Annotated in this window: 67 protein-coding genes, 1 tRNA gene and 1 pseudogene (1 of these 69 cut by a window edge); 14 read left to right on the forward strand and 55 right to left on the reverse strand. The window is 67.2% G+C overall.

Annotated elements, in window-relative coordinates:
- Positions 1-55: 55 nt before the first annotated feature.
- Complete coding sequence (locus tag IP78_RS07615; RefSeq protein WP_054111100.1) at positions 56-1,066, reverse strand: RluA family pseudouridine synthase; 1,011 nt, start codon at positions 1,064-1,066, stop codon at positions 56-58.
- Complete coding sequence (crcB, locus tag IP78_RS07620; RefSeq protein ID WP_054111101.1) at positions 1,063-1,455, reverse strand: fluoride efflux transporter CrcB; 393 nt, start codon at positions 1,453-1,455, stop codon at positions 1,063-1,065. The genes IP78_RS07615 and crcB overlap by 4 nt, the downstream gene beginning before the upstream one ends.
- A gap of 48 nt (positions 1,456-1,503) precedes the next feature.
- Between crcB and IP78_RS07625 the strand changes: the two genes are divergently transcribed.
- Together IP78_RS07625 and IP78_RS07630 are read left to right on the forward strand one after the other, a co-directional pair.
- Positions 1,504-1,938, forward strand: a complete 435-nt coding sequence (locus IP78_RS07625) for a DUF2214 family protein (protein ID WP_054111102.1) — start codon at positions 1,504-1,506, stop codon at positions 1,936-1,938.
- A 109-nt stretch (positions 1,939-2,047) separates the two neighbouring features.
- Positions 2,048-3,214 carry a hypothetical protein gene (locus IP78_RS07630; RefSeq protein ID WP_231680953.1) on the forward strand — a complete coding sequence of 389 codons (1,167 nt, stop codon included), beginning with the start codon at positions 2,048-2,050 and terminating at the stop codon, positions 3,212-3,214.
- Here IP78_RS07630 and IP78_RS07635 read toward each other — a convergent pair.
- The 4 genes from IP78_RS07635 to IP78_RS07650 all read right to left on the reverse strand — a co-directional run bounded on the left by IP78_RS07635 (position 3,198) and on the right by IP78_RS07650 (position 6,343).
- Positions 3,198-3,698 (reverse strand): hypothetical protein, encoded by a 501-nt coding sequence (locus IP78_RS07635; protein ID WP_054111103.1) that lies wholly within the window; start codon positions 3,696-3,698, stop codon positions 3,198-3,200. The two genes, IP78_RS07630 and IP78_RS07635, sit on opposite strands and share 17 nt — an antisense overlap.
- A 71-nt stretch (positions 3,699-3,769) precedes the next feature.
- Positions 3,770-4,498 carry an RluA family pseudouridine synthase gene (locus IP78_RS07640; RefSeq protein WP_054111104.1) on the reverse strand — a complete coding sequence of 243 codons (729 nt, stop codon included), beginning with the start codon at positions 4,496-4,498 and terminating at the stop codon, positions 3,770-3,772.
- A gap of 9 nt (positions 4,499-4,507) precedes the next feature.
- Complete coding sequence (locus tag IP78_RS07645; RefSeq protein ID WP_054111105.1) at positions 4,508-4,963, reverse strand: hypothetical protein; 456 nt, start codon at positions 4,961-4,963, stop codon at positions 4,508-4,510.
- A 60-nt stretch (positions 4,964-5,023) separates the two neighbouring features.
- Positions 5,024-6,343: a replication-associated recombination protein A gene (locus IP78_RS07650; RefSeq protein ID WP_054111106.1), complete on the reverse strand. Its 1,320-nt coding sequence runs from the start codon at positions 6,341-6,343 to the stop codon at positions 5,024-5,026.
- Positions 6,344-6,387: 44 nt separating this feature from the next.
- On the opposite strand from IP78_RS07650, the gene IP78_RS07655 reads away from it, so the two are divergent.
- On the forward strand, positions 6,388-6,798 hold the full coding sequence (locus IP78_RS07655) for a VOC family protein (RefSeq protein ID WP_054111107.1): 411 nt from the start codon (positions 6,388-6,390) through the stop codon (positions 6,796-6,798).
- A 3-nt stretch (positions 6,799-6,801) separates the two neighbouring features.
- On the opposite strand, the gene IP78_RS07660 is transcribed toward IP78_RS07655, so the two are convergent.
- Positions 6,802-8,193 carry a Do family serine endopeptidase gene (locus IP78_RS07660; protein WP_054111168.1) on the reverse strand — a complete coding sequence of 464 codons (1,392 nt, stop codon included), beginning with the start codon at positions 8,191-8,193 and terminating at the stop codon, positions 6,802-6,804.
- Positions 8,194-8,359: 166 nt separating this feature from the next.
- On the opposite strand from IP78_RS07660, the gene IP78_RS07665 reads away from it, so the two are divergent.
- From IP78_RS07665 to IP78_RS07680, 4 genes are all read left to right on the forward strand, one after another.
- Positions 8,360-8,737 carry a hypothetical protein gene (locus IP78_RS07665; protein WP_054111108.1) on the forward strand — a complete coding sequence of 126 codons (378 nt, stop codon included), beginning with the start codon at positions 8,360-8,362 and terminating at the stop codon, positions 8,735-8,737.
- A gap of 57 nt (positions 8,738-8,794) precedes the next feature.
- The gene (locus tag IP78_RS07670) at positions 8,795-9,433 is read left to right on the forward strand and encodes a hypothetical protein (RefSeq protein WP_054111109.1); all 639 of its coding nucleotides are present in this window, start codon (positions 8,795-8,797) and stop codon (positions 9,431-9,433) included.
- A gap of 75 nt (positions 9,434-9,508) precedes the next feature.
- Positions 9,509-10,435, forward strand: a complete 927-nt coding sequence (locus tag IP78_RS07675; protein WP_054111110.1) for an ABC transporter ATP-binding protein — start codon at positions 9,509-9,511, stop codon at positions 10,433-10,435.
- Positions 10,425-11,303 (forward strand): ABC transporter permease, encoded by an 879-nt coding sequence (locus tag IP78_RS07680; protein ID WP_054111111.1) that lies wholly within the window; start codon positions 10,425-10,427, stop codon positions 11,301-11,303. The genes IP78_RS07675 and IP78_RS07680 overlap by 11 nt, the downstream gene beginning before the upstream one ends.
- Before the next feature lie 4 nt (positions 11,304-11,307).
- Here IP78_RS07680 and IP78_RS07685 read toward each other — a convergent pair whose 3' ends face one another.
- The 30 genes and pseudogenes from IP78_RS07685 to IP78_RS07830 all read right to left on the reverse strand — a co-directional run bounded on the left by IP78_RS07685 (position 11,308) and on the right by IP78_RS07830 (position 28,471).
- Positions 11,308-11,961 carry a glutathione S-transferase family protein gene (locus IP78_RS07685; protein ID WP_054111112.1) on the reverse strand — a complete coding sequence of 218 codons (654 nt, stop codon included), beginning with the start codon at positions 11,959-11,961 and terminating at the stop codon, positions 11,308-11,310.
- Between the two features lie 97 nt (positions 11,962-12,058).
- The gene (rplQ, locus tag IP78_RS07690; RefSeq protein WP_029417745.1) at positions 12,059-12,478 is read right to left on the reverse strand and encodes a 50S ribosomal protein L17; all 420 of its coding nucleotides are present in this window, start codon (positions 12,476-12,478) and stop codon (positions 12,059-12,061) included.
- Between the two features lie 101 nt (positions 12,479-12,579).
- Positions 12,580-13,599, reverse strand: a complete 1,020-nt coding sequence (locus IP78_RS07695; protein WP_054111113.1) for a DNA-directed RNA polymerase subunit alpha — start codon at positions 13,597-13,599, stop codon at positions 12,580-12,582.
- Positions 13,600-13,694: 95 nt separating this feature from the next.
- Positions 13,695-14,084 carry a 30S ribosomal protein S11 gene (gene rpsK / locus IP78_RS07700; RefSeq protein WP_029417742.1) on the reverse strand — a complete coding sequence of 130 codons (390 nt, stop codon included), beginning with the start codon at positions 14,082-14,084 and terminating at the stop codon, positions 13,695-13,697.
- A 12-nt stretch (positions 14,085-14,096) separates the two neighbouring features.
- Positions 14,097-14,465 carry a 30S ribosomal protein S13 gene (gene rpsM / locus IP78_RS07705; protein ID WP_029417740.1) on the reverse strand — a complete coding sequence of 123 codons (369 nt, stop codon included), beginning with the start codon at positions 14,463-14,465 and terminating at the stop codon, positions 14,097-14,099.
- A 135-nt stretch (positions 14,466-14,600) separates the two neighbouring features.
- Positions 14,601-15,353 carry an energy transducer TonB gene (locus tag IP78_RS07710; RefSeq protein WP_197272409.1) on the reverse strand — a complete coding sequence of 251 codons (753 nt, stop codon included), beginning with the start codon at positions 15,351-15,353 and terminating at the stop codon, positions 14,601-14,603.
- A 65-nt stretch (positions 15,354-15,418) separates the two neighbouring features.
- Positions 15,419-15,991, reverse strand: a complete 573-nt coding sequence (locus IP78_RS07715; RefSeq protein WP_054111115.1) for an adenylate kinase — start codon at positions 15,989-15,991, stop codon at positions 15,419-15,421.
- A 24-nt stretch (positions 15,992-16,015) separates the two neighbouring features.
- On the reverse strand, positions 16,016-17,392 hold the full coding sequence (gene secY / locus IP78_RS07720; protein WP_054111116.1) for a preprotein translocase subunit SecY: 1,377 nt from the start codon (positions 17,390-17,392) through the stop codon (positions 16,016-16,018).
- A 263-nt stretch (positions 17,393-17,655) separates the two neighbouring features.
- A pseudogene (gene rplO / locus IP78_RS07725) lies at positions 17,656-18,096 on the reverse strand (50S ribosomal protein L15); the annotation flags it as partial.
- Positions 18,097-18,241: 145 nt separating this feature from the next.
- Positions 18,242-18,436 carry a 50S ribosomal protein L30 gene (gene rpmD / locus IP78_RS07730; protein ID WP_054111118.1) on the reverse strand — a complete coding sequence of 65 codons (195 nt, stop codon included), beginning with the start codon at positions 18,434-18,436 and terminating at the stop codon, positions 18,242-18,244.
- A gap of 3 nt (positions 18,437-18,439) precedes the next feature.
- Positions 18,440-19,072, reverse strand: coding sequence for a 30S ribosomal protein S5 (gene rpsE / locus IP78_RS07735; protein WP_054111119.1), 633 nt, complete (start codon positions 19,070-19,072; stop codon positions 18,440-18,442).
- A 10-nt stretch (positions 19,073-19,082) separates the two neighbouring features.
- The gene (gene rplR, locus IP78_RS07740) at positions 19,083-19,445 is read right to left on the reverse strand and encodes a 50S ribosomal protein L18 (protein ID WP_054111120.1); all 363 of its coding nucleotides are present in this window, start codon (positions 19,443-19,445) and stop codon (positions 19,083-19,085) included.
- A 3-nt stretch (positions 19,446-19,448) separates the two neighbouring features.
- Positions 19,449-19,982, reverse strand: a complete 534-nt coding sequence (gene rplF, locus IP78_RS07745) for a 50S ribosomal protein L6 (protein WP_054111121.1) — start codon at positions 19,980-19,982, stop codon at positions 19,449-19,451.
- A 1-nt stretch (position 19,983) separates the two neighbouring features.
- Complete coding sequence (rpsH, locus tag IP78_RS07750; protein ID WP_029417723.1) at positions 19,984-20,382, reverse strand: 30S ribosomal protein S8; 399 nt, start codon at positions 20,380-20,382, stop codon at positions 19,984-19,986.
- Positions 20,383-20,396: 14 nt separating this feature from the next.
- Entirely contained in the window at positions 20,397-20,702 is a 306-nt protein-coding gene (gene rpsN, locus IP78_RS07755; protein WP_054111122.1) for a 30S ribosomal protein S14, read from the reverse strand.
- A gap of 19 nt (positions 20,703-20,721) precedes the next feature.
- The gene (gene rplE / locus IP78_RS07760; RefSeq protein ID WP_054111123.1) at positions 20,722-21,282 is read right to left on the reverse strand and encodes a 50S ribosomal protein L5; all 561 of its coding nucleotides are present in this window, start codon (positions 21,280-21,282) and stop codon (positions 20,722-20,724) included.
- Positions 21,282-21,590: a 50S ribosomal protein L24 gene (gene rplX / locus IP78_RS07765; protein ID WP_054111124.1), complete on the reverse strand. Its 309-nt coding sequence runs from the start codon at positions 21,588-21,590 to the stop codon at positions 21,282-21,284. The genes rplE and rplX overlap by 1 nt, the downstream gene beginning before the upstream one ends.
- Positions 21,591-21,592: 2 nt before the next feature.
- Positions 21,593-21,961, reverse strand: coding sequence for a 50S ribosomal protein L14 (rplN, locus tag IP78_RS07770; protein ID WP_029417718.1), 369 nt, complete (start codon positions 21,959-21,961; stop codon positions 21,593-21,595).
- Positions 21,962-21,978: 17 nt separating this feature from the next.
- Positions 21,979-22,221: a 30S ribosomal protein S17 gene (gene rpsQ, locus IP78_RS07775; RefSeq protein WP_054111125.1), complete on the reverse strand. Its 243-nt coding sequence runs from the start codon at positions 22,219-22,221 to the stop codon at positions 21,979-21,981.
- A 9-nt stretch (positions 22,222-22,230) separates the two neighbouring features.
- Positions 22,231-22,425 carry a 50S ribosomal protein L29 gene (gene rpmC, locus IP78_RS07780; protein ID WP_029417715.1) on the reverse strand — a complete coding sequence of 65 codons (195 nt, stop codon included), beginning with the start codon at positions 22,423-22,425 and terminating at the stop codon, positions 22,231-22,233.
- A complete protein-coding gene (gene rplP, locus IP78_RS07785) occupies positions 22,425-22,865 on the reverse strand; it encodes a 50S ribosomal protein L16 (protein WP_054111126.1) in 441 nt (146 codons plus the stop codon). Before rplP ends, rpmC begins: the two co-directional genes overlap by 1 nt.
- Before the next feature lie 5 nt (positions 22,866-22,870).
- Positions 22,871-23,620, reverse strand: a complete 750-nt coding sequence (gene rpsC, locus IP78_RS07790) for a 30S ribosomal protein S3 (protein ID WP_054111127.1) — start codon at positions 23,618-23,620, stop codon at positions 22,871-22,873.
- Positions 23,620-24,000, reverse strand: coding sequence for a 50S ribosomal protein L22 (rplV, locus tag IP78_RS07795; RefSeq protein WP_035294470.1), 381 nt, complete (start codon positions 23,998-24,000; stop codon positions 23,620-23,622). Before rplV ends, rpsC begins: the two co-directional genes overlap by 1 nt.
- A gap of 1 nt (position 24,001) precedes the next feature.
- On the reverse strand, positions 24,002-24,280 hold the full coding sequence (gene rpsS / locus IP78_RS07800; protein WP_029417709.1) for a 30S ribosomal protein S19: 279 nt from the start codon (positions 24,278-24,280) through the stop codon (positions 24,002-24,004).
- A 2-nt stretch (positions 24,281-24,282) separates the two neighbouring features.
- Positions 24,283-25,116 carry a 50S ribosomal protein L2 gene (rplB, locus tag IP78_RS07805; protein ID WP_054111128.1) on the reverse strand — a complete coding sequence of 278 codons (834 nt, stop codon included), beginning with the start codon at positions 25,114-25,116 and terminating at the stop codon, positions 24,283-24,285.
- A gap of 4 nt (positions 25,117-25,120) precedes the next feature.
- Positions 25,121-25,423 carry a 50S ribosomal protein L23 gene (locus IP78_RS07810; RefSeq protein ID WP_054111129.1) on the reverse strand — a complete coding sequence of 101 codons (303 nt, stop codon included), beginning with the start codon at positions 25,421-25,423 and terminating at the stop codon, positions 25,121-25,123.
- Positions 25,423-26,091, reverse strand: a complete 669-nt coding sequence (rplD, locus tag IP78_RS07815; RefSeq protein WP_054111130.1) for a 50S ribosomal protein L4 — start codon at positions 26,089-26,091, stop codon at positions 25,423-25,425. The genes IP78_RS07810 and rplD overlap by 1 nt, the downstream gene beginning before the upstream one ends.
- Complete coding sequence (gene rplC, locus IP78_RS07820) at positions 26,091-26,846, reverse strand: 50S ribosomal protein L3 (protein WP_054111131.1); 756 nt, start codon at positions 26,844-26,846, stop codon at positions 26,091-26,093. The genes rplD and rplC overlap by 1 nt, the downstream gene beginning before the upstream one ends.
- A gap of 20 nt (positions 26,847-26,866) precedes the next feature.
- Positions 26,867-27,172, reverse strand: coding sequence for a 30S ribosomal protein S10 (gene rpsJ, locus IP78_RS07825; protein WP_003164367.1), 306 nt, complete (start codon positions 27,170-27,172; stop codon positions 26,867-26,869).
- A 357-nt stretch (positions 27,173-27,529) separates the two neighbouring features.
- On the reverse strand, positions 27,530-28,471 hold the full coding sequence (locus IP78_RS07830; protein WP_054111132.1) for a GIN domain-containing protein: 942 nt from the start codon (positions 28,469-28,471) through the stop codon (positions 27,530-27,532).
- A 150-nt stretch (positions 28,472-28,621) separates the two neighbouring features.
- Here IP78_RS07830 and IP78_RS07835 point away from each other — a divergent pair, with 150 nt between their 5' ends.
- The 4 genes from IP78_RS07835 to astB are packed head-to-tail and all read left to right on the forward strand — an operon-like array spanning position 28,622 to position 33,684.
- On the forward strand, positions 28,622-29,872 hold the full coding sequence (locus IP78_RS07835) for a hydrolase (protein ID WP_054111133.1): 1,251 nt from the start codon (positions 28,622-28,624) through the stop codon (positions 29,870-29,872).
- A complete protein-coding gene (locus tag IP78_RS07840) occupies positions 29,872-30,879 on the forward strand; it encodes an arginine N-succinyltransferase (protein WP_054111134.1) in 1,008 nt (335 codons plus the stop codon). The genes IP78_RS07835 and IP78_RS07840 overlap by 1 nt, the downstream gene beginning before the upstream one ends.
- 7 nt (positions 30,880-30,886) lie before the next feature.
- Positions 30,887-32,353 (forward strand): succinylglutamate-semialdehyde dehydrogenase, encoded by a 1,467-nt coding sequence (gene astD, locus IP78_RS07845; protein WP_054111135.1) that lies wholly within the window; start codon positions 30,887-30,889, stop codon positions 32,351-32,353.
- Complete coding sequence (astB, locus tag IP78_RS07850; RefSeq protein WP_054111136.1) at positions 32,350-33,684, forward strand: N-succinylarginine dihydrolase; 1,335 nt, start codon at positions 32,350-32,352, stop codon at positions 33,682-33,684. The genes astD and astB overlap by 4 nt, the downstream gene beginning before the upstream one ends.
- Positions 33,685-33,700: 16 nt before the next feature.
- Here the strand turns inward: astB and phhA are convergent, their stop codons facing one another.
- Both phhA and hspQ read right to left on the reverse strand, forming a co-directional pair.
- Positions 33,701-34,576 (reverse strand): phenylalanine 4-monooxygenase, encoded by an 876-nt coding sequence (gene phhA, locus IP78_RS07855; RefSeq protein ID WP_054111137.1) that lies wholly within the window; start codon positions 34,574-34,576, stop codon positions 33,701-33,703.
- Positions 34,577-34,622: 46 nt separating this feature from the next.
- Complete coding sequence (gene hspQ / locus IP78_RS07860) at positions 34,623-34,937, reverse strand: heat shock protein HspQ (protein WP_054111138.1); 315 nt, start codon at positions 34,935-34,937, stop codon at positions 34,623-34,625.
- A gap of 147 nt (positions 34,938-35,084) precedes the next feature.
- Here hspQ and IP78_RS07865 point away from each other — a divergent pair, with 147 nt between their 5' ends.
- Positions 35,085-36,206, forward strand: coding sequence for a Ppx/GppA phosphatase family protein (locus tag IP78_RS07865; protein ID WP_054111139.1), 1,122 nt, complete (start codon positions 35,085-35,087; stop codon positions 36,204-36,206).
- On the opposite strand, the gene IP78_RS07870 is transcribed toward IP78_RS07865, so the two are convergent.
- From IP78_RS07870 to coaD, 3 genes are all read right to left on the reverse strand, one after another.
- Positions 36,173-37,003, reverse strand: coding sequence for a peptidylprolyl isomerase (locus IP78_RS07870; protein WP_231680954.1), 831 nt, complete (start codon positions 37,001-37,003; stop codon positions 36,173-36,175). The two genes, IP78_RS07865 and IP78_RS07870, sit on opposite strands and share 34 nt — an antisense overlap.
- 183 nt (positions 37,004-37,186) lie before the next feature.
- A complete protein-coding gene (locus IP78_RS07875; RefSeq protein ID WP_054111141.1) occupies positions 37,187-38,041 on the reverse strand; it encodes a peptidylprolyl isomerase in 855 nt (284 codons plus the stop codon).
- Between the two features lie 16 nt (positions 38,042-38,057).
- Positions 38,058-38,540: a pantetheine-phosphate adenylyltransferase gene (gene coaD / locus IP78_RS07880; RefSeq protein ID WP_054111142.1), complete on the reverse strand. Its 483-nt coding sequence runs from the start codon at positions 38,538-38,540 to the stop codon at positions 38,058-38,060.
- A gap of 168 nt (positions 38,541-38,708) precedes the next feature.
- Here coaD and IP78_RS07885 point away from each other — a divergent pair, with 168 nt between their 5' ends.
- Positions 38,709-40,667 carry a M61 family metallopeptidase gene (locus IP78_RS07885; RefSeq protein ID WP_054111143.1) on the forward strand — a complete coding sequence of 653 codons (1,959 nt, stop codon included), beginning with the start codon at positions 38,709-38,711 and terminating at the stop codon, positions 40,665-40,667.
- Here the strand turns inward: IP78_RS07885 and IP78_RS07890 are convergent.
- From IP78_RS07890 to IP78_RS07935, 10 genes are all read right to left on the reverse strand, one after another.
- Complete coding sequence (locus tag IP78_RS07890; protein WP_156320330.1) at positions 40,664-40,930, reverse strand: hypothetical protein; 267 nt, start codon at positions 40,928-40,930, stop codon at positions 40,664-40,666. The two genes, IP78_RS07885 and IP78_RS07890, sit on opposite strands and share 4 nt — an antisense overlap.
- Positions 40,931-41,175: 245 nt before the next feature.
- Complete coding sequence (rplL, locus tag IP78_RS07895) at positions 41,176-41,571, reverse strand: 50S ribosomal protein L7/L12 (protein WP_054111145.1); 396 nt, start codon at positions 41,569-41,571, stop codon at positions 41,176-41,178.
- A gap of 57 nt (positions 41,572-41,628) precedes the next feature.
- Positions 41,629-42,144, reverse strand: coding sequence for a 50S ribosomal protein L10 (rplJ, locus tag IP78_RS07900; RefSeq protein WP_054111146.1), 516 nt, complete (start codon positions 42,142-42,144; stop codon positions 41,629-41,631).
- Positions 42,145-42,451: 307 nt separating this feature from the next.
- Positions 42,452-42,949: a DUF2059 domain-containing protein gene (locus IP78_RS07905; RefSeq protein ID WP_054111147.1), complete on the reverse strand. Its 498-nt coding sequence runs from the start codon at positions 42,947-42,949 to the stop codon at positions 42,452-42,454.
- A 101-nt stretch (positions 42,950-43,050) separates the two neighbouring features.
- Positions 43,051-44,277 carry a chromate efflux transporter gene (chrA, locus tag IP78_RS07910; protein ID WP_304438537.1) on the reverse strand — a complete coding sequence of 409 codons (1,227 nt, stop codon included), beginning with the start codon at positions 44,275-44,277 and terminating at the stop codon, positions 43,051-43,053.
- A 171-nt stretch (positions 44,278-44,448) separates the two neighbouring features.
- The gene (gene rplA, locus IP78_RS07915; RefSeq protein WP_054111148.1) at positions 44,449-45,138 is read right to left on the reverse strand and encodes a 50S ribosomal protein L1; all 690 of its coding nucleotides are present in this window, start codon (positions 45,136-45,138) and stop codon (positions 44,449-44,451) included.
- A 3-nt stretch (positions 45,139-45,141) separates the two neighbouring features.
- Positions 45,142-45,573, reverse strand: a complete 432-nt coding sequence (gene rplK, locus IP78_RS07920; RefSeq protein ID WP_029417664.1) for a 50S ribosomal protein L11 — start codon at positions 45,571-45,573, stop codon at positions 45,142-45,144.
- Positions 45,574-45,763: 190 nt separating this feature from the next.
- Complete coding sequence (gene nusG, locus IP78_RS07925; protein ID WP_054111149.1) at positions 45,764-46,336, reverse strand: transcription termination/antitermination protein NusG; 573 nt, start codon at positions 46,334-46,336, stop codon at positions 45,764-45,766.
- Positions 46,337-46,357: 21 nt separating this feature from the next.
- The gene (gene secE, locus IP78_RS07930) at positions 46,358-46,672 is read right to left on the reverse strand and encodes a preprotein translocase subunit SecE (RefSeq protein WP_054111150.1); all 315 of its coding nucleotides are present in this window, start codon (positions 46,670-46,672) and stop codon (positions 46,358-46,360) included.
- A 77-nt stretch (positions 46,673-46,749) separates the two neighbouring features.
- Positions 46,750-46,825 (reverse strand) — tRNA-Trp (locus tag IP78_RS07935).
- A 174-nt stretch (positions 46,826-46,999) separates the two neighbouring features.
- Between IP78_RS07935 and IP78_RS07940 the strand changes: the two genes are divergently transcribed.
- Complete coding sequence (locus IP78_RS07940; protein ID WP_156320331.1) at positions 47,000-48,607, forward strand: hypothetical protein; 1,608 nt, start codon at positions 47,000-47,002, stop codon at positions 48,605-48,607.
- Here the strand turns inward: IP78_RS07940 and IP78_RS07945 are convergent.
- From IP78_RS07945 to IP78_RS07955, 3 genes are all read right to left on the reverse strand, one after another.
- Positions 48,558-49,892 carry a hemolysin family protein gene (locus IP78_RS07945; RefSeq protein ID WP_197272410.1) on the reverse strand — a complete coding sequence of 445 codons (1,335 nt, stop codon included), beginning with the start codon at positions 49,890-49,892 and terminating at the stop codon, positions 48,558-48,560. The two genes, IP78_RS07940 and IP78_RS07945, sit on opposite strands and share 50 nt — an antisense overlap.
- A gap of 325 nt (positions 49,893-50,217) precedes the next feature.
- Positions 50,218-50,505 carry a SemiSWEET family sugar transporter gene (locus IP78_RS07950; RefSeq protein ID WP_054111152.1) on the reverse strand — a complete coding sequence of 96 codons (288 nt, stop codon included), beginning with the start codon at positions 50,503-50,505 and terminating at the stop codon, positions 50,218-50,220.
- Between the two features lie 42 nt (positions 50,506-50,547).
- Positions 50,548-52,432, reverse strand: the 3' portion of a protein-coding gene (locus tag IP78_RS07955; protein ID WP_054111153.1) for a S9 family peptidase. 359 nt of this gene lie beyond the right edge of the window; only the last 1,885 of its 2,244 coding nucleotides appear in the window; its start codon lies off the right edge, out of view; the stop codon is at positions 50,548-50,550.

The raw sequence follows: 52,432 nt of genomic DNA on the forward strand, positions 1-52,432 counted from the left end.
CTCCACCGCTTCGCGGTCCCCCTCCCCCAACGGGGGAGGATTTTCCTGGGCGGCCTCATCGCATGCGCCTCACGCCGGCGAAGGGGTCGGGGTCGGCCTCGGCTTCCTCGAAGCCGAAGTGCTGGAAGCCGGCGCGCATCTCGGGGCTGAGGGGGGCTTCCACGATCAGCTTGCCGCCGGAGGGGTGATCCAGCTCGATCCGGCGGGCGTGGAGCTGGAGCTTCAGGGGGCCGGACAGCTCGGCGCTGCGTTCATCGCCGTATTTGGGGTCGCCGAGGATGGGGTGGCCGATGGCCTTCATGTGGGCGCGCAGCTGGTGCGTGCGGCCGGTGAAGGGGCGGAGCGCCAGCCACGACGCCCGCTGGCCCGCGTGGCTGATGAGGGCATAGGCCGTCTCGGCGGGTTCGGCGCCGTGCTCCTTGGCGTCGGCGGGACGCATGATCTCGAAGTCGTTGATGCCGGTCTTCTTCAGCGGCAGGTCGATCTGGCCAGCGGTGGGCTTGGGCAGGCCGATGACCAGCGCCCAGTAGGTCTTCTTGGCCTGACGCCGGGCAAACGCGCCGGCGAGGCGCTTGGCGGCCTCGGGGCCCTTGCCGAGCAGGAGGACGCCGGAGGTGTCGCGGTCCAGCCGGTGGACCAGGCGCGGGCGCTCCATCCCCTCCCCCCAGGCCGACAGCAGGCGGTCGACGTGGCGGGTGGTCTTGGTGCCGCCCTGGACGGCCAGGCCCCAGGGCTTGTTGAGCGCGATGACGAGATCGTCCTCGTAGATCACCAGCGACTTGGCGAAGGCGACGTCGGCGGGGCTGAGCGCCTGATGCTCGCCCGGCGCGCGGACAACGGCGTCGGGGATGGGCGGGACGCGGACGGCGGCGCCGGCGGTCAGGCGGCCTTCGGGCCTGATACGGGCCCCGTCGACGCGGATCTGGCCGCTGCGGGCCATCTTCTGGACCTGGATGTTGGACAGGTGGGGCCAGCGACGCCGGAACCAGCGGTCCAGGCGGATGCCGTCCTCCGCCTCGGCGACGTAGAGCGTCTTGACCTCGCGCTTGGGGGCCTCGTCGGTCACAGGGCGGCTCCGAAGACGCGGCGGGCGATCATCAGACCGAGGACCAGGGCGGCGCAGGACAAGATGACCGACAGGGCGACGTATGCGGCGGCGAGGCCGAACTGACGTCGCTCGATCATCTGGACGGTCTCCAGCGAGAAGGCCGAGAAGGTGGTGAAGCCGCCGAGCAGGCCGACGGCGGCGAACAACCGAACGCTCTCGCCCCCCTGCCCGCGCTGGGCCAGCCAGCCGACGAGCAGGCCCATGAGAAGGCCGCCGATGACGTTGGCGGACAGCGTCGCCCACGGCCAGGCCGCGCCGGGCGCGAGACGCGCGGCCGCGAGCCCCGCGCCATAGCGGGCCATGCTGCCGAGCGCTCCGCCCAGGCCGACGATGAGGAGACGTTCCATTGTGCGCGGCTTATAACGCCGATTGCGGCGAAGCGAAGGGAGGCGCGCATGCACGATCTGGGACTGGCGGTCGTCCACCATGTGCTGGTGTTCGGTCTGGCCATCATGTTGGCGATGGAGCTGGCCTATCTGAGGGCCGATCCCGTGCCCGTGACGCGACTGGCGAGGCTGGACGCAGGCTATGGCGGGGTCGCGGTGCTGGTACTGATCGTCGGCGTCGCGCGGGTGATCTGGGGCGCCAAGGGCTGGGTCGCCTATGAGGGCAATTCCTGGTTCTGGGCCAAGATCGCGACTTTCACGGTGATCGGGCTGATCTCGATCCTGCCGACCATACGGTTCATCCGCTGGAGCCGGGCGCTCAAGGCGGACGCAGGCTTCCGGCCGCCCGCGGGCGAGGTGGCGAAGACGGCGTTATGGGTGCGCATCGAGGTGCTGCTGCTGTTCCCGCTGGTCGGCTTCGCGGCAGCGATGGCGCGGTCCTGAAACCAAGGTGTCGGAAACTTCACTTGCCGCCGTTCAGGGTTAACGGCGATATCAGTCTTCGCTTTCGGCGCGAAGGGCGTCGGAAGCTTGGCCGGATCGGTCTAGGGTCATGACCATGTCGCAACAGGACCAGCCGCCCCCCTCCGCGCCGCCGCCGATCCTGCCGCCCGTCGAGGTCGAGCCGGCGGGGACGGCCACGCGCGCTGATCGGGGCGAGCCGCCCCCCATTCCGCGCTCACGGCCAGAGCCGACGACAGCCCAGGAAGGCATCCTGCGGCCGATCCAGGAGAGCGACTATTTCACGCTGGATCCCGAGGCGATCTCGGTGATCTCGGCCAACATCGACCGGTATTTCAACCAGGCGCTGGACATCTTTCCGTTCTGGGAGACCGAGAACAAGCCGGATCGCTTCCACGTCCTCTACACCCGCCAGATCGAGGAGCGATTCCCCGCCGACGCCGACATTCGGGGGCGGATCTTCGGCTACGGACGCCGGGTGTTCGACGCGCTGCGCATTCACGTCATCATCAAGCGGCTGACGCAGGGCCTGGCGCTGATCGGTTTCGCCGCCATGGCGATCCTGGGACCGACGCTGTTTGCGGAGTGGACGGGCGGCCAGCCTCAGGGGCTGGGGCTGGCGGTTCTGGGCATGCTGATCACCGCGGGGCTGTTCTACGGCGTATCGGCCATCCTGTTCGTGCAGTACCGGTTCCGGCTGGAGAACGATTCCTACGAGCTGTCGCGCGAGATCGTGCAGCGGACGCGCGAGCTGCAGAATCTGTTCACCAACGCCCGAGCCCTGTCGGACCAGGCCGAGACGACCTACGCCACCGACGGCAAGGGCTGGGGCCAGAGGGCGCTGTTCCTGACGCGGCTGGTCCTTTGGCTGGGCGCGCGAATGGAGCATCTGGAGAAATACGCCCAGCTGGAGCTGTGGCGCGTGCGGCGCGAGCGGTACTGGATGCGCTGGGTCGGGCGGATCACGACGCCGTTCGTCCTGGTCGTCTGGCTGGCGGTCTTCGCCTTCTGGCCAGCGCCGGCAGGCAATGAGGTCGGATTCCGCGTGCTGCAGGGCGTGGCGCTGCTGATGGGTCTGATCGTGTCGTGGCTATCCTATTACCGCTGGCAGACGCCGACGGCGGCGGTGAAGGACAAGCTGGGGCTGGACGGCTGGGTCCGCTATGCCTCGCTGGACCTGGACAACACCATCGGCGACCAGGTGCGGCGCGACAAGGAACGGCTGGTCGAGTACCGGGCCCTTACCCGCGGCCGCTGATCGCGGCGCGGACCTCGCGCGCGTCGTAAGCCTCGCCCCGATCCGGCATGGGGCCGCGCCCCAGCCGGACCTCTAGCACAGTGGAGGTCGGCGAAGGGCCGCTGAAATTCAGGCCTACGCCGACGCCCACACCCGACCCGGAATGGCGGTAGCCGCCATATCGGCCCGAACTGGAGCCGTAGCCGACCGAGACGTTCGGCCGGAACCCGCCCGCGCTGTCCGGACGACCGTCGACATAGCGCTGCGTGACCTCGAACCAGTCATAGCCCTGTTCCAGCGTCAGCTCGGCCGCACGTAGCAGGGCAAGGTCCGCCACGGGCCCCGGCGCGCCGACGCCGTTATAAGTGACGCGATAGCGGTCGCTCTCGATCCGCTGTTCAGCATAGCCCTGCCCGCCGGGTCCCCCTTGCGGGCCATAGGGCGCGAGCGAGGCGCAGGCGGCGAGCGACAGGGCCGAGGCGGCGATGGCGAGGATACGGATCATGGCGACGCTTCCTTTGGGACGTTAAGCGCGGGAAGGACGGGCGCGTTCCTTCTCCCCTTGCGGGAGAAGGATCACAGCATGAGCCCCATCGCCTCCGCCAGAGCTCTGAAGTCTTCCGGCGGCTCGGCGGTGAGCGTCCGCTCGCCGCCGTCGGGATGCGGAAACCTCAGCGCCGCCGCGTGCAGCATCAGACGGGGTGCCGCCCGGCCCGCCGCCGTCAGCGCCCCGCCATAGCGGACGTCTCCAATCAGGGGCCGCCCGATGTGGGCCATGTGAACCCTCAGCTGATGCATCCGCCCGGTGAAGGGCTGGAGTTCGACCAGCGCCCCCTCCTCACTCGCCGACAGGGTGCGGTATCGGCTGCGCGAGCCTTGCGCCCCCTTCGTGTCGAAGGCAGCGATGCGCATATAGCTCTCACGCCCGATCTCCTGCCGGATCAGGGGCACATTGATGTCGCCCTCGCTCGGCTCGGGCGCGGACGAGACCAGCGCCAGATAGGTCTTGGTCAGCCGCCGCGCCTCGATCGCCTTGCCCAGGAACCCCGCCGCCGGCTTGGTTTTCGCCGCCAGGATGACGCCGGAGGTGTCGCGGTCCAGCCGGTGGACCAGTTCGGGCCGCTTGCCGTTCGACCGGGCGAAGGCCCAAAGCAGGTCGTCCAGGGTGTGGGCCTTTATGCGGCCGCCCTGACTGGACAGGCCCGCGGGCTTTGCGAAGGCGATGACCGCCGCGTCCTCATGGATGACCCACGAACGGACCGCGGCAATCTCTTCGGGGCTCAGGGAAACGGGGGCGCGGGTCACCCCGTGCGCTTAGCGGAGCAGGCCGCGCTTCGCCATCATGCGGCTGTACCAGACGAAGAAGACGCACCCGACGAAGATTACCGCCTGCATGATCCAGGTCCCTTCCGGCATCACCTCGGCCTGATCCGACAGGGCATAGGCGTAGACGAGGCTGCCGACGTAGGCGATCAGCGACACCCCGAAGACCGGGACCGCCAGCCTGTTTCTGAGTAGCAGCAGCACGGTCCCCAGCATCGCCCCCCACACCCCGATGGCCCAGACGGCGGTCATCCACGCAGGCATGGCCTCGTAGCTGGCGATCTGCGCGTCGGTCATGCCCATCTGGCGCAGCCAGGTTTCGCCCTGCAGCGCCGTCATGGTGTAGTCGATACAGCCGAAGGCGTTCCACAGCAGGCCCACGACCCCGACCACCCAAAGGTGCCATGGTGTCCGCGCGCCCGACGACGCGCTCATGATGCTGACCATTGTCCCCTCCCAAGGATCGTTCAGATCGGAGACGATACGCCGATCAAGCGTGGCGGCAAGCTAGGAGCCCTCCGCCCTCGCCGCCCGCAACGCCGCCCAGCGTTCCAGCCGCGCCTTGACCTTCTCCTCGTGGCCTTCGCCTTTCGGGGCGTAGAAGACGCGGCGGTCCATGCCGTCGGGGAAGTAGTTCGCCCCGGAGAACCCGTCCTCGGTCGAGGGGTCGTACTGGTAGCCCGCGCCGTAGCCGAGCGACTTCATCAGCTTGGTCGGCGCGTTGCGGATATGGGCGGGCGGCATGAGGGAGCCGGTCTCGCGCGCGGCTTTCGACGCCGCCTTCCAGGCCTCATAGACGGCGACCGACTTCGGCGCGGTGGCCAGGTGGACGACGGCCTGGGCCAGGGCGAGCTCGCCCTCGGGCGAGCCGAGGAAGTCGTAGGTGTCCTTGGCCGCGTTGGCGACCAGCAGGGACAGGGGATCAGCCTGGCCGATGTCCTCCACCGCCATCCGCACGATGCGACGCGCGAGATAGAGCGGGTCCTCGCCGCCATTCAGCATACGGGCGAGCCAGTAGAGGGCGGCGTCGGGATCCGAACCGCGTACCGATTTATGAAGCGCGGATATGAGGTTATAGTGCTCTTCTCGACTCTTGTCGTAAGCCGGAGCGCGCTTCTGCAGGACGCTCGCCAGCCCCTGGACATCCAGCGGCTCGGGCGGCAGGGCGAACAGGGTTTCGGCCATGGTGAGCAGGTATCGACCGTCCCCATCAGCGAGCGCCAGCAACGCCTGACGCGCTTCAGGCCGGAGCGGAAGCGGTCGGCCCTCGTTATCCTCAGCACGCGTCAACAGTTGATCTAGCGCCGCGTCGTCCAGCCGCTTGAGCACGAAGACCTGGCTGCGGGACAGGAGCGCGCCGTTCAGCTCGAACGAGGGATTCTCGGTCGTGGCGCCGACCAGGGTGACGACCCCCTCCTCCACGAAGGGCAGGAAGCCGTCCTGCTGGGCGCGGTTGAAGCGGTGAATCTCGTCGACGAACAGCAAGGTCGACTGCCCGGCCGCGCGGCGAACCCGGGCCTGTTCGAACGCCTTTTTCAGGTCCGCGACGCCCGAGAAGACCGCGCTGATCGACTGGTACTGATAGCCCGCCGCCGTCGCCAGCAGCCGGGCGATGGTGGTCTTGCCCGTGCCCGGCGGTCCCCACAGGATCATCGACCCCAGCCGCCCGGCCTCGACCATGCGACGGATGGGTCCACCCTCGCCCAGCAGATGGTCCTGGCCCACCACCTGGTCCAGCGAGGCGGGCCTCAGGCGGTCGGCCAGCGGCGCGTCCCCCTTGTCGCTTTCTGGCGGATGGACGCCCGAGGCTTCGAAAAGATCGGTCATGCCGCTATGGTGGGGGCTGACGTCGCCGAAAGAAAGCGCTGCCGATGGCCGAACCCGATCCCATTCCGACCGGTGTCATCCCCTATCTGAGCATCCCCGGGCGGGGCGGACAGGCGGCGGTGGAGTTCTATCAGCGCGCCTTCGGGGCCGAGGAACTGTTCCGCAACCTGGCCGAGGACGGCGAGCGGCTGATGCACAGCCGACTGCGGATCAACGGCGGCCTGATCATGCTGTCCGACGAGTTTCCCGAATACGGCAATCCGGTCGACGTCGAACCCGCTGGCGTCGCCCTGCATCTCCAGGTCGACGACGCCGACGAATGGTGGGCCCGGGCCCTGACGGCCGGGGCCGTGCCCGTCATGCCCCTGGCGGACCAGTTCTGGGGCGATCGCTATGGCCGCGTGATGGACCCCTTCGGCCACTGCTGGTCCATCGCCAGCGCGATCAAGGGCTAATCCCTAGCGCAGCACCCCCGTCAGGCGTCGACCCTGCCGTTCGATTGTGACCTCCGACGCGCCGAGGCGAGCCAGGGCCTGTGGGGATGTCACCACCCTGCCATTGACCTCACGCACCAGGTCGCCGGGGCGCAGGCCCGCCCGGGCTGCATAACTGCCGCGCTGGACCGAAGTGATCAGCAAACCCGTGGCGAAGGGATCGCCGCCGAGGCGGTCGGCCAGCGCCGGATTGAGCGCCGCGATCTCCGCCCCTGAGAAGGGGCCGTCCTGGATGAGGAGGCCGTCACCCTTGGCGTCACCGGGCAGGGTCTGGACGCGGGCACTTATGGTCTGGGTCCGGCCGTCGCGCATCACGGTCACAGCCACCACCTCGTTCGGGCTCTTGGTGCCCACACGGAAGTTCAGGCCGCTCTGGTCATTGACCTCGGCCCCGTCGATGGCGGTGATGACGTCGCCTTCGCGCAGACCCGCCCGGTCGCCGGGCCCACCTTGATACAGCTCGGTGACGATCAGGCCCTGTGGGCGCGACAGGCCCAGCGAGCGAGCGATCGCGGCGGTGACGCTCTCGCCCTTCACGCCCAGCCAGGGCCGCACGACCATGCTCTCGCCGCCGAGCGCTGAATCGACCACCCGCCGCACCATCGAGGCCGGGACCGCGAAGCCCACCCCCGCCGACGACCCCGAGCGCGAGAAGATCGCCGTATTGATGCCGATCAGGTCGCCGTCCATGTCGACCAGGGCCCCGCCGGAGTTGCCCGGATTGATGGCGGCGTCGGTCTGGATAAAGGAGCCGGAGTCGGAGATGCCGGTCTCGGTCCGGTTCAGGGCCGAGATGATGCCGTTGGTCACCGTCTGGCCCACGCCGAACGGATTGCCGATGGCCAGGACCAGATCGCCCACCTCCTGCTCCTCGCGGTCGTCGATGGCCAGAACGGGAAGCTGCTCGGTCACGCCCTGGAGCTGGAGCACGGCGATGTCGGAGCGTTCGTCGGCGAGGATGATCTCGGCGGGAAACTCACGCCGGTCGTTCAGGACCACACGGATCTGCTGGGCACCCTGAATGACGTGGTTGTTGGTCACGACGATGCCGTCGGAACGCACGATGACGCCCGACCCGGCGGACTCGGCTACGCGCTCGCGCGGAATGCCGCCGCCGAAGAACTGGAAAAAGGGCTCGGCCTGCACGCGCTGGATCGACCGGGCCGAGATGTTGACCACCGCCGGTGCCGCCTGACGCACAACCGGGGCGAAACTCTGCTTCATCGACGTCGCGTCGGTCGGAGCCTGACGCTCGGTCGGTTCGGCGAACACGCCGTCCTGGGCCTTGGAGCTGTTGGCGTTCCCGCACGCGGCCAGCGTCAGGGCCACGGCGATGGCGAGCGAAGAGGTCTTCATGGCGGTCCAGTTCGGTGTCATGCAGAACCTTATATCTGTAGCGCTTTCGGGCCGCTTCAAGGCGTCGGGATTCCAGCAATGTCCGACATTGCGAAAGCGTCATGCCTGCCGCCTTGCCCTCGACCTTCGGGCGCGAGAAGTTATCGATCCAACTCAGGAGACGCCCATGCCCCGCAAGACCGTTCTCGCCGCAGCCTTCGCAGGCCTTCTGATGGCCTTCCCGGCCCTGTCGCAGGAAGCCCAGACGGGCGAATACGCCGACGCCCTGCGCCGCATGATCACCGAAACGGCCTCCGGGACCTGCCCCGAAGACGTCATGGGCGGCGGCCTGCTCGAGGCATGCCGTCAGCAGCTCGCCCAGATGTCGGCGGGGCTGGCCAGCCTCGGAGCCATCGAGACCATGACCTTCGTCCGCGCCGAGGACACCCCGAACGGCCGCGTCGAGACCTGGGCCGTCCGCTTCGCCTCGGGCCAGACGCTGAACTGGGGTATCGGCGGCGTCCAGGACGGCAAATACACCGTCGCCTACGCCGGCGGGGCCTGACGCGCGAAGGAGCGGCCTACGTCCGCTTTTGACGTAGGCGCGGGTCATGCTGTGCCCATGACCGACACCTATCGCACCCGTTCCCCGGAAACCTGGAACGCGGCGCGCGACGCCTATCTCGCCGGCGAGACGGCCGAGAGCGTCTGCGCGCGGTTCGACCTCGGCCAGCGCACCTTTCGCGCCCGCGCCGCCGCCGAGGGGTGGCGCCGCGCGGACCAGCCCGACCCAGAACCCCTGGCGGCGACGCTCGAAGGCACCGACGACCTCGACGACGCGGACGACGCGGTCCTCAGCCATATCGCTCGCTCCCAGATGGCCCGGGCTGCGCGGCGGGGTCTGGTGGGCGAGGCGCTTCGCTGGGCCCGCTTCGGCGAGGCGATCCAGCGGATGGCCCGGATCCGCGAGTCTGACGACCACGCGCAGGCGCTACGCAAGGCGCGAGCGCAGCGCGCCGCCAGCCGGGAAGCCAACAGCCTTCTTGACGAGGTCACCGCCAGCGCCCGCTCGATCGAGGTTCAGGCGCGCACCATTCTGGCCACTGAACGCGCGGCCGCTCGCCTGCGCTCGATCGGCCCGCACGATCTGCACGATCTGCACCCGAAATCCGACGCTGACACGCCTGACGAGGCGCCGCCCCGGCCCATGAGCCGCGCCGAGCGTCGCCGGGCACAGAGCAAGGCCCGAAAACGACGGTGACGGCCCCTCCGGACCTGTCGAAAGCTTAATCCCACGCCGCTTGCCGACCGCCCCTGACCGGGCGAAGGTCCGGCCATGACCTCGGTGATCGAAACGCGCGGCCTGACCAAGACCTACGGGTCTGTTCGGGCTCTCGACGGCCTCAGCCTCAGCATCCCGCGCGGCGGGGTCTATGGCGTTCTGGGCCCCAACGGCGCGGGCAAGTCGACCCTGTTCCGCATCCTGCTGGGCCTGATCCGGCCCACGGCGGGAGAGGCCTCGGTGATGGGCGGGGCCGTTGGCGACGTCGCGGCGTCCCGCCGAATGGGCTCCATGATCGAGACACCGCGTTTTCCGCCCTTCATGACGGCGCGTCAGGTGCTGGAGTGGCTGTCGGCCGCCCACGGGCTGAAGGCCGACGCCGCGCGCGTCTCGGGCTGGCTCGAACGGGTGGGCCTGGCCGAGGCCGCCGACCGCCGGGTGCGGGGCTTTTCCGTTGGCATGCTCCAGCGCCTGGGCGTGGCCGCCGCCCTGATCACCGAGCCCGAGCTGGTCATCCTCGATGAACCCACCAGCGGCATGGACCCGCCCGGCATCCAGGAAATGCGGGCCCTGATCCGGTCGCTGTCCGAACGCGACGGCATCACCGTGATCCTCGCCAGTCACCAGCTTCTGGAGGTCCAGCGCGTCTGCGATCGCGTGGCCATCCTGAACCGGGGCAAGCTGGTGCGCGAAGGCGCGGTCAGCGACCTGACCTCGGCGGGCGAGCGGCTGCGCCTGTCGGTGACGCCCATTTCGAAGACGCTTGAAGTGCTGGCCGCCCTGCCGAACGCCCACGGTTCGCTGGAAGGCGACGCCGTCATGGCCGCCCTGCCCCGCGCCGAGGCCCCCGCCCTGCTGCGCGCCCTGATCGAGGGCGGCGTCGATGTCGACGAGGCCCGTTGGGTCGGCGCCGACCTGGAGGCCGTGTTCATGACCGAGACCGGATCGGTCCAGATGCCGGAGACCCTTCATGCTGGCTGACGCGATCCGCTCCGAGACCTACCGCTTCACCCGTAACCGGATGGCCATGTTCTGGTCGATCCTGTTCGTGCCGGTCCTGTTCCTGGCCATTGGCACGGCGGTGCAGTTCTTCACCAAGGCCCGTATGGCCGAGATGTCGGAAGCCCTGCCGCCAGAACTGACCGCCGAGGGCGGACCGCTGGCCGCGTCAGGGCCGCTGGATCTGGGTCAGGGGCTGCTGGCCCAGGCGGGAGATTTCGCCAATCCCATCGTCATGCTGTTCGTCCTGATCGGGGCGGCCATCATCTATGCCGGCGACTACCGCTGGGAGACCTGGCGGCTGACCAGCGCGAGAAACACACGGATCAATCTGGTGGCGGGCAAGGTGGCGCTCGTGTTCGGCGTCGTTCTCGTCGCCCTGCTGACGTGGCTCGTCTTCGGCATGATCGGCGAACTGATCAAGGGCGCGATCTTCGAGCGCCCCCTGACCTTCACCTTCGCCGACGAACGGCCCGGCCAGTTCGCGGGCCTGATCGGCGTGACCGTCGCGCGAGTGATGCAGTTCACCATGATCGGCCTACTGGCCGCCGTCATGACCCGGTCCCTGCTCGCGGCCCTGTTCGTGCCGATGGTGGTGGCGATCGGCCAGTTCTTCCTGATGCAGGCCATGCCGCTCCTGGCCTGGACCCCGGGCGACGTCCAGGCACACCTGCTCATCCCCGGCCTGTCGCACGACAGCCTCAAGCTGCTGCTTCAGGGCGGCCCGGACGCAGCCTCGGCTCCGGACGGTCTGGCGTGGAAGGCGATCACGGGCCTGGCGATCTGGACGATCGTCCCCCTCGTCGCCGCCCTCGCCTGGTTCAGCCGGCAGGACCTGTCGAAGGAATAGGGCCTCAGTCCTCGTCCGGCGCGCCCAGCGGGAAATAGCTCCGATAGGGCCGCGCCTCGTCCAGCGCGCGGGCATAGCTCGGCCGCGCCAGCAGCCGCCGGCGATAGGCCCACAAGTGCTCGAACCGCTGGGGGATCGCATGGGTCCAGTGGGCGTAGAGCAGGCCCGGCGCGGCACCGCAGTCCGCCAGGCTGAAGGTCTCGCCCGCGGCCCAGGTCCGGGTGGCCATGACGGCGTCCAGCCAGGCGTAGGCGGTCTCCAGCTTCGCGCGAGCCTCGGCGTCGGCGATGGGGTCGCGATCGGCCTCGGGGCGGAGCGCGTTGTAGATGATGCGCTGCTGGTTCGCCTGGAGGTGGTTGTCGAACACCCTGTCCATGAAGCGGACCTCCAGCGCGGCCTCGGGGTCGGCCGGGATCAGGGGTGTCTCCGGCGCGATCTGGTCCAGCCGTTCGATGATGATGGAGGTCTCGGCGAAGACGCGGCCGCCCTGCTTCAGGATCGGGAACTGGCCGAAGGGCCAGACGGCTTTCAGCTCATCCATCGCGCCGGGTTGCTCGAGGTTCCGGTGCTCGAACGGGAGGCCCTTCTCGTAGAAGGCGACGAGGGCCTTCTGGCAGTAGGAGGAGAAGGGGTGGCTGTAGAGAACGAGGTCGGTCATCCGCCGATCCTGCAACCGCGTCGCGCGGCGGCCAAACGAAAAGGGCGACCCGGTCGCCCGGATCGCCCTTTCAGATCGTCAGCGATGAAGCCGAGGCTCAGGCCTCGTCATCGCCCTCGTAGGACATGACCGGACCCGAGTCCTGGCCCTTGGCCGAGACGTCGCGGTCGACGAACTCGATGACGGCCATCGGAGCGTTGTCGCCGTGACGGTAGCCGGCCTTCATGATGCGGATGTAGCCGCCGTTGCGGTCGGCGTAGCGCGGGCCGATCGTCTCGAACAGCTTGCCGACCTGGGTCACATCGCGGACCTGGCTGATGGCCTGACGGCGGGCGTGCAGGTCGCCCTTCTTGCCGAGCGTGACCAGCTTCTCGACGAAGGGCCGCAGCTCCTTGGCCTTGGGCAGGGTCGTCGTGATCTGCTCGTGCTTGATCAGCGAGGCGGCCATGTTGGCGAACATGGCCTGGCGGTGGCTGACCGTACGGCCGAGCTTGCGATAGGCGGCGCCGTGGCGCATCGGGGTCTCTCCTACTCAACCCCGGTTTCCGACAGAGCCGGACCTGGGGCTTTTCCTTCTAACCGCTCCGCGACCCGGGGGCCTTGGGCGGAGGGTTGAAACTAGATCTGGTCGTCGAACTTCTTGGCCAGATCTTCGATGTTTTCGGGCGGCCAGTTCGGCACGTCCATGCCGAGCGACAGACCCATGGAGGTCAGGACCTCCTTGATCTCGTTCAGCGACTTGCGGCCGAAGTTCGGGGTGCGAAGCATCTCGCCCTCGGTCTTCTGGATCAGGTCGCCGATGTAGACGATGTTGTCGTTCTTCAGGCAGTTGGCCGAGCGGACCGACAGCTCCAGCTCGTCGACCTTCTTCAGCAGGGCCGGGTTGAACGGCAGGTCCGGCTTGCCTTCGGTGGCCTCGACGGCCTTCTTGGGCTCTTCGAAGGTGATGAAGATCTGCAGCTGGTCCTGAAGGATGCGCGAGGCGTAGGCCACCGCGTCCACCGGCGAAACCGCGCCGTTGGTCTCGACTTCCATGATCAGCTTGTCGTAGTCCAGCGACTGGCCCTGACGGGTCGGCTCGACGCGATAGGCGACGCGCTTGACCGGCGAATACAGGGCGTCGACGGCGATCAGGCCGATCGGGGCGTCTTCCGGGCGGTTGAACTCGGACGCGACATAGCCCTTGCCGTTCTGGACGGTCAGTTCCATGCGGATCGAGGCACCATCGTCCAGCGTGCAGAGCACGTGATCGGGGTTCAGGACCTCGATGTCGGCCGGCGCGTCAATCTGGCCGGCGGTGACAGGCCCAGGGCCGGTGGCGCGCAGCGTCATGCGCTTGGGGCCCTCGGCGTGCATGCGCAGCGCCAGCTGCTTGATGTTCAGCACGATGTCGACGACGTCCTCGCGCACGCCTTCCAGCGACGAGAACTCGTGCACCACGCCGTCGATCTGGATGGCGGTCACAGCCGCGCCTTGCAGCGACGACAGGAGAACGCGGCGGAGCGCATTGCCGAGCGTCACGCCAAAGCCGCGCTCCAGAGGCTCGGCCACCAGACGCGCCTTGCGCTGCGCGTCGGAACCCAGCTCGATCTGCGGCTTCTCGGGACGGATCAGCTCTTGCCAGTTACGTTCGATCATAGGTGTCCCTAACGAGTGTCGCCGGTTCCCCTGACCTCGTCAGGTGAGGCGGAACCAGCGGAGAATGAGGTCAGCGGCGGTCTACGAAGCGGCGCTTAGACGCGGCGACGCTTGGGCGGACGGCAGCCGTTGTGCGGCATCGGGGTGACGTCGCGGATGGTGGTGATGGTCATGCCGACGGCCTGAAGGGCACGCAGCGCCGACTCGCGGCCGGAACCCGGACCCGAGACGTTGACTTCCAGGGTGCGGACGCCGTGCTCGGCGGCCTTCTTGCCCGCGTCTTCGGCGGCCATCTGGGCGGCGTAGGGCGTCGACTTGCGCGAACCCTTGAAGCCCATGTGACCGGCCGACGACCAGGAAATCGCGTTCCCCTGCGCGTCGGTGATGGTCACCATGGTGTTGTTGAAGGACGCATTCACGTGGGCGACGCCCGAGGTGATGTTCTTGCGCTCGCGCTTCTTTACGCGACCCGGTTCCTTGGCCATCAGCTAGCTCTCTTACTTCTTCTTGCCGGCGATCGGCTTGGCGGGACCCTTGCGGGTGCGGGCGTTGGTGTGGGTGCGCTGGCCGCGGACCGGCAGGCCCTTGCGGTGACGCAGGCCGCGGTAGCAGGCCAGGTCCATCAGACGCTTGATGTTCATCGAGGTCTCGCGGCGCAGGTCGCCCTCGACGGTGTGATCCTTGTCGATGGTCTCGCGGATCTGCAGGACCTCGGCGTCGGTCAGCTGGTTGACCCGGCGCGAGGCCTCGATGCCGACCTTCTCGGTGATCTCCTGGGCGGACTTGGGTCCGATGCCATGGATATACTGCAGCGCGATGACGACGCGCTTGTTGGTCGGGATGTTGACGCCAGCGATACGGGCCACGAAGCTCTCCAGATACGCGTTTCCGGACGCAACAAACGCTCCGGTCAACAGACCAGGAGCGTGGCGCCCTTCGCGGGAAGCGCGCCTTATACAGGTGATTCAGGTTCCGTCAACGCCCGTTGCCGTCGGCAACAGTCACCCCTGTCGCCCGAACTGGACGAAGACGGTCACGCGGAAGCCCTCGACCACACGGCCCGAGGCCGTGGTCGGCGGGCGGAAACGGAAGTGGGTCTCGGCGATGCGGACGGCGGCGTCGCCGAAACCCAGGCCGCCCGGCGTCTCGTCCACGATGCGGCAGGCCTCGAGCCGGGTGTCGGCACGGATGACGCAGTTGACCGAGGCGCGGCCGGGGATGCGGCGACGGCGGGCCTCTGGCGGCACGAAGTCCATGATCTCCCCGTTGGAGGCGCCGCGCAGGATCTGGGCGCCCGTGCCCGATCCCGGTCCGGCTCCCTCTCCGGTTCCGGTGCCCGTGCCCGTCCCCTCCCCGCCCTGACCGAGGCCGCTGTTCAGGGTGACGGTCGGAGAGGCCCCGACGACGAGGGTGGGTTCAGGGGCAGGCGTCGGCGGAAGGACGGGAAGTTCGGGACGGACGCGCGGCGGGTCCGGCGGCCGGTTGACCCGCGACGCGGCGGCGGGCGCCCCCCCGCCGGGATCAGCAGCGGGCTCTGGATCCGGCAGAGGTGGCGGTGGAGGCGGCGGCGCAATCTCCAACAGCTCGACCGAGATCGGCAGTTGCAGGGGGATTGGCGGTGGCGAAGCGCGCGACAGTCCGATGGCGGCCAGGACACCGACATGGGCGGCCACGACCGTGGCGACCACGGCCGGGCGGGTCCATCGCTTCGCTTTCGCGTCTGACAGGAACTGGGCCACGCGTCGGGGTATCATCGGGGTCATGAACGCATGAGACGGCGAAGCGTCACCTTGCGTTCATTTGGCCGGCGACGCGAGCCTCAGGCGGTCTTGCCGTCCAGAGCCGCATCGATCGCGGCGGCCACGCTGTCGATCGAGCCCATGCCGTCGACCTCGGTCAGGAGGCCCTTGTCCCCGTAATAGGGCAGGAGCGGCGCGGTGTTCCTGTTGTAGGCGTCCAGCCGGACCTTGAAGCTGTCCGGGTTGTCGTCCGGACGGCCCTGGTCGGCGTAGCGTTTGGCGATCCGCTCCATCAGGGCCGCGTCGTCGACTTTCAGCCGCACGACGTGGTCGATCTTCTTGTCCAGCTTGGCCAGCATGGCGTCCAGCGCCTCGGCCTGCGGCACCGTTCGGGGGAAGCCGTCGAAGATGGCCCCGCCCGCGTCCTCGGCCTCCTTCAGTCGGGCCTCGATGAGGGCGATGACGATGGCGTCACTGACCAGCTCGCCACGCGACATGATCGCCTGGCATTCCAGACCCAGCTTCGAGCCCGAGGCGATGGCTTCGCGCAGCATGTCGCCGGTCGATAGCTGGACCATGCCGCGCTGTTCGACCAGCCGCTTGGCCTGCGTGCCCTTGCCGGCCGCCGGGGGCCCAAAGAGGATCAGGTTCATTCCGAGGCCCCCCTTGAGCCGGTGCTAGCGGCGCACGGGCGCGGGCGCGCCCCGGCCACCACGACCGCGCAGCTTGGCCTTCTTGATGAGGCCCTCGTACTGGTGCGCCAGAAGCTGTGACTGAATCTGCGCCACCGTGTCCATGGTCACCGAGACGACGATCAGGATCGAGGTGCCGCCGAAATAGATGCCGCCCATCTGGTTGACCATGAACTCGGGCAGCAGGCAGACGGCGGTGATGTAGGCCGCGCCGATCACCGTCAGACGGGTGAGGACGTAGTCCAGATACTCCGCCGTGCGCTTGCCCGGACGGATGCCCGGCAGGAAGCCGCCGTATTTGCGCAGGTTCTCGGCCGTGTCCTCGGGATTGAAGGTGATCGAGGTGTAGAAGAAGCAGAAGAACACGATCAGCGCGCCGTAGAGGGCGATGAACAGCGGCTGGCCCTGTTGCAGCTGACCGGTAACGACCGGGAGCCAGTCCATCCAGCCCGGCAGGTCCGCCGTGGCCGTGAGCTGCGCAACCGTGGTCGGCAACAGCAGCAGCGACGAGGCGAAGATCGGCGGAATGACGCCGGCCGTGTTCACCTTCAGCGGCAGGAAGCTGCGCTCCCCGCCCGCCATGCGATTGCCTTCCTGACGCTTGGGATACTGGATCAGCAGACGCCGCTGAGCCCGCTCCATGAAGACGATGAAGACGACGAGCGCGATCGCGAGAGCGGCGATGAAGAGCAGCATGAAGACCGACATCTGCCCTTGCTGGGCCAGGCCCAGCAGACGAGCGGTCGCGCTGGGCAGCAGCGCCACGATGCCGGCGAAGATGATCAGCGAGATGCCGTTGCCGACGCCACGCGCCGTGACCTGTTCGCCCAGCCACATCAGGAACATGGTGCCGCCCGTCAGGCTGACGACCGTGGTGACGATGAAGAACAGGCCCGGCTCATCGACCAGACCCTGCTGGGCGTTGAGGCCGACCGCGATGCCGAACGACTGGGCCAGCGCCAGGGCAACCGTCAGGTAGCGCGTGTACTGGTTCAGCTGCTTCCTGCCGCTCTCGCCGCCTTCCTTCTTCAGCTTCTCCCACGGCGGATAGACCGCGCCCATCAGCTGCACGATGATCGAGGCCGAGATGTAGGGCATCACGTTCAGGGCGAAGACGGCCATCCGCTCGACGGCGCCGCCCGAGAACATGTTGAACATATCCAGCACACCCCGTTGACCATCCGGGTTCTGGAAGAACTGGAGAAAGGCCTCGGAGTTGATCCCCGGGATCGGGATGTAGGTCCCGATGCGATAGACCAGCAGCGCCATCAGCGTGAACAGCAGGCGCTTGTGCAGCTCGGTCGCCTTGGCGAACGAGCCCATGTTCATATTCGCGGCGAGTTGTTCGGCGGCCGAAGCCATGTGTCGTTACCCCGACTGATCAGAACGCGGCGCATCGACGAGAATCCGACGCCATCGTCCAGATAGGCGACGGGCGGCCTCTTGGGGAGACCGCCCGCGCTTTATTGTTACGCCTTGGCCGAAGCGGAGCGCTTGGCGCGGGCCGAGACCTTGTTGGCGTCGCCCAGGCGCGGCTTGGCGGCAGGCGCCTTGCCCTTGGCGGCGTTGCGCTTCTCGACGCGGGCGGCGGCCTTGGCCTCGGCTTCGATGCGCTGCTCGACGACCGAGCCGCCGGCGGCCTCGATCGCCTTCTTGGCGCCGGCGGACGCCGACCAGACGACCAGGTTCAGCTTGGCCTTGACCTCGCCAGTGCCCAGCAGACGCACGCCGTCCTTGGTGCGGCGGATCACGCCAGCGGCCACCAGGGCGTCACCGTTGATCTCGGACTTGGCGTCCAGCTTCTTGGCGTCCACGGCGTCCTGCAGACGCCACAGGTTCACTTCGGCGAGCTTGAGCGCGTTGGGATTGTTGAAGCCGCGCTTGGGCATGCGCATGTAGAGCGGCATCTGACCGCCCTCAAAGCCGCCGATGGCGACGCCGGAACGCGACTTCTGGCCCTTGACGCCCCGACCAGCGGTCTTGCCCTTGCCCGAGCCCGGGCCCCGGCCGACGCGCATGCGCTTCTTGTGAGCGCCCTCGTTGTCGCGGATTTCATTCAGTTTCATATGCCTGATCCTTTCGGGTTCTAGCGCCTGGCTGGGCCAGACTCGGCTGTTTGATGAGGTTCGAGGTTCCAGGGATCAGGTTCTAGGGCCAAGACGGGAAGAGCAAACTCGATCTCCCTCGAACCTAGAACCCATCCCCTCGAACCTACTTCTCGACGATCTCGGTCAGGTGCGAGACCTTGGCGATCATGCCGCGGACCGAGGGAGTGTCCTCCAGGGTCTTTTCGCGGCCGACGCGGTTCAGGCCCAGGCCCACCAGGGTGGCGCGCTGGTCCGACTTGCGGCGGATCGGACTGGCGGTCTGGCGGACGGTGACCGTCGCGGCTTCCTTCTTCGCCATGTCTTAGGCCTCCACGGTTTCGGGCGCGGCCTCGGGGGCCGAGGCGCCGTCGTTGCGGCGGCCCATCAGGTCGGCGACCTTCTTGCCACGCTTGGAGGCGACCTGACGCGGCGAGGACTGAACCTTCAGAGCCTCAAACGTCGCGCGGATCATGTTGTAGGGGTTCGACGAGCCGGTCGACTTGGCGACCACGTCGGCGACGCCCAGGGTTTCCAGGACGGCGCGCATCGGACCGCCGGCGATGACGCCGGTTCCCGGAGGAGCCGCGCGCATCATGATCTTTCCGGCGCCCCAACGGCCATTGCCGTCGTGGTGCAGGGTGCGGTTCTCGCGAAGCGGGACCCGGATCATGGTCTTCTTGGCTTCCTCGGTCGCCTTGCGGATGGCTTCCGGCACTTCGCGCGCCTTGCCGTGACCGAAGCCGACGCGGCCCTTGCCGTCGCCGACGACCATCAGGGCCGCGAACGAGAACCGGCGGCCGCCCTTAACGGTGGCGGCGACGCGGTTGATGTGCACCAGCTTCTCGACGATGTCCGAATCCGGACCGTCGGCGGCGGGAGCGTTGGAGTTGCGGTTGTCGCGACGGTTGCGGTCGTTGCCGCCTTGTCCGCCGCCACGCTGGGGTGCCTGGGCCATCTGTCGGTCCTTAGAAGTTCAGGCCGGCTTCACGCGCGGCATCCGCCAGCGCCTTCACCCGACCGTGATAGATGTAACCGCCGCGGTCGAAGACCACGTCCTTGACGCCCTTCTCGATGGCGCGTTCGGCGACCAGCTTGCCGATCTTGGCAGCGGCCTCGACGTTCGAGCCCTTGGAGACGCCGGCCTTGTCGCCTTCCAGCGACGAGGCCGAAGCCACCGTGATGCCCTTGGCGTCGTCGATGATCTGCGCCGAGATGTTCTTGTCCGAACGGTGGACCGACAGGCGCAGGCGGCCGTTGGCCACGGCCTTGAGGCGGCGACGGGTGCGCTCGGCGCGACGCTTGGCGTTTTGCTTGAGAGTCGTGGCCATGGCTTACTTCTTCTTGCCTTCCTTGCGGCGGACCTTCTCGCCGGCATAGCGGACGCCCTTGCCCTTGTAGGGCTCCGGCGGACGCAGCTTGCGGATGTTGGCGGCCAGTTCGCCGACGACCTGCTTGTCCGGGCCAGAGATCTTGATCTCGGTCTGCTTCGGCACCGCGAAGGTCACGCCGGCCGGAGCCTTGATGTCCACTTCGTGCGAGAAGCCCAGCTGCAGCGACAGGTCGTTGCCCTTCATGGCGGCGCGATAACCCACGCCGACCAGTTCGAGGTTGCGCTCGAAGCCGGTGGTGACGCCGGTGACCATGTTGTCGACCAGGGTCCGCGACAGGCCCCACATCGCGCGAGCGCGCTGGGTGTCCGAACGGATCTCGAAGGTCAGCTGATCGCCGTCCAGCTTGGGCTCGACTTCCTCGGCCACGGTCCAGGACCGCTCGGCCTTGGGACCCTTGACGGTGACGGTCTGGCCGTCGAGCGTGATGGTCACGCCCTTCGGCACGGTGATGGGACGTTTTCCGATACGGGACATCTTAGTAGACCCTGCAGAGGACTTCGCCGCCGACGTTGGCGTCGCGGGCTGCGGCGTCGGACATGACGCCCTTGGAGGTCGACAGGATCGAGATGCCCAGGCCGTTCTTGACCGGCTTCAGGTCGCTGATCGCCGAATAGACGCGGCGGCCGGGCTTCGACACGCGGGCGATCTCGGCGATCACCGGCTGGCCGTCGAAGTACTTGAGCTCGATCTCGAACTGCGGGAACTCGCCCGGGTTCTGGACCAGGTTATAGCCACGGATGTAGCCCTCGTCCTGCAGCACGTCGAGGACGCGCTGGCGCAGGCGCGAGGCCGGCGTCAGGACCTTGGAACGCTTGCGCATGGCCGCGTTCTTCATGCGGGCGATCATGTCGCTCAGGGGATCGTTGATCATCATGTCTGTCGCTCCCCTTACCAGCTGGACTTGGTCAGGCCCGGGATCTGACCCAGGTTGCCGAGCTCACGCAGGGCGATACGGCTCATCTTGAGCTTGCGGTAGAAGGCGCGCGGACGACCCGTAACCTCGCAGCGGTTGCGGATCCGGACGGCCGCCGAGTTGCGGGGCAGTTCGGCCAGCTTCAGGCGAGCGTCGAAACGCTCTTCCAGAGGCAGGCTCTCGTCGTTCGCGATCGCCTTCAGGGCGGCGCGCTTCGCGGCATACTGCGCAACCTTGGCCTTGACCATTTCGTTGCGGTTTACGGCGCTTTTCTTAGCCATTGTGCTTTTCCCTTCCCGCTCAGTTCTTCACGAACGGGAACTTGAACTCGGTGAGAAGCGCGCGCGCCTCGTCATCGGTCTTGGCCGTGGTGCAGACGATGATGTCCATGCCCCACATCTGGTCGATCTGGTCGTAGTTGATCTCCGGGAACACGATGTGCTCCTTCAGACCCATGGCGTAGTTGCCGCGGCCGTCGAACGACGTCGGCTTCAGGCCCCGGAAGTCCTTCACGCGCGGCAGGGCGATCGTGATCAGACGGTCCAGGAACTCGTACATCTGGTCGCCGCGCAGAGTGACCTTGCCGCCCACGACCATGCCTTCGCGCAGCTTGAAGCCGGCGATGGAGTTGCGGGCCTTGGTCGGCACGGCCTTCTGGCCGGCGATCTGGGTCAGGTCCTTGAGGGCGGCGTTCGCCTTCTTGGAGTCCGCCACGGCTTCGCCGATGCCCATGTTCAGCACGATCTTCTCGAGCTTGGGCGTCTGCATCGGGTTGGTGTAACCGAACTTCTCGGTCATCACGGCCTTGATGCGCTCGTTGTACTCGGTCTTGAGCCGGGGAATGTACTTCTCGGTCGCCATCAGATGACGTCTCCCGTGGTCTTGGCGAAACGAACCTTCTTCTCGCCGTCCATGCGGAAGCCGACGCGGGTCGCCTTGCCGTTGGCGTCGGCGATCGCGACGTTCGAGACGTGGATCGACGCTTCCTTGTTCTTGATACCGCCCTGGGGGTCGCCCTGGGACGGACGGGTGTGACGCTGGACCATGTTGATCCCGGTCACGACGACGCGGTTCTCGGTGGGCAGCACCTTGGCGACTTCGCCCGTGCGGCCCTTGTCCTTGCCGGTCAGGACGACGACGCGGTCGCCCTTCTTGATCTTGGCGGCCATGGTTACAGGACCTCCGGAGCGAGCGAGATGATCTTCATGTGGTTCTTGGCGCGCAGCTCGCGCGGAACCGGTCCGAAGATGCGGGTGCCGACCGGCTCGTTCTGCTTGTTGACGATCACGGCGGCCGAGCGGTCGAAACGGATCACCGAACCGTCCTTGCGCTGGATGTCCTTGGCGGTGCGAACGACGATGGCGCGAACGACGTCGCCCTTCTTCACGCGGCCGCGCGGGATGGCTTCCTTGACGGAGGCGACGATGGTGTCGCCGACCGAGGCGTAGCGACGCTTCGCGCCGCCCAGCACCTTGATGCACATGACCCGGCGAGCGCCCGAATTGTCGGCCACGTCCAGGTTAGTTTGCATCTGGATCATTGTTCAGATCCTTCCGGTTACGAAGCGGAAGTCGGGGAGAGGGCTTCCCACCGCTTCAGCTTGGACTTGGGGGCGCACTCGACGATGCGGGCGACGTCGCCTTCCTTGAGGGCGTTCGTCTCGTCGTGGGCGTGATACTTCTTGGACAGGCGGACGGTCTTCTTCAGGACCGGGTGCAGCAGGGTGCGCTCGACCTTGACGACCACGGTCTTGTCGCCCTTGTCGGACACGACCACGCCTTCGAGAATACGTTTGGGCATGGGGGTTCCTTACGAAGCCTTCTTCTCACGCAGCAGCGTGGAGATCCGGGCGATGTCCTTGCGGACTTCCGAAACGCGATGCGTCTTCTCCAGCTGGCCGGTGGCCGCCTGGAAACGCAGGTTGAACTGCTCCTTCTTGAGCGACAGCAGCTGGTCGCCCAGCTGGTCCGTCGTCTGGGAGCGGAGATCGGCGATCTTGGTCATCAGGCGGCGGCCTCCGTATGCGCCACGCCGGCGTCGAGGCGGGTGACCACCTTGGTGCGCACGGGCAGCTTGGCGGCGCCGAGACGCAGCGCCTCACGGGCGATGTCGTCGGCCACGCCGTCGATTTCGAACAGGATGCGGCCCGGGTGGCAACGCGCGGCCCAGTGGTCCACGGCGCCCTTGCCCTTGCCCATCCGGACTTCCGCCGGCTTGCCGGTGACCGGCAGGTCGGGGAACACGCGGATCCACACGCGGCCCTGACGCTTCATCTGGCGAGTGATCGCGCGGCGAGCCGCCTCGATCTGACGCGCGGTGATGCGTTCCGGCTCCAGCGTCTTCAGCCCGTAGGAGCCGAAGTTCAGCGAGAAACCGCCCTTGGCGGCGCCGTGGATCCGGCCCTTGAAGGCCTTGCGGTACTTGGTTTTCTTAGGCTGCAGCATGGTCCTTAGCCCTCACGGCCACGACGGCCGCCGCGGTCATCGCGGCGCGGGCCGCGTTCGCGGCCTTCGTTGGAAGACGGGCCGGCGGCCTCGGCGGCCCAGCGCTTGTCCTGGGCCATCGGGTCGTGCTCGAGCACTTCGCCTTTGAACACCCAGACCTTTACGCCGATGATGCCGTAGGTCGTCTTGGCCTCGATGAAGCCGTAGTCGATGTCGGCGCGGAGCGTGTGCAACGGCACGCGACCTTCGCGATACCACTCCATCCGCGCGATTTCCGCGCCGCCGAGACGGCCCGACACGTTGATCCGGACGCCCTTGGCGCCCAGGCGCATGGCCGACTGCATCGCGCGCTTCATGGCGCGACGGAAGGCGATGCGGCGTTCCAGCTGCTGGGCGATGTTCTCGGCGATCAGCTGTGCGTCGGTCTCGGGCTTCCTGACCTCGACGATGTTCAGGTGAACCTCGCCCTCGGTCTGGGCCGCGATGTCCTTGCGCAGCTTCTCGATGTCGGCGCCCTTCTTGCCGATCACGACACCCGGACGGGCGGCGTAGATCGTCACGCGGCACTTCTTGTGCGGGCGCTCGATGATGATGCGCGACACGCCGGCGGCGTTCAGGCGTTCCTTCAGCCACGTACGCAGCTTCAGGTCCTGGTGCAGCAGACGGGCGTAGTCGGCCCCGCCGGCGAACCAGCGGCTGTCCCAGGTGCGGTTCACGCCGAGGCGGAAACCGATCGGATTGATTTTCTGACCCATCAGGCGGCCTCGCCGGCTTCGCGGACCACGATGGTGATCTCGCTGAACGGTTTCAGGATGCGCGACGAACGACCGCGAGCACGGCTCGCGAAGCGCTTCATCACCAGGTTCTTGCCCACGAACGCCTCGGCGACGACCAGGTTGTCGATGTCGAGGTTGTGGTTGTTCTCGGCGTTCGAGACGGCGCTGTAGAGCACCTTGCGGACGTCGGTCGCGATGCGCTTGCGGCTGAACTCCAGCTCGTTGAGAGCCTTCTGCACCGGCAGGCCGCGGATCGAGGCGGCCACCAGGTTCAGCTTCTGCGGGCTGATACGGACATTGACCAGCTTGGCGCGGGCCTCGGTCTGTCCGACGCGGCGGGGATTCTTGGTCTGGGCCATCTTACTTCCGCTTCGCCTTCTTGTCCGCGGCGTGGCCGGGGAAGTTGCGGGTCGGGGCGAACTCGCCCAGCTTCATGCCGACCATGTCCTCGTTGACGTGCACGGGGACGTGCTTCTGGCCGTTGTGGACACCGAACGTCAGGCCCACGAACTGCGGCAGGATGGTGGAGCGGCGCGACCAGGTCTTGATCACGTCCTTGCGGCCCGACGTCTGAACGGCGTCGGCCTTCTTGAGCAGATACCCGTCGACGAACGGGCCTTTCCAGGAGGAACGGGCCATCTTTAGCGAGCCTTCTTCACGTGGCGGCTACGGATGATGAACTTGTCCGTGGCCTTGTTCTTGCGGGTGCGGGTGCCCTTGGTGTCCTTGCCCCACGGCGTGACCGGCGTGCGGCCGCCCGAGGTCCGACCTTCACCACCACCGTGCGGGTGGTCGATCGGGTTCATGGCGACGCCGCGGACGTGCGGACGCCAGCCCATGTGACGGACGCGACCGGCCTTGCCGAGGTTCTGGTTCATGTGGTCGGGGTTCGACACCGCGCCCACCGTGGCCATGCAGCCGTCCAGAACCATGCGCAGCTCGCCCGAGCCGAGGCGGATCTGGGCGTAGCCCTGGTCGCGGCCGACCAGCTGGGCGTAGGCACCGGCCGAACGGGCCAGCTGGGCGCCCTTGCCCGGCTTCATCTCGACGTTGTGGATAATCGTGCCGACCGGGATCGAGCGCAGCGGCATGGCGTTGCCCGGCTTCACGTCGACCTTCTCGCCGGCCACGATCGTGTCGCCGGCCTTCAGGCGCTGCGGCGCGATGATGTAGGCCTTCTCGCCGTCAGCATAGGTGATCAGCGCGATGAAGGCGGTCCGGTTGGGGTCGTACTCCAGGCGCTCGACGGTCGCCTCGGCGAACTTGCGGCGCTTGAAGTCGATCTTGCGGTACAGGGTCTTGGCGCCGCCGCCACGGAAGCGGACGGCCACGCGGCCCCCCTGCCCCCGGCCGCCCGACTTGGTCAGGCCTTCGGTCAGCGACTTTTCCGGACGGCCCTTGTGCAGTTCCGAACGGTCGATCAGCACCAGGGCGCGACGGCCCGGCGAGGTCGGATTGTAGGTCTTCAAGGCCATCGGATCAGAGCCCCGTGGTGACGTCGATCGACTGGCCGTCGGCCAGCGTCACGATCGCTTTTTTGATGTCGACCCGGCGGCCCATGATGCCCCGGAAGCGCTTGGTCTTGCCCTTCTGGACCAGGGTGTTGACCTTCAGGACGTTGACCTTGAACAGGCTTTCGACCGCCGCGGCGATCTCGTCCTTGGTGGCCGTGTCGGCGACGCGGAAGACGACCTTGTTCTGCTCGGACAGGATCGTCGCCTTCTCGGTGATGATCGGCGAGAGGATCGTGTCGTAGTGCTTGGCGGTGGGTTGGGCGGCCATTACGCGGCGTCCTTCTCGGCTTGTTCGCGACGCGACAGCTTGTGGTCGGCGTAGCGGGCTTCGATGGCGTCGACGGCGGCCTTGCTCAGCACCAGCTTGTCGGCGCGCAGGATGTCGTAGACGTTCAGGCCGGCGTTCGGCAGCACGTGGATGTGCGGGATGTTGCGCGAAGCGAGCGCGAACTTCTCATCCACTTCCGGGCCGGCGATGATCAGCGTCTTGGTCCAGCCGAGCTTGCCGAAGGTCTCGCGCAGAGCCGAGGTCTTCGGGTCCTTGACGGTCAGGGCGTCGACGACGACCAGGTCGCCGGCCTTGGCCTTGGCCGAGAGGGCGTGACGCAGGGCGAGCGCGCGGACCTTCTTGGGCAGGTCGAAGCCGTGGTCGCGGACGACCGGGCCGAAGGCGCGCGAGCCGCCGACGAACTGGGGCGCACGACGCGAGCCGTGACGAGCGCCGCCGGTGCCCTTCTGCTTGTACATCTTCTTGCCGGTGCGAGAGTTCTCGTTCCGGGTCTGGACCTTGTGGGTGCCGGCGCGGCGCTTGGCCAGCTGCCAGTTGACGTAGCGGGCCAGCAGGTCGCCGCGGATGTCGGAGATGCCGAAGACGGCGTCCGACAGTTCCACGTCACCGGCGGCCTTGCCGTCGAGTTTGATGACCGAGAGTTTCATCAGGCTTCACCGCCCTCATTGGCTTCGACCGAGGCCGGCTCTTCGGCAGGCGTTTCGGCCGGGGCGGCGGCAGCGGCCGAGCCCTTGGTCTTGAACGAGCCCGGGAAGGGCACGCCGTCGAACGGCTTCTTGTGGGCGTCGCGGACCTTGACCCACGAGCCTTCGTGGCCGGGGACGGCACCCTTGACCATGATCAGGCCGCGCTCGGCGTCGACCTTCACGACGGTCAGGTTCTGGGTGGTGATCGTCTCGACCCCCAGGTGACCGGCCATCTTCTTGCCGGGGAAGGTGCGGCCCGGGTCCTGACGGTTACCCGTCGAACCGTGCGAACGGTGCGAGACCGAAACGCCGTGGGTGGCGCGCAGGCCGCCGAAGTTCCAGCGCTTCATGGCGCCGGCGAAGCCCTTGCCGATGGTCTCGCCCTGGATGTCGACCTTCTGGCCGGCCACGAAGTGGTCCGCCGACAGGGTCGCGCCGACGTCGATCATGGCGTCTTCCGACACGCGGAACTCCATAACCACGTGCTTGGGCTCCACCTCGGCCTTGGCGAAGGTTTCGCGCTGGGCCTTGTTGGTGTTCTTGGCCTTCTTGGCCCCGGCGCCCAGCTGCAGGGCGACGTAGCCGTCCCGCTCTTGGGTGCGTTGGCCGACGACCTGACAGTCGTCGAGTTGAAGCACAGTGACCGGAACGTGCGCGCCGTCATCGGCGAACACGCGGGTCATGCCCAGCTTCTTGGCGATCACGCCCGTGCGCATCGGATCCCGCCTTCTCTACTTTAAATCTTGATCTCGACGTCCACGCCGGCGGACAGGTCGAGCTTCATCAGCGCGTCCACGGTCTGCGGGGTGGGGTCGACGATATCGAGGACACGCTTGTGCGTGCGGATTTCAAACTGCTCGCGCGACTTCTTGTCGACGTGCGGCGAGCGGTTCACGGTGAACTTTTCGATCAGGGTCGGCAGCGGGATCGGACCCCGAACGGTCGCGCCCGTGCGCTTGGCGGTGTTGACGATCTCGCGCGTCGAAAAGTCGAGGACGCGGTGATCGAAGGCCTTGAGCCTGATGCGGATGCTTTGATCCATATCGGTAGCTATTCCCAAGCAGGCGAACCTGCGTCCCTGTGAACCATTTCAAAGACCGGAGCCTTTCGGGGAAACCCCGTCAGGGTACGCACGTTTCGCAAAAACGATCGGCCCACGCGGTCGCCCGCGAAGGCCGTTGGAGTCCTAAGTCGCTGCAAAGAACGGTAACTCAGGTCGTTCCTGCGAACCGCGTCTGCAGCGAACTGCACAGCCGGTCCAACAAGAGGGGCGGCTTATGACCGCCGATTCCGCTTTCGTCAAGCGGGCGAACGTTCCCGAGAGCCAGGAAATAAAAAGACGGCCCGGGGGGTTCCACGCTCCCGGGCCGTCTCCGTGTTCGGCGGGCTGGGTGGGGGATCAGCCGCCGATGCGCACGCGTCCTCCGCCCATCACGGACTGGGACACCGAGCCGGTCACCCGGCCGACGTTGACGTTGCCACCGCCGACCAGGCTGGCGTCCAGGCTCGAGACCGTGCCGGTGACGGTGATGTCGCCGCCGCCCGCGATGGAGGCGTCCAACGAACCGGCGTCGCCCTGGACATGGATGTCGCCCGAACCGCCGATGGAGGCGTCGATCGAGGTCGGTCGACCGCCGTTAATGCGGATGTCGCCGGAGCCGCCGATGGCCGCGTCCACCGAGCCGGTCACCGCAGCGACGATCACCGTGCCCGAGCCGCCGATGGAGGCGTCCAGGTCACCGGTCGCCCCCGCTGTGATTGTGCCCGAGCCGCCGATGGCCGCCTCGAGCCGACCGGAGGTCCCGGCCCGCATGTTTCCGGACCCGCCGACAGCGAGATCCATCGTCCCGGCGGTGTTGGCCACGGTCCAGTCGCCGCAACCGCCGCTGGACAGTTCGATCGAGGTTGCGCCGCGGCCGACCGCACCAAAGACGGCGGCGTTCTCAGTCGAAACGTCGACCCGAGGCGGCGTGCGCACGACGATCAAGGGCGCGGCGGATAGTTGTATTGTGCCGCGGTCCCGGATCTCGACGGAGGCGCCCTCCCCCGGCTGACGGGCATCGCTTGATCCGCCGCGGCAGTTGCGGAAAGCGCGGCGGCCGAGGTTGCCGTCGATGCGGACCTCGTTGCCGACTCGGGTGACGGTCGGGGTGGGCAGTCCCGACGATCCGGGCTCGATCTCGACGGCGATGTCGGACCGGTCCTCGACGATCACCACCATGCGCGCGGCGGCGTGACGGACGCGGACTTCGGTTTCCTGCGCCTTCACGGGCGCGGCGGCGAAGACGAAGGTCGCCGCCAGGGCGGTTGAGACGGCGGTCAGGGCCAGGGTGGTCTTCATGGGTTCTGCTCCTCCAAGCGATGAGCAGAACCTGATCCTGGCGGCTGCGGAAGTCATTTTAACTCGACGTCATGACCTCGAATTAATCGAGAGCCCCTCCGCCGCGTCCGTGGGGTTCACCTTTGCCACGCGCAGGGCTAGAAGCGATCCATGCGGATTCTAGAGCAGGATCATGCCGCCCTCGACCTGGTCGGGCGGGGGGGCGCGGTCCTTGTCGACCGCGCGATCGCCTGGGCGAACGTCAACTCCGGCAGCGACCACGCCGAGGGGCTGGAAGCGACCCTGGCCCTGCTGGAGGTCGAGGCCTTTAGGCTGCCCGCCGATGTGGCGCGCGTCCCGACGCTGGGCTTCTCCACGGTCGGAGATGACGGATCCGTTAGGCCGCAGGCGCGCGCCGACGCCCTAAAGATCACGGCCCGGCCCGAGGCACCGATCCAGGTCGTGCTGACCGGCCACTATGACACCGTCTACCCGGCCGACAGCGCCTTCCAGGCCGTGACGCCGCGTCCGGACGGTGCCTTGAACGGCCCCGGTATCGCCGACATGAAAGGCGGTATCTCGGTGATGCTCGGCGCGCTGGAAGCCTTCGAGACCCATCCGGACAAGGACCGCGTCGGCTGGACCGTCCTTCTGTCGCCGGACGAGGAGATCGGCTCGCCCGCCTCCGCCCCTCTGCTGGCCGAGCTCGGGGCGCAAGGCCATGTGGGCATGACCTATGAACCCGCCCTGGCCGACGGGACGCTTGCAGGCGCACGCAAGGGCAGCGGCAACTTCCATCTGATCGTCTCCGGCAAGGCGGCCCACGCCGGCCGCGCCTTCAATGAGGGCCGCAACGCCGTCGCCGGGGCCGCCATGGTCGCGGCGGCTCTGCATGCGTTGAACGGCCAGCGGGAAGGCGTGACCGTCAACGTCGCGCGCATCTCGGGCGGCGGGGCGCTGAACGTCGTGGCCGACAACGCCGTCGTCCGCTTCAATGTGCGCGTGCCGGACCAGGCGTCGGCCGACTGGATCAAGGCTGCGATCGACGAGATTGCCGCCTCCCCGCCCTTCGAGGGGCTGGCCTTGGCGCTGCACGGCGGCTTCACCCGTCCGCCCAAGCCCATGGACGCGGCCCAGACCGCGTTGTTCGAGGCCGTCCGCCAGACCGGGGCCCTGCTCGGCCAGACCATCGCCTGGTCGCCCTCTGGCGGCGTTTGCGAGGGCAACAACCTGCACGCGGCCGGCCTGCCCAACATCGACACCCTGGGCGTCCGGGGCGGCCTTATCCATTCGCCGCAGGAGTTCGCCTGGCCCGACAGCTTCGTGGAGCGGGCGCAGCTGTCGCTCCTTATGCTGTGCAAGATCGCGTCCGGCGAGATCGACGCACTCGCCCTCAAGCGTCTCCGCATGGAGACCCTCTGATGCTTGTCGTCCGCCCCGCCGGTCCTGCCGACCTGGATCATCTCCTGGAACTGGCCATCCTGTCCGGCCCCGGCTTCACCAGCCTGCCCGAGGACCCCGACCAGCTGGTTGAGCGCCTCGACATCAGTCGCGACAGCTTCGGTGGCGTCCTCGCCCCCCAGGACCGCTGGTACACCCTTATGATGGAAGAGACCGACACGGGCGACGTCGACGGCATCGCTTCGGTCAAGGCGGCGGTGGGCCTGAAGCGACCCTTCTTCTCGTTCCGGCTCGTGAACCAGGCGGCGCAGTCGCCGTCGCTGAACATCCGGCTGGACCACCAGACGCTGCAGATCGTCAACGAATGCACGGGCTGGACTGAGGTCGGATCGCTGTTCCTCAAGGCGGATCGGCGCAAGGGCGGCGCGGGCCGTCTGCTCAGCCAGTCACGCTACATGCTCATCGGTGCCGAGCCTGACTTGTTCGCCGAGATGGTGCTGGCCGAGCTGCGCGGCGTCTTCACGCCCGACGGCGCCTGCCCCTTCTGGGACCATGTCGCCCACAAGTTCTTTCCGATGGAGTTCGACGAGGCCGACCTGATGACGGGCTCCACGGACAAACAGTTCATCCTCGACCTGGCCCCGCGTCACCCGATCTACGTCGACCTCCTGCCCGAGCCCGCCCGCGCGGTGATCGGCAAGGTGCATCCGCAGGGCGTGGCGGCCATGGCGCTGCTGGAATCCGAGGGCTTCCGACCCAACGGCCTTGTCGACATCTTCGACGCGGGGCCGACCGTGTCATGCCAGCGCGACCACATCCGCACCGTCCGCGATGCCCGTCGGCTGACCGTCCGCGTCAGCGAGGACGTCGACGCCGAACTGCCCGCCCTGATTTCGACCGACAGCGTCTCCGCCTTCCGCGCGGTTCGGGCCAAGGCCCAGATCGAAGGCGAAACCGTGCGCCTGACCCCCGAGGTCGCGGACGCGCTCAAGCTCGGCGACGGCGAGGTCGCGCGGGTCAAGACGTGAGAACCCCATGACGGACGGCAAGCTCTACATCGACGGCCGATGGACCGAGGGACGCGGCGACGGCTTCGCCTCCTTCGACCCTGCGACGGAGGCACGGGTCTGGCGCGGCAATGAGGCCTCGACCGATCAGGTCGGACAGGCTGTCGCCGCCGCCCGCGCCGCCTTCCCCGACTGGGCCGACCGTCCGCGCGACGAGCGGATCGCGGCGATGAAGCGCTATCAGGCCGCGCTCAAGGCCCGCGCTCCGGCCTTCGCCGAGGCCATCTCCAGAGAGACCGGCAAGGCCCTGTGGGAGACCACCGCCGAGCTGGGCTCCATGGCCGGCAAGGTCGACATCTCCATCCGCGCCTATGACGAGCGCACCGGCGAGCGCACCTCCGAGACCGCCTTCGGCCACGCCACCCTGCGCCATCGGCCGCACGGCGTGGCGGCCGTGCTGGGGCCGTTCAACTTCCCCGGCCATCTGCCCAACGGCCACATCGTCCCGGCCTTGCTGGCCGGCGACACGGTGGTGTTCAAGCCGTCCGAGGAGACGCCGCACGCGGGCCAGCTCATCGCGGAATGCCTGGAGGAGGCCGACCTGCCGGCGGGCGTCTTCAACCTCGTCCAGGGCGGGCGTGACGTCGGGGCCGCGTTGCTGGACCAGCCCATCGACGCCCTGATGTTCACCGGCTCGGGCGCGGCGGGCGCGCACTTCCGGCGCAAGTTCGCGGACGATCCGCACGTGATCCTGGCGCTGGAGCTGGGCGGTAACAATCCGCTGGTCGTCTGGGACGCCGCGGATGCCGAGGCCGTCGCGGGTCTCGTCGTCCAGTCCGCCTTCGTCACCACAGGCCAGCGATGCAGCTGCGCCCGACGCCTGATCGTGCCGCAGGGCGCTGCCGGAGACGCGGTCATCGCCGCCATCGACGGCCTCGTTGACCGGCTGATCTTCGCCCCGTGGGACTCGACGCCCGAGCCTTACGGCGGCCCCCTGATCTCCAAGCGCGCGGCCGAACAGGCGCTGTCCGCGCTCCAGCAGCGCATCGGCCTGGGCGCAAAGGTCATCCGAGCCTCCGGCCCCGTGGACAACCTACCCGCCGCCTTCGTCCGGCCCGCCATCCTCGACGTCACCGGCGTCGACGTTCCGGACGAGGAGATGTTCGCCCCCTTCTTGTCGGTGACCCGCGTCGCATCGTTCGATGATGCGATCGCGCAGGCCAACGCCACCCGCTACGGCCTGTCCGCCGGCCTGGTCTCGGACGACCCGGCCAACTGGGACCGCTTCATCCGCCGCATCCGCGCGGGCGTGGTCAACTTCAACCGCCCGACGACCGGCGCGGCCGGCGACATGCCCTTCGGCGGTCTGGGGGCCAGCGGCAACCATCGGCCGAGCGCCTATTACGCCGCCGACTACTGCGCCTATCCGGTCGCCAGTTTCGAGGCCGGAACGGTCCGGAACATCGAGGCCGAGATCAAGGGGCTGAGGTCGTGACCCCCGCCGTCGAAGCCAACGCCGACGGCCTGATCGGGCCGACGCATTCCTACGCAGGCCTCAGCCCCGGCAACCTCGCCTCCAGCCTGAACAAGGGCGAGGCGTCCAACCCGCGCGCGGCGGTCCTGCAGGGCCTCGACAAGATGAAGCGGCTCGCGGACCTGGGCCTGCCCCAGTTCGTTCTCCCACCGCACGAGCGGCCGAACATCCCCTTCTTGCGCAGTCTCGGCTTCACCGGTTCGGACGCCGCGGTGCTGGAACGCGCCTGGAAGGACGCCCCCAGTTTCGCCGCCGCCGCCTGCTCGGCCAGCCCCATGTGGGCCGCCAACGCCGCGACCGTCACGCCCAGCGCCGACAGCGCCGACGGCCGCGTCCACTTCACCCCCGCCAACCTGGTCACCAACCTGCACCGCAGCCTGGAGCACGCCCAGACGATGCGGTCGCTGAACGCCCTGTTCCCCGACCCCGCCCATTTCGCCGTCCACGACGCCCTGTCGCCGGTCGCCCATCTCGCGGACGAAGGCGCAGCTAACCATGTCCGCCTGTGCGCCGAGCATGGAGCGCCTGGCGTCAACCTGCTCGTCTGGGGCCGCGACGCCTTCGAAGCCTGGGACGGCCCCTACCCCGCCCGCCAGACGCGCCAGGCCTCCGAAGCCGCCGCCCGCCGCCACGGCGCGTCCGGCGCGGTACTGGCCCAGCAATCCCGCGCCGCCATCGCCGGCGGCACCTTCCACAACGACGTCGTCTGCGTCGGCGCGCTGGACACCCTGTTCCACCACGACCTGGCCTTCGAGGACACCGCCGGAACCCACGCCGCCATCCGCCAGGCCGCGCAAGGCTTCGACCCCATCTTTGTCGAGGTCTCCTCCGCCGACCTGCCGCTGTCCGACGCCATCTCGAGCTATCTGTTCAACTCCATGCTGGTCAGCCTGCCGGGAGAAGATCGCCTCACCCTGATCTGCCCGACCGAGACCCGCGACAACCCGCGCAGCCACGCGGTGGCCCAATCCCTGGTCGCCTCCAACGGCCCCATCGGCCGCGTCGAATACGTCGACGTTCGCCAGTCGATGCGCAACGGCGGCGGCCCCGCCTGTTTGCGCCTGCGCGTCGTCCTGACCGAGGTAGAACTGGCCGCGACCAATCCGGCGATGCGCCTGACGGACAACCTGCACACCCGCCTGTCCGCCTGGGCCGAGCGCCACTACCGCGACCGTCTGACCCCCTCCGACCTCACCGATCCGGCCCTGATCGACGAGAGCCGGGCTGCACTGGATGAGTTGACTGGATTGATCGGCCTGGGCTCGGGCTTCTATCCGTTTCAAAGACCCTGATCGCGATGTCGTCTCATTACGCCGCGAACCGTCCGCCCTTCCGGGCGTAGGCCTGGGTGCCGCGGGTGATCAGGCGGTCATAGGGTTCGATGGCGTCCACCGGGATCGACGTCTTGTCCCTCAGCCGCTCATAGATGGGACCGAAATCCTCATAGGTCGCGTCATTGAGGGCTTCGATCGAGGGCACCACGAAATAGACCTGCTGGAAGTCGTCGATGCGGTAATCGGTGCGCATGATCCGCTCCAGATCGAAGGCGATCCGGTTGGGCGACGGGTCCTCTAGGGCGAAGACGCTCTCGGACGCCGACGACACGATGCCGGCCCCATAGATGCGCAGACCGTCCGTATCCTCCAGCAGGCCGAACTCGACAGTGTACCAGTAGAGCCGCGCGAGATTCTTGAGCATGCCCAGCGACTGGGCCCTCTGCCCGCCCTTGCCGTAGGCCTGCATGTAATCGGCGAACGTCGGATCGGTCAGCATCGGCACATGGCCGAACACGTCGTGGAAGATGTCGGGTTCCTGCAGATAATCGAGCTGATCGGGCTTGCGGATGAACTGGCCCGAAGGGAACCGGCGGTTGGCCAGGTGGTCGAAGAAGACATCGTCAGGCACCAGGCCGGGCACGCAGACCACCGTCCAGCCGGTCAGCGCCTTGAGCTTGGGGTTCATCAGGGCGAAGTCGGGAATGCCGCCGGTGTTCAGATCCAAAGCCTGCAGCCCTTTCAGGAAGGCGTCGCAAGCGCGGCCCGGCAGGATCTTCATCTGGCGGGCATAGAGGGTGTCCCAGGTGTCGTGCTCGACCTCAGTATAGGCGCGCCAGTTCTGCGAGATCGTCCAGTCGGCGGCCGCGCCTTCCGGCGGGGTCTCGAAGACGTGCTCGAAATCGGACATGGCGAACTCCCTTGAGCACGCAATCTAGGCGGGGCCGCCGCCCGGCTCAATGGATCGGCTGGCTCCTCGGCGCACGATGGCCATCGGCGTCCATCGTGAACCACTGCGCCTGTTCGGCCTCGGTCAGGTCCGCGACTTCCGGATCATGTTCCAGCACCGCCTCGGCGGCGTAGACCAGGAATCCCGCGTCCACGCCCATCGCCAGCACGCGATAGAAGGGCTGATCCCGCTGGTCCGGGCCGGGCTCATGCGCCGGTCCGGCATAGGCGGCGTCGACGTCGACGACCACGCCTCGGAAGGCGGCGTCGCGGTGCCGGACAATCTGGCCGAGGGCGAACTTGGCGGAACGAAGCTGGGTCATGGCACCACACTGCTCCCTGGCCTCTGAGCCTTGTCCGTCGCGCTCGTTCATCTTCCTGACAGGTGGGCTTGGCGATGGCGGCCAGGCGGGGCTAGGGTGATCGGGACGGGTGCCCGTCTCGGTTGCGCCCATAAGAAAGTTCGGCCCATGCCGGAACCCGACGGCGCGCCGCGAGGCCGCGACGGACGGTCCCGGGTCCAGCGGGCGCATGGCGGGGGCGCGTCGGGACGCGACGGCCCGGCCTATGGCGCGCTTGATCTGGGGACCAACAACTGCCGCCTGCTGATCGCGCGACCGGCGCGGGATGGCTTTCGCGTGGTCGATAGTTTCAGCCGCATCGTGCGCCTGGGCGAAGGTCTTTCGCGGACCGGCCGGCTGGATCCTGCCGCCATGGACCGAGCCTATGAGGCGCTCGGTCTCTGCGCCGAGCGCGTGATGAGACGCGGCGTTGAGTCCGCCCGGTTGAGCGCCGTCGCAACCCAGGCCTGCCGCCAGGCCGAGAATGGGGCGGAGTTCATCGAGCGGGTTCGCAAGGGCACCGGTCTGCGGCTGCGCATCATCGATCCGGTCGAAGAGGCGCGCCTGTCGGTCGAGGGCTGCCTGAACCTGATCGACCCCAGGGCCGAGGCCGTGCTGGTCATCGACGTCGGCGGCGGCTCCACTGAACTGTCCTGGCTGCGGCGCTCCGACGGCGAGATGAAGACTGTCGGCTGGATGTCGGCGCCACTGGGCGTCGTCACCCTGGCCGAGCGTCATCCCGAGCCACAAGACGCGGGCGACGCCTGGTTCGAGGCCATGGTGGGCGACATGAGCGCGGCGCTGACCGCGGGAGGGTTCGAGGACGCCGAGTTCCGGCGACTGTTCGCCGACAGGAAGGGCCATCTGGTCGGTACGTCGGGGGCCATCACCTCGCTGGCCGGTGTCCACCTTAACCTGCGTCGCTATCAGCGCGATCTGGTCGACGGTCTGTGGATGACCCGGGCCGACTGCGAGGCCGCGGCGGCGAAACTCAAGGCACTCGGCCCCAAGGGTCGGGCCGACGAGGCCTGCATCGGACCGGACCGCGCCGATCTGGTACTGGCGGGCGCCGCCATCCTGGAAGCCGTCCAGCGCGCCTGGCCCAGCGAGCGCGTGCGCGTGGCTGACCGGGGCCTGCGCGAGGGCCTGCTGCTCCAGCAGATGCGGGCGGCGAAGAAGGCCACCCGTCGTCGGCGGGGCCGCGGTCGGGGTCGGCCTCAGGCGGCCGGCGCGGGCGGCCCGGAGACCTGAACCGGCAGGTCGATATCGCAGATCGAGAAGTCGGCCCCCCTCGCCTGCCGCGCGGCTTCAGCCAGGGTGCGGAAGGTGGCCGAGCCGGTATCCAGCACCTGGACGACCGGCCGCTCCTCGACCGGCAGATCCACGGCCACGCGAACGCGGGTCATGATGTCGGGTTCGGATGGTACCATGCCGTTGTTGGCGGGGTCGCCGGTCTTGATGGCGCGCACGACGTCCAGCCCTGACACCACGCGGCCCCAGATGGTGTAGCGCTTGTCCAGCGCCGGATAGGGCTGGCGCATCAGGAAGAACTGGCTGTTCGCGCTATCGGGCGCATCGCCGCGCGCCATGCCGGCGACGCCGGGGCAGTAGGTGCCCCAGCCGTGAACCTTGCCGTCAGCGGTCGTGGGCATGAGCGCCGTCGGCTGGGTCTGGATGGGCAGGCTGTTCATGAAGCCCAGCATGGACCCGGCCGGTTCGGCGACAGGAGTGAAGGGCGTCTCGGGGCCCCGACGGAAGGTGAACTCGGCGGTCAGGTCCGGATAGGGGCTCTGGCCCTCCCCGTTGCCGAGCGGATCGCCGGTCTGGGCCATGAACAGGTCGATGACGCGGTGAAAGACGATGCCGTCGAAGAAAGCTCGCCGCGCCAGCACCCGCATCCGCTCGACATGCAGCGGCGCGGCCTCCGGCGCCATCTCCACGAGGATGCGGCCCCGGTTGGTGTCGATGACCAGAAGGTTCTCGGGCGACACCGCGCGCCAGTCGGATGCGGCGGGGGTGGAAGTCGCGGGGGCGTCTTGGGCGAACACGGGGGAGACGATCCCCGCGCAAGCGAGAACGATGCCGACCAAAATCCCTTTCCGCTCATCCCGGCGGAAGCCGGGACCCAGTGCTTTGGGCGAAGACTTTTCTAGCGATGCGAAACATTGACCCATGATGCCGTGCCTCACTTAAGGACTGGGTCCCGGCTTCCGCCGGGATGAGCGGAGGAGCTAGGAAATCTCCACAACCGGCTCGAGGTCGCAGATGCTGAACTGGGAGCCCCGGGCCGCGCGGATCTCGGCAGCGCGGGCCTGGAAGGCGGCGGAGCGGGCGTCGAGGACGCGGGCCGTCAGGCGCTCGCCCTCCGGCAGGGCGGCGGCGGTGCGGACCCGGGTCATGATGTCGGGATCCTCGGCGACGCGGCCGTCCTCGGCCTCGGGCCCGGCCTTGAGCGACTGGACGACGTCGAGGCCCTGAAGGATGCGGCCGAACGCCGTGTACTGACCGTTCAGGATGCCGTTGGGAGCCATCATCAGGAAGAACTGGCTGTTGGCGCTGTTCGGGTCACCCGATCGCGCCATGCCCAGCACGCCGGTGCAGAACAGGCCGTTCGCATCGACGCGGAAGTCCGAGGTGACCATCATCTGGGCGTCTGGCTGGGTCTGAACAGGCAGGGTGCCGACCAGTCCAGACAGGCCATTGGCAATCCCGCCCTCGACCGGCGCGAAGCCCGCATCCCGGCCCCGGCGGAAGGTGAACTCGGCGGCCACGTCGGGCAGTTCGGACCCGCCGGCACCGGTGCCCAGAGGATCACCGGTCTGGGCCATGAAGCCGGTCAGAACCCGATGGAACTTGTGGCCGTCGTAGAACCCCTGGTCGGCCAGGGTGCGGATGCGCTCGGCGTGGCGCGGGGCCGCCCGCGGCTCCAGCTCGACCAGGATGCGCCCCTTGGAGGTATCGATAACGAGCAGGTTCTCGGGCGTGACCGTGCGCCAGTCCGAGGCGGCTGGCACTGGCGCGGACTGTCCGGCGGCGGCGAGCGGAAGAAGCGTCAGGGCGGCAGCAAGGGCGAAGGCGATCTTCAAGCGAGGGTATCCGAAATTAGGGTTTCACCCTGGCACGCACGGCGGCGGCCACGGCGGGGCTGACGAAACTGTCGATCGATCCGTCCAGCCGGGCGATCTCCTTGACCAGTCGCGAGGCGATGGCCTGGTGACGCGGATCGGCCATCAGAAAGACCGTCTCGATGTCGTCATTGAGGCGCTGGTTCATCGCCGTCATCTGGAACTCGTACTCGAAGTCGGCGACCGCGCGCAGGCCGCGCACGATGACGTTGGCGTTCAGGCTCTCAGCGAAATGCATCAGAAGCGTCGAAAAGGGCTGGACCTGGATGTCGGCGTTCAGCCGGACGACCTCGGCACGCACCATCTCGACCCGCTCGGCAGTCGAGAACAAGGGACCCTTGTCGTCATTCTGGGCCACGCCGATCACAAGACGATCGACCAGCTTCACAGCCCGGCCGATGATGTCCATGTGGCCGTTGGTGACCGGATCAAAGGTGCCGGGATATAGCCCCACGCGCATGGCGATTCCTCTCCGACTCCTGGCTGACTAGCAGTCGATGAGGCGGGCGTCTTGCATACTCTGCATCGGGACCGATCTTCGCCCCCTTTTGACAGAACATCGCCAACCCCTTGACCCGTCGATCTCTGCGTCGTGATCTCCCCTCCCCTTCGTTGTCTCGGTGTCCCAATGTCGCGTCTCGCCGCCTCCGCCTGCTTCGCCGCCCTTCTGCTCGCTGCGGGCCCGGCCCTTGCCCAGACGGCGACGCCGACCACGCCCAACATCGGCGGTTTCCCGGACAGTCCCCCGATCCCGGCACCGACCAACCCGACCTATCCCGGCGTCATTCGCTACGAGGTCGATGCGACCGACTACGACCGCCACATCGTCTCGGTTCGCCAGGTGATCCCGGTCTCGGGCAGCCGCATCACCCTGCTCTATCCCAAGTATCTGCCCGGCAACCACGCCGTTTCCGGCCCAATTCAGTTGCTCGGCGGGCTGACGGTGGTCGCCAATGGCCAGGAGATCGACTGGCGTCGTGACTCCGTCGATCCCTATGCCTTCCACATCGACATCCCCGCCGGTGCCAGCGAGCTGGAGGTCTCCTTCCAGTGGCTGACCCAGTCCGACAACGCGAACTGGCGCGTGGTCATGACGCCGCGCATGATGAATCTGCAGTTCGAGAAGGCGCTGCTCTATCCGGCTGGCTACGCCTCCACCGGCATCACCTTCGCCCCGTCGGTGCGCCTGCCCGACGGCTGGAACTACGGCGTGTCGCTGCGCACCACCTCGTTCGAGGATGGCCTCGCGACCTTTGAGCCCGTCGATCTCTACACCCTGGCCGACAGTCCGATGTTCGCGGGCCTCCACTATCGCCAGGTCGAGATCGATCCCGAAGGCGACGACGTCTACCTCAACATCGTCGCCGACGAGGCCGCCAACCTCGCCGCCACGCCCGAGCAGATCGGCTATTACGAAAACCTCATCACCCAGGCTGATCGCCTGTTCGGGTCACGCCATTTCGACCGCTACGACTTCCTGCTGGGCCTGACCAACCAGATGGGCGGCATCGGGCTCGAGCATCATCGGAGTTCCGAGAATACCCACGCCCCGAACTTCTTCACTTCGTGGAACAGTCATGCCGGACGGCGCGCCCTGCTGCCGCACGAATACGTCCACTCCTGGAACGGCAAGTTCATGCGGCCCGCCGACGAACTGACCGCGAACTACAATGTGCCGACCGAAAACAGCCTGATGTGGGTCTATGAGGGCCAGACCGAATACTGGGGCGACGTGCTCTCGGCCCGCACCGGCCTGCACACCAAGGCCCAGGCGCTCATTCTGATCGCCGACCGCGCGGCCTTTTATCAGAACCAGCCCGGCCGCCGCTGGCGCAATCTCCAGGACGTCAACAACCACAATCTGCTCGGCTATCGCGTGCCCGGCCAGTGGACGTCCTGGATGCGCGGCACGGGCGACTACTATGACGAAGCGGCCCTGATCTGGCTGGACGTCGACACCCTGATCCGCGAGCGGTCCGGCGACCGCCGCTCGCTGGACGACTTCGCTCGCACCTTCTTCTCGCCGGAGGGCTCGGACGGCGACTGGACCCCGCGCGGCTACACCTTCGACGACGTCGTCGCGGCGCTCAATGCGGTCGAGCCCTACGACTGGGCCACCTTCCTGCGGGATCGTCTGGACGCCGACGGCCCGGACGCCCAGGCCCCGCTGGATGGCCTCGAGCGCGGTGGCTACCGCCTGGTCTATGTCGAGGAACCGAACGCCGACGAGAAGGCGGTCTATTCCAACTGGGGTTCGGACTTCCGCTATTCGCTGGGCTTCTCGCTGAGCGGTGCCAACAACCGCATCACCGCCATCCGCTGGGGCGGCCCCCTGTTCGAGGCCGGCATCGGCGCGGGTTGGGACCTGCTCGCCGTCGGCGACCGCGCGGGCAGCGCCGAGGCTCTGCGCGAGGCCGTCACCGCCGCCAAGGGCGGGACCGACCCCATCCGCCTGACGCTGCGCAACGGCCAGCGCGTCCGCACCGTCGAACTCGCGTACCACGATGGCCTGCGCTACCCCCGCCTGGAGCGGATCGAGGGCACCCGCGACCGCATCGGCGACATCCTGACGGCGCGGCGGCGCTAGCCGTTGCCGAGATTCCAGCAGGCTTGAGGCTTGGGCTGCGTCCGCAGTTCATTCGTCAGAGCCGAGCACCGCGACGCCGCCTCGTCGGCAGGCAGGGACTGCAGTGTCCACCGCAGGTCGCGCAGTTCCGTCCGCAACCCCTCGTGGTCGGCGGCGCCGCCGACGCGCTCAGCGCAGGTGAGCATATCCGCCTTCAGCGAGGCGAGTTCGACGCAGGGCAACGGCAAATCGCCGATGATCTCGCGCGCCTTGGCGCCCGTCATCGGCAAGTCGGGGCTGGGCGGTGAAGGGGGTGCCGGTGGCGCTGGTGGCGTCGACGCCGCAGGCTCCTCGCAGGCCGACAGGGTCAAGGCCGCCATCGCGGCCGCGAGCGGCAACAGGCTTCGCATCATCGGTTCGATCCTCCCGTCCTCCAGCGGAACACGGGATTGTCGCGCCTGTCCATCGCCCAAGCAAAACGGGCCGGGGATCACTCCCCGGCCCGTTTCTCGTTTCGCGGTCGCGAAGCTTACTTGACCTGCACCTTGGCGCCGGCTTCCGTGAGCTTCTTGGCCACTTCGTCGGCCTGTTGCTTCGAGACGTTCTCGACGACGTTCTGCGGAGCGCCTTCGACCAGGTCCTTGGCTTCCTTCAGGCCCAGGTCCGAACGCACGCCACGGACTTCCTTGATGACGTTGATCTTCTTGTCGCCGCCGTCCAGCAGGACGACGGTGAACTCGGTCTGCTCTTCACCGGCCGGGGCGGCGTCGCCACCGCCAGCGGCAGCGCCGCCAGCCGGCATGGCCATGGCCACCGGAGCGGCGGCGGAAACGCCCCACTTCTCTTCCAGCAGCTTCGAGAGTTCGGCGGCTTCGAGAACGGTCAGCGAGGACAGGTCTTCGACGATCTTGGACAGGTCAGCCATGTCAGTTTTCCTTCGGGGAATAGATTGGTTTCAGAGAGGGTATGCGGAGATGGAGGCTTACGCCGCTTCCTTCGCGCCGTAGGCGCTGAAGACGCGTGCCAACTGCGCGGCCGGAGCCTGGACCACACCAGCGACCTTGGTCGCGGGCGCGTTGAGCAGGCCGAGCAGCGAGGCGCGGATCTCGTCGAGCGTCGGCAGCTTGGAGAGGTTCTCCACGCCCTTCTGATCGACGACGGTCTCGCCCATGAAGCCGCCGACGATCACGAACCGGTCGTTCGCCTTGGCGAACTCGGTCGAGACCTTGGCGGCCGTGGCGGGGTTCTCGGCGTAGGCGATGCCGACCGGGCCCTTGAACAGGCCGTGGTAGGCGCTGCCTTCCGGGGCATCCAAGGCCTTCAGCGCCAGACGGTTCTTGACCACCTTGAACGCGCCGCCAGCCGAGCGAAGCCGCCCGCGCAGGTCTTCCATTTCCGCAACGGTCAGACCCAGGTTGTGGGTCACGACCACGCTGCCGGCCTCGGCGAAGACGCCTTTCAGCGTTTCGATCGACTCGGCCTTCTGTGCGCGATCCATTGCGGTCTCCAGTCTTGAACTCGGCGCCGGGACGAGCCCCGACGCCGTATGGCCAAAGCGCCGCGCGTCGCCGCACTGCGTTCAGGCCGGTCGTATTGTCCGAAGGAAGCGTCCGACATCGTCCATCCCGGATCACGGGCCGACGGCTGTCATCTCACATCCCCATCTCCCCACGGCGCCGGAGGGCTCTCCAGCATTTACGGCAAGGGTGACCCCCTCGCCCCGAAGTTCTCGGACAGGTCCGCCGAACCGGGGTTCAGCGGGAAGCGGCGCTCTATACAGGAAGAAGGGCGGAAATCAACCGGGATCAGTTCTTCGCCGGATTGACAGTCTCGATAGCCCCCGCCGGGCAGTCGAATTCAGCACAGTACTTCGTCAGGTATTCCTCGGTGAAGCCAACCATGAAGGTCATCAGGCTTTCGCCCATGAGCGCGCTGACCTCGTTCTGCTTCCGGGCGATCTCCTGCCCCTGAGGCGTCTCGTAGAACTCGACCAGAGAGAGCAGTTCGCCCGCAGTGAAGCGTTCAGTATAGTGCGCTTCGACCTGATCGATCATGACCTGCAGATGCCGGTTCATGATCACGGGCATGTTGACCCGCGTCCACTCGGCCTCGTCTTCGGTGACTTCGGTCTGGTCGGCCAGCATGCCCTCGACCGCTTCGTCGACGATCTTGCCGATAGTGGTGGTCACAGTCGCCACGATCAGTCGCTCCGCCAGCGCGGCACGGGTTTCGGCATCATCGTCCTGAGCCCAGCTGGGCGTGGCGGTGACGAACATCATCAGCACGGCGATCAGGATACGCATCAGGGGCACTCTTCGACGACGGACGCGCGGAACTGTGACCCACGCGGCAGCGTCCGCCTAGAACTCCCTTGCAACATAAGCGCGAAAACAGGTGGCTGGCGCTAGGACGTTTCCAATCCGAGACCCGCCATCCCAGCCGCCACAAGGATCACCGGAAGGGCCCAACCAGAACGCCATCGCCAGGCCGCGACAGCGGCAATGAGGGCGACGGCCAGCAGCGGCCAACCGGTCTCACGCCCCTGATACAGGCCGAACGCCAACTGCGCCGCCGTCGCTGCGATCAGTCCCACCGCGCCGGCCGCCACACCGTCCAGCAACGCCCTCAGCCGCCGGTCGTCCACCACCGCTTCCAGCCGGTCATAGAAGATCATCGAAAAGGCGAAGGCCGGCAGGAACACTCCGACAGTCATGGCCAGAGCGCCCGAGAACCCGCCAGCAACATAGCCGACGAAGGTCGTGAAGATAATCAGCGGCGCGGGAAGCACGCCGGACAGGGCCAGTCCATCCAGGAACTGCCCGTCGCTCATCCAGCCGCGTCCGATCGCGTCCTGACGCACCAGGGGGATGGCCGTATAGGCACCGCCGAAGGTCAAAAGGCCAGCCTTCAGCCCGCTGGCGAACAGCAGGAGCAGATCCGCCTGCCCCGGCCCGCTCGCCGCCAGACCCTGCGAGACCTGCCCGAGGCTATCATCAGACATGCGGACGAAGACCGCGCCGAAGATCGCCGCCAGAGCGATCACCACCAGAGCCGCGCGGGGACGCCCCAGCCCCACCAACCCATGCGCCGCCCCTGCAGCGATGAGGATGATCCAGAAGTTCACGCCCAGCAGCGACGCGAAGGCCGCCCCGACGCCCAAGGCGATCAACCAGCGGCTGGTCATCACATGGCGCCCGATCCTGGGCACGGCGCACAGCACCAGCCCGACCACGCCCGCCTGAACGCCCGGCAGGGCCGACGCCAGCCTCGGCTCGCCCCAGTCGATGAGGAAATAGAACCACCCCAGTGCCAGCATGAGCACGAGGCCCGGCAACATAAAGCCCAGCCCGGCCAGCAGTCCGCCGATCCGCCCCCTCGCGCGCATGCCCAGATGCACGCACAGTTCGTGCGCCTCTGGCCCCGGCAAGGCCTGCATCACGGCCAGCAGCCGGTTGAAGCGCGCGCTCGAGATCCATTGCTCGCGCTCGACCAGTTCGCGCCGGATCATGGCGATTTGCGCCACCGGCCCGCCAAAAGCCCGGATTCCAAACGACAGGAACCGCAAGAACAGCGAGACCAGCCCCATCCTCGGGGGCGCGACATCCTCTAGGGAGCGGAACGTTTCGGCCATTGCGTCCTCCAGCGCGCCTTGCGGTGCGTTCGGGAACGGGCCTTGGAGGCTGAACCTCTGTCAGCGGGCGCCCGCGTCGGCCCGCACGCGCACCCTAGCCAGACCTCCAGACATAGAAAAGGGCGGCGACCCTGCGGCCGCCGCCCTTCGTTTCTCAGCGCCGTACGGCGATCAGGCGTTCAGCGAGGCCGGATCGACCTTAACGCCCGGGCCCATCGTCGACGACAGGCTGATGCGCTTCACATAGGTGCCCTTGGCGCCCGACGGCTTGGCCTTGACCAGGGCGTCGACGATCGCCTTGACGTTGGCTTCCAGGGCGTCCTGGGTGAACGAGGCCTTGCCGATGCCGGCGTGGACGATGCCCGCCTTCTCGACGCGGAACTCGACGGCCCCGCCCTTGGCGTCCTTGACGGCCTGGCCGACGTTCGGGGTCACGGTGCCGACCTTGGGGTTCGGCATCAGGCCGCGCGGGCCCAGCACCTTACCCAGACGACCCACCAGGGCCATCATATCAGGCGAGGCGATGACACGGTCGAAGTCCATCAGGCCGCCGTTGATCTGTTCGTACAGATCCTCGGCGCCGACGTATTCGGCACCAGCCGCGCGGGCTTCCTCGGCCTTGGCGTCCTTGGCGAACACGGCGACGCGGACGTCGCGGCCGGTGCCGGACGGCAGGTTGACCACGCCGCGGACCTGCTGGTCGGCGTGACGCGGATCGACGCCCAGGTTGACGGCGATCTCGATCGACTCGTCGAACTTGGCCTTGGCGTTCTCCTTGACGGCCTTGATGGCGGCGTCGAACGGCAGCAGGGCCTCACGGTCCACGTTCCAGGCCTGGATGCGCTTGGGTTGCTTGGCCATATCTTAGCCCTCCACCACGTTCAGGCCCATCGCGCGGGCGGAGCCTTCGATGATCTTAGCCGCGGCCTCGACGTCGTTGGCGTTCAGATCCTTCATCTTCTTCTCGGCGATCTCGCGCAGCTGGGTGCGCGTGACCTTGCCGACCGTCTCGCGGCCCGTCAGCTTGGCGCCCGAGGTGATGCCCGCGGCCTGCTTCAGGTAGTGGGTCGCCGGCGGGGTCTTGGTGACGAAGGTGAAGCTCTTGTCCTGATAGACGGTGATCACCGTCGGCAGGGGCGTGCCCTTCACTTCCTTCTCGGTGCGGGCGTTGAACTCCTTGACGAAGCCCATGATGTTGACGCCGCGCTGACCCAGCGCCGGCCCGATCGGCGGCGACGGGGTCGCAGAGCCCGCGGGCACCTGCAGCTTGATATAGCCCAGAATCTTCTTGGCCATTGGTCTCTCCTATGAAGCGGCGAACTCAATCGCCACGGATGAGCCGTGGTGCGGCATGGCGGCCTCCCACGGATTTCCCGCGTTTCCGGCGGGCCGGAAAAGCGAAGGCGCGCCTATAGCGGGCTCGCCCTGCAAAAGCAAACGGCGGCTCGAAGGAGCCGCCGCTGCGAAGTCTGAAGTGGTCTGACGATCAGGCCGCGACCTTCTCCACCTGGCTGTATTCCAGATCGACCGGCGTCGGACGCCCGAAGATCGAGACGGCGACCCGCAGGCGGGCGGCGTCCTCGTCGACGCTTTCCACCTGGCCATCGAAGCTGGCGAAGGGGCCGTCGATGACCTTGACGGTCTCGCCGATGTCGAAGCGGATCGTGGGCTTGGGACGCTCGACGCCCTCTTCCACGGCGCCGATGATGTTCTGGACCTCACGCTCGCTGACCGGCAGCGGCTTGGTGCCGCCCGCGGCACCCAGGAAGCCCGTGACCTTGGGCGTATCCTTCACAAGGTGATAGGCGTCGTCGGTCAGGTCCATCTTCACCAGCACATAGCCGGGGAAGAACTTGCGCTCGGAGTTGACCTTCCGGCCGCGACGGATCTCGACCACGTCCTCGGTCGGCACCAGGATCTCGGAGAAATACTCCTCCAGTCCGCGCTGCTTGGCCTGGTCGCGGATATGCTGGGCGACCTTCTTCTCGAAGTTCGAATAGGCGTGGACAATGTACCACTTGTGCCGGGGATTGGCGGGGGCGGGCGCTGCATCCGTCACGGGCGCGATCCTTCTTTTTTCTTATTGGCCGATGGCGAGGACGAAGGTGGACGCCATGCCCAGCATCCAGTCCACGATCCAGAAGAAGGCCGCCGCGATGGCCACCATGATGAAGACCATCACCGAGGTGATCCAGGTCTCCTTGCGGCTCGGCCACACGATCTTGCGACCCTCGGCGCGGACCTGACCGAAGAACTGGACCGGGCTGGTCTTCTTCTTGGGGGCGGCGTCGTCGACCGTAACCGTGGCACCGGAGGCCTGCGCCGCCGCTTGCGGGCGCGCGCCAGCGGCCGGGTTTCCGGTGCGGCGTCCGCCTGTGAACCTGGACTTGGCCATCGTCTACGGGGTCTCTTCTAACGCTTGATCCGTCCCCGCAGATGGGAAGCCGTGGCCTGCGGGAACAGAGGGGAAAATGGCAGGAGTTGGGGGACTCGAACCCACGACCCCCGGTTTTGGAGACCGGTGCTCTACCAACTGAGCTAAACTCCTAGACAAAACAGAACGCGCCGTGGGAGCGAACCCATCGGCGCGTCGGTTCGCCAGAGGTCGCGATGTAACAGTGCCGCCCTAACGAGGCAAGCCTTACACCGCAGCGGCAAACTGATTGGCCACACACCGGTGTTATGTCATAGCGACACCTCGATGTAAGCACGCCCTCATCCCATGGCCAACCTGAGAAGACTTCAGTTTCTGGCCGCGGGAGTGGTCATTATCGCTACGTTCGCACTCTCTCTTTGGGTGCGCTGGCCAGCGTTCACGGGTGAAGCCGCAACTCCAAATCTGGAGGCGACCTATCACTCTATCTGGACCGCAAGGGCGATGGTCGAGTCGTCCGCCGCAAGCCATCACCTGCTGCCCACGGTAACCTTGGCCCCGATACCCGGAAACGACATTTCATGGGGGGCTACCCAGCCGACGGCTGGGGGCAGCTACATCTATGCGTCGTTCCCGCCTCTGGCCTTCTGGCTCGCGACACCGGTGGCGCGATTGGGTGCCCATTCTCTGGATCTCCTACCGCTGTCTCTCCTCAACAGTCTTTTTGGACTCGGCGCTGCCTTGATGCTCGCGGCCCTGGCGAGGCGACTGTACCTGGACAATCGCGCCATCACGGTCGGAGCAGAGGACCAAGCCAGTCTCGATTGGCTCGTGTTCCTGGTCGCAACGGTGACGACGCTGTTCCTTTGCGAGTCGCTGCAATCGCACGGCAACGTCTACTGGCCGCAATCACCCGCGCAGATCGTCTTCATCGTCGGGGCCTGGTTTGGTTATCGGGCGTTGAAAGGCCCAGCATCGCGCGCGACGACGATCGGTCTGATGACGTGCTGCGCGGTCTATCCGATGCTCGAGTGGTCCGGCTATGTGTTCAATATCGGCATTGCCCTTGCGCTGGCCTTCAGCGTCCTGAAGCAGAGCGACACGAGCATCACCCAGGCATTCTCGAGGTCCGCACGCCGCTCGGCCTTGACGGCCGTCAAGGGACCGCCGTTGCAGATTGCAGGCGTCACGATGGTAGTGGGCCTGGCAACCATCCTCCACCTCGTGACGGCCGTCGGCTTGGAGGACGCGATAAAGGCTTTGCTGATGAGGGCGGCAGCGCGATCCGTGACACTCGATATCGCCGCGCTACCGTTCGGATATTGGACATCTCTCGGCCTGCTTCTACCGTTCGGACTGATCGCAGCCTTGATCGTTGTTCGGTTGAAGCACGACCGCAGTACACTGCCTTCGATCCTGCTGTTGTTCGTGTGCGCTTTTCCGCTCCTGGAGAACGTCGTCATGCTGCAACACGCGAGCCAGTTCTCCTTCGACCGTTTGAAGCTCGCGGTTCCACTCGTCCTTGCCCTGGCTTGGGTCGCTTCGACGGCGTCGCCTAGGCGCGTCGCGCTCGGCGCGCCGGTGATCGGAGCAGCGATCATCGCCAGCAACCTGTTCCATTATGGTGACCGACTGGCCGCCGGCCAGCCCTGGGTTGAAGCGGACAGAGCAAATCGACTTTCGATCGCCCCCTTCGCGTCAATGCTGGTCGATCCCTGCGTCGTGGTCGGCTCGACCAGCAACGTCAGAGGCTATCTGAACCTACTAGTGGGCCGCGACATCTACGAGTTTGTGGATGCCCAGACCTTGTCCGCAAAGGCGAGAAGCCGTGGAGCCTGCGGTGCAGTCTTGATACAGACCACCAACATATCACCAGACCTGCCGCGCATAACCGCGATCACGCGGATCAGTGGTCCAGGTGCGCCGCCACCGCCTCGGCTTCGTCCTCCGGCTTGACCACCTGCTTGAACAACAGCTTGTCGATGCGGCGGTCGTCCATATCAATGACCTCCACCTCGAAACGGCCGAGCTGCAGGATCTCCCCCTCTTCCGGCACACGCGACAGCTGGTGCAGAACCAGGCCGGCGATGGTGTGGAAGCCTTCGTGCTCGCCGAAGTCCTCGCCCAGTTCGTCGGCCAGCTCGTCCAGGTCCATCTGGCCATCGACCAGCCAGGTGCCGTCCTCGCGCTGGCGGATCATCTGCTCGGCGTCGTCGTGACCCTCGTCGAAATCGCCGGCGATCATCTCGAGCAGATCGGTCGCCGTGACGACGCCCTCGAAGGCCCCGAACTCATCGACGAGGAAGGCCATGTGGACCTTTGAGGACTTCAGGATCTCAAGCGCCTTCAGCACCGAGGTCGACTGCGGGATGAAGGCCGGGATCTGGACGTGTTTCTCGATATTGAACTCGCCATTGTCCAACAGGCTATCCAGCAAATCCTTCTTGTGGACCACGCCAATCGGATTATCGACGTCGTTCTCCCGCGCCACCACGATGCGGCTATAGGGACAGGTGCGAACCTCTTCGCGCAACTGTTCCTCGGTGTCGTCGAGCGCGACCCAGAACACTTCGTGACGCGGCGTCATGGCCACCCGGATCGGACGGTCGCCGAGCGTCAGGATCTCCTCGATCATCTCCTGTTCCTCGGGCTCGATCAGACCCGACGCCGTGCCTTCGGCGATCATCGTCTCGACCTCCTCCTGGGTGACGTCCGACCCGTCGCGGTCCTTGACCCCCAGAACCTTCAGAATGCCCGACGTCGAGGCCGTCAGCAGGGCCACGAAGGGATGCAGCACGATTGCCAGGGTCGAGATCGGCGCGGCGGTCTTGGACGCGATCGCTTCGGGAAAGATCAGCGCCAGCCGCTTTGGCACCAGTTCGCCGACGATCAGCGAAACATAGGTGATGCCGATGACAACCACGGCGGTCGAGGCGATCTCGGCCCAGGCCTCCGTCGCCGGAAACGCCGTCTCGATGATGCGTGTCAGCTCGCCCGCGATGGCCGCCTGACCATAGGCACCGGCCAGAATGCCGATCAGGGTAATGCCGACCTGGACGGCCGACAGGAAGTGAGTCGGGTCTTCCGACAGCTTCAGCGCCGCGCGCGCGCCCCGGTCGCCGCGCTCGGCCCGGCTCTGCAGCTTCGACTTGCGAGAAGAGACGACCGCCAGCTCGGTCATGGCGAAGAGGCCGTTGAGCACCACAAGGAGCAGAACGACGACGATGGCGATGGCTAACATTTAGAGGGAAGAGACCCGGCGCGGCGCGACAAACGGCGTCCGCATTTCGCTCCTAGCGGAATGCCAAGGTTTTCGCCACGATTTCCTTGGATGGAAGGATCAGCCGGTCCGGCCGGCTTCCACTGAGCCATAGGCACCGCGTGAGCCGTCGTCCGCGGTGGCGCAGGCGGACACACCGAGCAGCGTTCCGATGAAAAGGCCGATGTGCAGAGCGCGTCGCATAGTGATTGGTTACCGAACTTCTAACGCCGTGACCAACGTAGAAGACGGTTCGCGGTTCACCGCAACCAGCGGCCCCTGCCGGTTGCAGAACAGGGTTAAGGCGTCACTCGCCCGGTTCCTCCGAGTCGCCGTCGCGGAAGCGCCATTTCATGGTCAACACCCCGGCCGCCATCACCAGGGCAGCGGAATTGGCGAAGGCCACAGGCCAGGCCTCGGTCAGCACACCATAGACGACCCAAAGGACGAAGCAGGTCACCGTCAGGGAATAGGTCTTCAGCGACACCGACGACGCGTCCCGCGCCTTCCAGATCTTGACGATCTGAGGCGCGAAACTGGCGATGGAGCACAGGGCGGCGGCCGTGCCGAAAGCGTTGGCGATCAGGTCTGACATGGGCCGCAAACGGCGCCCCACGGCGAGGGTTCCTGCGGTCGACTATTGGGTTGGCTGCGCCCTGGATCCAATGGTCCGGTCCAGGAAGTCCAGATAGGTCCGCCATTGCTGCAACTGGCGCTCGTTGCCCCGGATACCGTGCCGCTGGCCGGGATACAGCATCATCTCGAACGGCGTGCTGGAGGCCTGGAGCGCGTCGATCACCCGGGTCGCGTTCTCGAAGATCACGTTATCGTCGGCCATGCCGTGAAGCAGCAGCAGCCGGCCGGTCAGCTGATCCAGCTGATCGACCACGTCGGAGGCCGCATAGCCGTCCGGATTGGCCTCCGGCGTCGACATGAACCGCTCGGTGTAGTGGGTGTCGTAGAGGCTCCAGTCCGTCACCGGCGCGCCCGAGATCGCCGAGGTCAGGTTCATGCGCGGCTCGGTCAGCATGTGCAGCGTCATGAAGCCGCCATAGCTCCAGCCCATGGCCGCGATCCGGTCGTCGTCCACGAACGGCAGCGATCTCAGATAGTTGATGGCCAGAACCTGATCGTCCACCTCCGGCTGGCCCATCGTCAGATACAGCGCCTGCTTAAACGCCGCCGACCGGTCGCCCTCGCCCCGGTTATCGAGGCGGAACACCAGATAGCCGGCCTCGGTCAGAAGCTGCGTCGTCGCCGGCAGCCAGCCATTGCGCACGCCCCCGCCCGACGGTCCGCCATAGACCTGCATCACCACCGGATAGCTCTTGGTCGGATCGAAATCGACGGGCCGTGCCATCTGCCAGACGAGGGTATGGCCGTCGCTCTCCAGCGTGCCGAACTCGACGCTGGGCCTGCGCGACACGAAGGGCGTGAACGGATGGTCGGCGTCGAGCGCATTCTCCTCGATCCAGCGCACGAACGTCCCGTCCGCCGAATATAGACCCGAGCGCGGTGGGGTTCTCAGGTCATTATAGTTGCCGACATAGGCCGTGGCCGTCCGGTTCATGCTCGCCGACCACCAGCCGCCCTGCGGCGTCACCGCCACCGGCGCGCCGTCCGTCGTCAGGCTGGCGCGGAACAGCTGCTGCTCGATCGGGTATTCGCGGCCGTCGCGCATGGAGGCGGTGAAGAAGACCTCGCCGGTGTCCTCGTTGACGCCGTTCAGCGCCTTGACCGGCCATTCGCCCGAGGTGATGGCGCGCACCTTTCGACCGTCGGCGTCATACAGATACAGGTGCCGCCAGCCGGTGCTTTCGTCCGACCATATGAAGCGGCCGTCCCTCAGCGCCTTGAAATCGTGGGTCAGGGGCACCCAGGCGTCCGACGTCTGGGTCGCGATGACGCGGGACGCCCCCGTCGCCGGATCGACGCGCAGCAGGTCCAGAGTCTGCTGATCGCGCGACTGACGCTGGACATAGAGGACAGACCCGTCGGTCGCCCAGTTGACCCGCGCCAGATAGATGTCGGCGTTCGCGCCCAGATCGACCTTGATGCGTCGGCCCGAGGCGACGTCCTGGACCCACAGCTCGACGAGCGCGTTCGGTCGCCCGGCCCGGGGATAGCGCTGCTCGATCACCGTCGCGCCGCCGCCGGTGATGTCCAGACGCGGAATGATGTCGACGGTCGATTCGTCGGTGCGCTGGAGCGCGATGAAGCGCTCGTCCGGGCTCCACCAGTAGCCGGTGTCGCGGTCCATCTCCTCCTGGGCGATGAACTCGGCCGTGGCCCAGGTGATCAGACCCTCGCCGTCCGTCGTGACCGGCCGTTCCTGCCCATCGGCCAGATTGACGATCACCAGATCCTGATCGCGCACGAAGCTCACGAAGTTACCCTGGGGGCTGACCTTGGCGTCGATCTCGTCGGCCTCGGTCTCGGTCAGGCGGCGGATGTCGCCCCCTTCCCGGCTGGCCAGGAAGATGTCGCCCTCCAGCGGGGCCAGGATGTAGCGGCCCTGTTCG

Origin of the sequence: Brevundimonas sp. AAP58 (assembly GCF_001295975.1) — a bacterium.
Lineage (GTDB): Bacteria > Pseudomonadota > Alphaproteobacteria > Caulobacterales > Caulobacteraceae > Brevundimonas.

Bases quoted from the DNA above. Each gene is read 5' to 3' on its own strand.
- crcB (WP_054111101.1), bottom strand. From the start codon at position 1,455: ATGGAACGTCTCCTCATCGTCGGCCTGGGCGGAGCGCTCGGCAGCATG.
- IP78_RS07625 (WP_054111102.1), top strand. From the start codon at position 1,504: ATGCACGATCTGGGACTGGCGGTCGTCCACCATGTGCTGGTGTTCGGT.
- IP78_RS07630 (WP_231680953.1), top strand. From the start codon at position 2,048: ATGACCATGTCGCAACAGGACCAGCCGCCCCCCTCCGCGCCGCCGCCG.
- IP78_RS07635 (WP_054111103.1), bottom strand. From the start codon at position 3,698: ATGATCCGTATCCTCGCCATCGCCGCCTCGGCCCTGTCGCTCGCCGCC.
- IP78_RS07645 (WP_054111105.1), bottom strand. From the start codon at position 4,963: ATGGTCAGCATCATGAGCGCGTCGTCGGGCGCGCGGACACCATGGCAC.
- IP78_RS07650 (WP_054111106.1), bottom strand. From the start codon at position 6,343: ATGACCGATCTTTTCGAAGCCTCGGGCGTCCATCCGCCAGAAAGCGAC.
- IP78_RS07655 (WP_054111107.1), top strand. From the start codon at position 6,388: ATGGCCGAACCCGATCCCATTCCGACCGGTGTCATCCCCTATCTGAGC.
- IP78_RS07660 (WP_054111168.1), bottom strand. From the start codon at position 8,193: ATGAAGACCTCTTCGCTCGCCATCGCCGTGGCCCTGACGCTGGCCGCG.
- IP78_RS07665 (WP_054111108.1), top strand. From the start codon at position 8,360: ATGCCCCGCAAGACCGTTCTCGCCGCAGCCTTCGCAGGCCTTCTGATG.
- IP78_RS07670 (WP_054111109.1), top strand. From the start codon at position 8,795: ATGACCGACACCTATCGCACCCGTTCCCCGGAAACCTGGAACGCGGCG.
- IP78_RS07675 (WP_054111110.1), top strand. From the start codon at position 9,509: ATGACCTCGGTGATCGAAACGCGCGGCCTGACCAAGACCTACGGGTCT.
- IP78_RS07680 (WP_054111111.1), top strand. From the start codon at position 10,425: ATGCTGGCTGACGCGATCCGCTCCGAGACCTACCGCTTCACCCGTAAC.
- IP78_RS07685 (WP_054111112.1), bottom strand. From the start codon at position 11,961: ATGACCGACCTCGTTCTCTACAGCCACCCCTTCTCCTCCTACTGCCAG.
- rplQ (WP_029417745.1), bottom strand. From the start codon at position 12,478: ATGCGCCACGGCGCCGCCTATCGCAAGCTCGGCCGTACGGTCAGCCAC.
- IP78_RS07695 (WP_054111113.1), bottom strand. From the start codon at position 13,599: ATGATCGAACGTAACTGGCAAGAGCTGATCCGTCCCGAGAAGCCGCAG.
- rpsK (WP_029417742.1), bottom strand. From the start codon at position 14,084: ATGGCCAAGGAACCGGGTCGCGTAAAGAAGCGCGAGCGCAAGAACATC.
- IP78_RS07710 (WP_197272409.1), bottom strand. From the start codon at position 15,353: ATGATACCCCGACGCGTGGCCCAGTTCCTGTCAGACGCGAAAGCGAAG.
- IP78_RS07715 (WP_054111115.1), bottom strand. From the start codon at position 15,991: ATGAACCTGATCCTCTTTGGGCCCCCGGCGGCCGGCAAGGGCACGCAG.
- secY (WP_054111116.1), bottom strand. From the start codon at position 17,392: ATGGCTTCGGCCGCCGAACAACTCGCCGCGAATATGAACATGGGCTCG.
- rpmD (WP_054111118.1), bottom strand. From the start codon at position 18,436: ATGGCGAAGAAGGAAGCCGCGACGGTCACCGTCCGCCAGACCGCCAGT.
- rpsE (WP_054111119.1), bottom strand. From the start codon at position 19,072: ATGGCCCAGGCACCCCAGCGTGGCGGCGGACAAGGCGGCAACGACCGC.
- rplR (WP_054111120.1), bottom strand. From the start codon at position 19,445: ATGGCCACGACTCTCAAGCAAAACGCCAAGCGTCGCGCCGAGCGCACC.
- rplF (WP_054111121.1), bottom strand. From the start codon at position 19,982: ATGTCCCGTATCGGAAAACGTCCCATCACCGTGCCGAAGGGCGTGACC.
- rpsH (WP_029417723.1), bottom strand. From the start codon at position 20,382: ATGATGATCAACGATCCCCTGAGCGACATGATCGCCCGCATGAAGAAC.
- rpsN (WP_054111122.1), bottom strand. From the start codon at position 20,702: ATGGCTAAGAAAAGCGCCGTAAACCGCAACGAAATGGTCAAGGCCAAG.
- rplE (WP_054111123.1), bottom strand. From the start codon at position 21,282: ATGGCGACCGAGAAGTACATTCCCCGGCTCAAGACCGAGTACAACGAG.
- rplX (WP_054111124.1), bottom strand. From the start codon at position 21,590: ATGGCCGCCAAGATCAAGAAGGGCGACCGCGTCGTCGTCCTGACCGGC.
- rplN (WP_029417718.1), bottom strand. From the start codon at position 21,961: ATGATCCAGATGCAAACTAACCTGGACGTGGCCGACAATTCGGGCGCT.
- rpsQ (WP_054111125.1), bottom strand. From the start codon at position 22,221: ATGCCCAAACGTATTCTCGAAGGCGTGGTCGTGTCCGACAAGGGCGAC.
- rpmC (WP_029417715.1), bottom strand. From the start codon at position 22,425: ATGACCAAGATCGCCGATCTCCGCTCCCAGACGACGGACCAGCTGGGC.
- rplP (WP_054111126.1), bottom strand. From the start codon at position 22,865: ATGCTGCAGCCTAAGAAAACCAAGTACCGCAAGGCCTTCAAGGGCCGG.
- rpsC (WP_054111127.1), bottom strand. From the start codon at position 23,620: ATGGGTCAGAAAATCAATCCGATCGGTTTCCGCCTCGGCGTGAACCGC.
- rplV (WP_035294470.1), bottom strand. From the start codon at position 24,000: ATGGCCCAGACCAAGAATCCCCGCCGCGTCGGACAGACCGAGGCCCGC.
- rpsS (WP_029417709.1), bottom strand. From the start codon at position 24,280: ATGGCCCGTTCCTCCTGGAAAGGCCCGTTCGTCGACGGGTATCTGCTC.
- rplB (WP_054111128.1), bottom strand. From the start codon at position 25,116: ATGGCCTTGAAGACCTACAATCCGACCTCGCCGGGCCGTCGCGCCCTG.
- IP78_RS07810 (WP_054111129.1), bottom strand. From the start codon at position 25,423: ATGGCCGCCCAACCCACCGCCAAGCACTACGACACGATCCTCTCGCCG.
- rplD (WP_054111130.1), bottom strand. From the start codon at position 26,091: ATGAAACTCTCGGTCATCAAACTCGACGGCAAGGCCGCCGGTGACGTG.
- rplC (WP_054111131.1), bottom strand. From the start codon at position 26,846: ATGCGCACGGGCGTGATCGCCAAGAAGCTGGGCATGACCCGCGTGTTC.
- rpsJ (WP_003164367.1), bottom strand. From the start codon at position 27,172: ATGGATCAAAGCATCCGCATCAGGCTCAAGGCCTTCGATCACCGCGTC.
- IP78_RS07830 (WP_054111132.1), bottom strand. From the start codon at position 28,471: ATGAAGACCACCCTGGCCCTGACCGCCGTCTCAACCGCCCTGGCGGCG.
- IP78_RS07835 (WP_054111133.1), top strand. From the start codon at position 28,622: ATGCGGATTCTAGAGCAGGATCATGCCGCCCTCGACCTGGTCGGGCGG.
- IP78_RS07840 (WP_054111134.1), top strand. From the start codon at position 29,872: ATGCTTGTCGTCCGCCCCGCCGGTCCTGCCGACCTGGATCATCTCCTG.
- astD (WP_054111135.1), top strand. From the start codon at position 30,887: ATGACGGACGGCAAGCTCTACATCGACGGCCGATGGACCGAGGGACGC.
- phhA (WP_054111137.1), bottom strand. From the start codon at position 34,576: ATGTCCGATTTCGAGCACGTCTTCGAGACCCCGCCGGAAGGCGCGGCC.
- hspQ (WP_054111138.1), bottom strand. From the start codon at position 34,937: ATGACCCAGCTTCGTTCCGCCAAGTTCGCCCTCGGCCAGATTGTCCGG.
- IP78_RS07865 (WP_054111139.1), top strand. From the start codon at position 35,085: ATGCCGGAACCCGACGGCGCGCCGCGAGGCCGCGACGGACGGTCCCGG.
- coaD (WP_054111142.1), bottom strand. From the start codon at position 38,540: ATGCGCGTGGGGCTATATCCCGGCACCTTTGATCCGGTCACCAACGGC.
- IP78_RS07885 (WP_054111143.1), top strand. From the start codon at position 38,709: ATGTCGCGTCTCGCCGCCTCCGCCTGCTTCGCCGCCCTTCTGCTCGCT.
- IP78_RS07890 (WP_156320330.1), bottom strand. From the start codon at position 40,930: ATGACGGGCGCCAAGGCGCGCGAGATCATCGGCGATTTGCCGTTGCCC.
- rplL (WP_054111145.1), bottom strand. From the start codon at position 41,571: ATGGCTGACCTGTCCAAGATCGTCGAAGACCTGTCCTCGCTGACCGTT.
- rplJ (WP_054111146.1), bottom strand. From the start codon at position 42,144: ATGGATCGCGCACAGAAGGCCGAGTCGATCGAAACGCTGAAAGGCGTC.
- IP78_RS07905 (WP_054111147.1), bottom strand. From the start codon at position 42,949: ATGCGTATCCTGATCGCCGTGCTGATGATGTTCGTCACCGCCACGCCC.
- chrA (WP_304438537.1), bottom strand. From the start codon at position 44,277: ATGGCCGAAACGTTCCGCTCCCTAGAGGATGTCGCGCCCCCGAGGATG.
- rplA (WP_054111148.1), bottom strand. From the start codon at position 45,138: ATGGCCAAGCAACCCAAGCGCATCCAGGCCTGGAACGTGGACCGTGAG.
- rplK (WP_029417664.1), bottom strand. From the start codon at position 45,573: ATGGCCAAGAAGATTCTGGGCTATATCAAGCTGCAGGTGCCCGCGGGC.
- secE (WP_054111150.1), bottom strand. From the start codon at position 46,672: ATGGCCAAGTCCAGGTTCACAGGCGGACGCCGCACCGGAAACCCGGCC.
- IP78_RS07940 (WP_156320331.1), top strand. From the start codon at position 47,000: ATGGCCAACCTGAGAAGACTTCAGTTTCTGGCCGCGGGAGTGGTCATT.
- IP78_RS07945 (WP_197272410.1), bottom strand. From the start codon at position 49,892: ATGTTAGCCATCGCCATCGTCGTCGTTCTGCTCCTTGTGGTGCTCAAC.
- IP78_RS07950 (WP_054111152.1), bottom strand. From the start codon at position 50,505: ATGTCAGACCTGATCGCCAACGCTTTCGGCACGGCCGCCGCCCTGTGC.